48 protein-coding genes, 1 tRNA gene, 1 rRNA gene, 4 pseudogenes and 3 riboswitches (1 of these 57 running past the window's edge) are annotated in these 57,671 nt (G+C 39.8%); of the genes and pseudogenes, 3 read left to right on the top strand and 51 right to left on the bottom strand.

Annotation, left to right across the window (positions count from 1 at the left end; all coding sequences use genetic code 11):
- From KQI87_RS11740 to KQI87_RS11700, 9 genes are all read right to left on the bottom strand, one after another.
- A protein-coding gene (locus KQI87_RS11740) for a two-component system response regulator (RefSeq protein WP_253292499.1) crosses the window boundary here: on the bottom strand, positions 1 to 940 show its 5' end (the start). Its footprint begins 1,190 nt before the window's first position; only the first 940 of its 2,130 coding nucleotides appear in the window; it begins with the start codon at positions 938 to 940; its stop codon lies off the left edge, out of view.
- A 100-nt stretch (positions 941 to 1,040) separates the two neighbouring features.
- The gene (locus KQI87_RS11735; protein WP_216460293.1) at positions 1,041 to 3,941 is read right to left on the bottom strand and encodes a transporter substrate-binding domain-containing protein; all 2,901 of its coding nucleotides are present in this window, start codon (positions 3,939 to 3,941) and stop codon (positions 1,041 to 1,043) included.
- Between the two features lie 302 nt (positions 3,942 to 4,243).
- The gene (locus KQI87_RS11730; protein WP_216460292.1) at positions 4,244 to 7,057 is read right to left on the bottom strand and encodes an ATP-binding response regulator; all 2,814 of its coding nucleotides are present in this window, start codon (positions 7,055 to 7,057) and stop codon (positions 4,244 to 4,246) included.
- A 106-nt stretch (positions 7,058 to 7,163) separates the two neighbouring features.
- Positions 7,164 to 8,015: a GGDEF domain-containing protein gene (locus KQI87_RS11725; protein WP_216460291.1), complete on the bottom strand. Its 852-nt coding sequence runs from the start codon at positions 8,013 to 8,015 to the stop codon at positions 7,164 to 7,166.
- Positions 8,008 to 9,681: a GGDEF domain-containing protein gene (locus KQI87_RS11720; protein WP_216460290.1), complete on the bottom strand. Its 1,674-nt coding sequence runs from the start codon at positions 9,679 to 9,681 to the stop codon at positions 8,008 to 8,010. The genes KQI87_RS11725 and KQI87_RS11720 overlap by 8 nt, the downstream gene beginning before the upstream one ends.
- Positions 9,682 to 9,743: 62 nt before the next feature.
- Positions 9,744 to 9,819: riboswitch (cyclic di-GMP riboswitch) on the bottom strand.
- A 294-nt stretch (positions 9,820 to 10,113) separates the two neighbouring features.
- Entirely contained in the window at positions 10,114 to 11,439 is a 1,326-nt protein-coding gene (locus tag KQI87_RS11715; RefSeq protein ID WP_216460289.1) for an IS1380 family transposase, read from the bottom strand.
- A 165-nt stretch (positions 11,440 to 11,604) separates the two neighbouring features.
- On the bottom strand, positions 11,605 to 14,370 hold the full coding sequence (locus KQI87_RS11710; RefSeq protein WP_216460288.1) for a transporter substrate-binding domain-containing protein: 2,766 nt from the start codon (positions 14,368 to 14,370) through the stop codon (positions 11,605 to 11,607).
- A 146-nt stretch (positions 14,371 to 14,516) separates the two neighbouring features.
- A riboswitch (cyclic di-GMP riboswitch) is annotated at positions 14,517 to 14,592 on the bottom strand.
- Between the two features lie 96 nt (positions 14,593 to 14,688).
- The gene (locus KQI87_RS11705) at positions 14,689 to 15,162 is read right to left on the bottom strand and encodes a YaiI/YqxD family protein (RefSeq protein WP_216460287.1); all 474 of its coding nucleotides are present in this window, start codon (positions 15,160 to 15,162) and stop codon (positions 14,689 to 14,691) included.
- Between the two features lie 21 nt (positions 15,163 to 15,183).
- Complete coding sequence (locus KQI87_RS11700) at positions 15,184 to 15,768, bottom strand: SOS response-associated peptidase (protein WP_216460286.1); 585 nt, start codon at positions 15,766 to 15,768, stop codon at positions 15,184 to 15,186.
- Between the two features lie 79 nt (positions 15,769 to 15,847).
- Here KQI87_RS11700 and KQI87_RS11695 point away from each other — a divergent pair, with 79 nt between their 5' ends.
- The gene (locus KQI87_RS11695; RefSeq protein ID WP_216460285.1) at positions 15,848 to 16,522 is read left to right on the top strand and encodes a restriction endonuclease subunit S; all 675 of its coding nucleotides are present in this window, start codon (positions 15,848 to 15,850) and stop codon (positions 16,520 to 16,522) included.
- Here KQI87_RS11695 and KQI87_RS11690 read toward each other — a convergent pair.
- From KQI87_RS11690 to eno, 31 genes and pseudogenes are all read right to left on the bottom strand, one after another.
- A complete protein-coding gene (locus KQI87_RS11690; protein ID WP_253292497.1) occupies positions 16,501 to 16,791 on the bottom strand; it encodes a restriction endonuclease subunit S in 291 nt (96 codons plus the stop codon). The genes KQI87_RS11695 and KQI87_RS11690 overlap by 22 nt on opposite strands.
- A gap of 46 nt (positions 16,792 to 16,837) precedes the next feature.
- Positions 16,838 to 17,236: pseudogene (locus tag KQI87_RS11685) on the bottom strand (IS110 family transposase); the annotation flags it as partial.
- Positions 17,237 to 17,535: 299 nt separating this feature from the next.
- Positions 17,536 to 20,169 carry a hybrid sensor histidine kinase/response regulator gene (locus tag KQI87_RS11680; protein ID WP_216460284.1) on the bottom strand — a complete coding sequence of 878 codons (2,634 nt, stop codon included), beginning with the start codon at positions 20,167 to 20,169 and terminating at the stop codon, positions 17,536 to 17,538.
- Between the two features lie 3 nt (positions 20,170 to 20,172).
- Entirely contained in the window at positions 20,173 to 21,960 is a 1,788-nt protein-coding gene (locus KQI87_RS11675) for an extracellular solute-binding protein (RefSeq protein ID WP_216460283.1), read from the bottom strand.
- A gap of 353 nt (positions 21,961 to 22,313) precedes the next feature.
- Positions 22,314 to 23,165, bottom strand: coding sequence for a tyrosine-type recombinase/integrase (locus KQI87_RS11670; RefSeq protein WP_216460282.1), 852 nt, complete (start codon positions 23,163 to 23,165; stop codon positions 22,314 to 22,316).
- 87 nt (positions 23,166 to 23,252) lie between these two features.
- The gene (locus KQI87_RS11665) at positions 23,253 to 23,417 is read right to left on the bottom strand and encodes a transposon-encoded TnpW family protein (RefSeq protein ID WP_216460281.1); all 165 of its coding nucleotides are present in this window, start codon (positions 23,415 to 23,417) and stop codon (positions 23,253 to 23,255) included.
- 287 nt (positions 23,418 to 23,704) lie between these two features.
- The gene (locus KQI87_RS11660) at positions 23,705 to 25,138 is read right to left on the bottom strand and encodes a virulence-associated E family protein (RefSeq protein ID WP_253292496.1); all 1,434 of its coding nucleotides are present in this window, start codon (positions 25,136 to 25,138) and stop codon (positions 23,705 to 23,707) included.
- Positions 25,047 to 25,700, bottom strand: coding sequence for a CHC2 zinc finger domain-containing protein (locus tag KQI87_RS11655; protein WP_216460280.1), 654 nt, complete (start codon positions 25,698 to 25,700; stop codon positions 25,047 to 25,049). Before KQI87_RS11655 ends, KQI87_RS11660 begins: the two co-directional genes overlap by 92 nt.
- Before the next feature lie 107 nt (positions 25,701 to 25,807).
- Positions 25,808 to 27,241, bottom strand: coding sequence for a serine/arginine repetitive matrix protein 2 (locus tag KQI87_RS11650; protein WP_216460279.1), 1,434 nt, complete (start codon positions 27,239 to 27,241; stop codon positions 25,808 to 25,810).
- Positions 27,242 to 27,655: 414 nt separating this feature from the next.
- Positions 27,656 to 27,958, bottom strand: coding sequence for a hypothetical protein (locus KQI87_RS11645; RefSeq protein WP_253292495.1), 303 nt, complete (start codon positions 27,956 to 27,958; stop codon positions 27,656 to 27,658).
- A gap of 27 nt (positions 27,959 to 27,985) precedes the next feature.
- The gene (locus tag KQI87_RS11640) at positions 27,986 to 28,285 is read right to left on the bottom strand and encodes a hypothetical protein (RefSeq protein WP_216460278.1); all 300 of its coding nucleotides are present in this window, start codon (positions 28,283 to 28,285) and stop codon (positions 27,986 to 27,988) included.
- Between the two features lie 4 nt (positions 28,286 to 28,289).
- The gene (locus KQI87_RS11635; RefSeq protein ID WP_216460277.1) at positions 28,290 to 28,580 is read right to left on the bottom strand and encodes a hypothetical protein; all 291 of its coding nucleotides are present in this window, start codon (positions 28,578 to 28,580) and stop codon (positions 28,290 to 28,292) included.
- A gap of 16 nt (positions 28,581 to 28,596) precedes the next feature.
- Positions 28,597 to 28,776 carry a hypothetical protein gene (locus KQI87_RS11630; protein WP_216460276.1) on the bottom strand — a complete coding sequence of 60 codons (180 nt, stop codon included), beginning with the start codon at positions 28,774 to 28,776 and terminating at the stop codon, positions 28,597 to 28,599.
- A 9-nt stretch (positions 28,777 to 28,785) separates the two neighbouring features.
- Positions 28,786 to 29,169, bottom strand: coding sequence for a TnpV protein (locus tag KQI87_RS11625; RefSeq protein WP_216460275.1), 384 nt, complete (start codon positions 29,167 to 29,169; stop codon positions 28,786 to 28,788).
- The gene (locus KQI87_RS11620; RefSeq protein ID WP_442860616.1) at positions 29,166 to 31,028 is read right to left on the bottom strand and encodes a recombinase family protein; all 1,863 of its coding nucleotides are present in this window, start codon (positions 31,026 to 31,028) and stop codon (positions 29,166 to 29,168) included. Before KQI87_RS11620 ends, KQI87_RS11625 begins: the two co-directional genes overlap by 4 nt.
- A gap of 423 nt (positions 31,029 to 31,451) precedes the next feature.
- A pseudogene (locus KQI87_RS17015) lies at positions 31,452 to 31,703 on the bottom strand (VirD4-like conjugal transfer protein, CD1115 family); the annotation flags it as partial.
- A 134-nt stretch (positions 31,704 to 31,837) separates the two neighbouring features.
- Complete coding sequence (gene ltrA, locus KQI87_RS11610; RefSeq protein WP_216460273.1) at positions 31,838 to 33,745, bottom strand: group II intron reverse transcriptase/maturase; 1,908 nt, start codon at positions 33,743 to 33,745, stop codon at positions 31,838 to 31,840.
- Positions 33,746 to 34,442: 697 nt separating this feature from the next.
- Positions 34,443 to 35,309 (bottom strand): annotated as a pseudogene (locus KQI87_RS11605) (type IV secretory system conjugative DNA transfer family protein); the annotation flags it as partial.
- Positions 35,306 to 35,797, bottom strand: coding sequence for a PcfB family protein (locus KQI87_RS11600; protein ID WP_055057305.1), 492 nt, complete (start codon positions 35,795 to 35,797; stop codon positions 35,306 to 35,308). The pseudogene KQI87_RS11605 and the gene KQI87_RS11600, both read right to left, overlap by 4 nt.
- Positions 35,798 to 35,879: 82 nt before the next feature.
- Positions 35,880 to 36,674, bottom strand: a complete 795-nt coding sequence (locus KQI87_RS11595) for an ATP-binding protein (RefSeq protein WP_216460272.1) — start codon at positions 36,672 to 36,674, stop codon at positions 35,880 to 35,882.
- On the bottom strand, positions 36,674 to 37,492 hold the full coding sequence (locus tag KQI87_RS11590; protein ID WP_216460271.1) for a replication initiator protein A: 819 nt from the start codon (positions 37,490 to 37,492) through the stop codon (positions 36,674 to 36,676). Before KQI87_RS11590 ends, KQI87_RS11595 begins: the two co-directional genes overlap by 1 nt.
- Positions 37,493 to 37,502: 10 nt before the next feature.
- Positions 37,503 to 38,384 (bottom strand): replication initiator protein A, encoded by an 882-nt coding sequence (locus KQI87_RS11585; RefSeq protein ID WP_216460270.1) that lies wholly within the window; start codon positions 38,382 to 38,384, stop codon positions 37,503 to 37,505.
- On the bottom strand, positions 38,377 to 38,769 hold the full coding sequence (locus KQI87_RS11580) for a hypothetical protein (protein WP_055039906.1): 393 nt from the start codon (positions 38,767 to 38,769) through the stop codon (positions 38,377 to 38,379). Before KQI87_RS11580 ends, KQI87_RS11585 begins: the two co-directional genes overlap by 8 nt.
- Before the next feature lie 13 nt (positions 38,770 to 38,782).
- Positions 38,783 to 39,181 (bottom strand): single-stranded DNA-binding protein, encoded by a 399-nt coding sequence (locus tag KQI87_RS11575; RefSeq protein ID WP_005344165.1) that lies wholly within the window; start codon positions 39,179 to 39,181, stop codon positions 38,783 to 38,785.
- 13 nt (positions 39,182 to 39,194) lie between these two features.
- The gene (locus KQI87_RS11570) at positions 39,195 to 39,593 is read right to left on the bottom strand and encodes a hypothetical protein (protein WP_074108870.1); all 399 of its coding nucleotides are present in this window, start codon (positions 39,591 to 39,593) and stop codon (positions 39,195 to 39,197) included.
- 129 nt (positions 39,594 to 39,722) lie between these two features.
- Entirely contained in the window at positions 39,723 to 40,034 is a 312-nt protein-coding gene (locus KQI87_RS11565) for a DUF6050 family protein (protein WP_216460269.1), read from the bottom strand.
- Positions 40,024 to 40,191 (bottom strand): hypothetical protein, encoded by a 168-nt coding sequence (locus KQI87_RS11560; RefSeq protein WP_172680790.1) that lies wholly within the window; start codon positions 40,189 to 40,191, stop codon positions 40,024 to 40,026. Before KQI87_RS11560 ends, KQI87_RS11565 begins: the two co-directional genes overlap by 11 nt.
- Positions 40,192 to 40,195: 4 nt before the next feature.
- Entirely contained in the window at positions 40,196 to 40,330 is a 135-nt protein-coding gene (locus KQI87_RS16860; protein WP_008371487.1) for a hypothetical protein, read from the bottom strand.
- Positions 40,327 to 41,232: a ParB/RepB/Spo0J family partition protein gene (locus KQI87_RS11555; RefSeq protein WP_055267012.1), complete on the bottom strand. Its 906-nt coding sequence runs from the start codon at positions 41,230 to 41,232 to the stop codon at positions 40,327 to 40,329. Before KQI87_RS11555 ends, KQI87_RS16860 begins: the two co-directional genes overlap by 4 nt.
- Positions 41,222 to 42,007, bottom strand: a complete 786-nt coding sequence (locus KQI87_RS11550) for a ParA family protein (RefSeq protein WP_173721127.1) — start codon at positions 42,005 to 42,007, stop codon at positions 41,222 to 41,224. Before KQI87_RS11550 ends, KQI87_RS11555 begins: the two co-directional genes overlap by 11 nt.
- A 298-nt stretch (positions 42,008 to 42,305) precedes the next feature.
- Positions 42,306 to 42,791, bottom strand: a pseudogene (gene eno, locus KQI87_RS11545) (phosphopyruvate hydratase); the annotation flags it as partial.
- Between the two features lie 1,133 nt (positions 42,792 to 43,924).
- Here eno and KQI87_RS11540 point away from each other — a divergent pair.
- Complete coding sequence (locus tag KQI87_RS11540) at positions 43,925 to 44,770, top strand: delta-lactam-biosynthetic de-N-acetylase (RefSeq protein WP_216460267.1); 846 nt, start codon at positions 43,925 to 43,927, stop codon at positions 44,768 to 44,770.
- A 171-nt stretch (positions 44,771 to 44,941) separates the two neighbouring features.
- Here the strand turns inward: KQI87_RS11540 and KQI87_RS11535 are convergent, their stop codons facing one another.
- From KQI87_RS11535 to KQI87_RS11510, 6 genes are all read right to left on the bottom strand, one after another.
- A complete protein-coding gene (locus KQI87_RS11535; RefSeq protein ID WP_216460266.1) occupies positions 44,942 to 45,928 on the bottom strand; it encodes a cysteine ABC transporter substrate-binding protein in 987 nt (328 codons plus the stop codon).
- Positions 45,929 to 46,141: 213 nt separating this feature from the next.
- Positions 46,142 to 46,897, bottom strand: a complete 756-nt coding sequence (locus KQI87_RS11530; RefSeq protein ID WP_253292492.1) for an amino acid ABC transporter ATP-binding protein — start codon at positions 46,895 to 46,897, stop codon at positions 46,142 to 46,144.
- Between the two features lie 19 nt (positions 46,898 to 46,916).
- The gene (locus KQI87_RS11525; RefSeq protein ID WP_216460265.1) at positions 46,917 to 47,594 is read right to left on the bottom strand and encodes an amino acid ABC transporter permease; all 678 of its coding nucleotides are present in this window, start codon (positions 47,592 to 47,594) and stop codon (positions 46,917 to 46,919) included.
- Positions 47,575 to 48,234, bottom strand: a complete 660-nt coding sequence (locus tag KQI87_RS11520; RefSeq protein WP_216460264.1) for an amino acid ABC transporter permease — start codon at positions 48,232 to 48,234, stop codon at positions 47,575 to 47,577. The genes KQI87_RS11525 and KQI87_RS11520 overlap by 20 nt, the downstream gene beginning before the upstream one ends.
- Before the next feature lie 176 nt (positions 48,235 to 48,410).
- On the bottom strand, positions 48,411 to 49,031 hold the full coding sequence (locus tag KQI87_RS11515; protein WP_216460263.1) for a GDSL-type esterase/lipase family protein: 621 nt from the start codon (positions 49,029 to 49,031) through the stop codon (positions 48,411 to 48,413).
- 577 nt (positions 49,032 to 49,608) lie between these two features.
- Positions 49,609 to 50,367: a helix-turn-helix domain-containing protein gene (locus KQI87_RS11510; protein ID WP_216460262.1), complete on the bottom strand. Its 759-nt coding sequence runs from the start codon at positions 50,365 to 50,367 to the stop codon at positions 49,609 to 49,611.
- A 235-nt stretch (positions 50,368 to 50,602) separates the two neighbouring features.
- Here KQI87_RS11510 and KQI87_RS11505 point away from each other — a divergent pair, with 235 nt between their 5' ends.
- A complete protein-coding gene (locus KQI87_RS11505) occupies positions 50,603 to 52,879 on the top strand; it encodes a glycoside hydrolase family 3 C-terminal domain-containing protein (RefSeq protein ID WP_216460261.1) in 2,277 nt (758 codons plus the stop codon).
- A 256-nt stretch (positions 52,880 to 53,135) separates the two neighbouring features.
- Here KQI87_RS11505 and KQI87_RS11500 read toward each other — a convergent pair whose 3' ends face one another.
- The 5 genes from KQI87_RS11500 to KQI87_RS11480 form a co-directional block, all read right to left on the bottom strand.
- Positions 53,136 to 54,335: a cation:proton antiporter gene (locus KQI87_RS11500; protein WP_216460260.1), complete on the bottom strand. Its 1,200-nt coding sequence runs from the start codon at positions 54,333 to 54,335 to the stop codon at positions 53,136 to 53,138.
- Between the two features lie 75 nt (positions 54,336 to 54,410).
- Positions 54,411 to 54,483, bottom strand: a riboswitch (Fluoride riboswitch).
- Positions 54,484 to 54,546: 63 nt separating this feature from the next.
- A complete protein-coding gene (locus KQI87_RS11495) occupies positions 54,547 to 56,403 on the bottom strand; it encodes a hypothetical protein (protein WP_253292491.1) in 1,857 nt (618 codons plus the stop codon).
- Between the two features lie 5 nt (positions 56,404 to 56,408).
- On the bottom strand, positions 56,409 to 56,900 hold the full coding sequence (locus tag KQI87_RS11490; RefSeq protein WP_118248138.1) for an RNA polymerase sigma factor: 492 nt from the start codon (positions 56,898 to 56,900) through the stop codon (positions 56,409 to 56,411).
- Positions 56,901 to 57,149: 249 nt separating this feature from the next.
- A tRNA-Trp gene (locus KQI87_RS11485) sits at positions 57,150 to 57,220 on the bottom strand.
- Positions 57,221 to 57,449: 229 nt separating this feature from the next.
- Positions 57,450 to 57,671: ribosomal RNA gene (locus tag KQI87_RS11480) — 23S ribosomal RNA — on the bottom strand; the annotation flags it as partial.

Raw genomic sequence — 57,671 nt, 5'->3', positions numbered from 1 at the left:
GATTAACATAATGCGAAAATGCCTGTACTGTATAAAGTCCGGTCAATGCATCATGTTCTACTGCCGCAAGAGTCAATGATGATTCTTTTAAGCGAATTACATTATGAATTCTTCGTCTAATAATATCCGCACTATACGGTTTCGTTATGTAGTCAACAGCACCTAGCTCCAGGCAGGTCAATTCCGTATCAATTCCATCGTTCACTGTTATTACAATTATTGGAACAGAGGAAAGTAACGCATCTTCCTTTACTTTTTCCAATACCTTAATTCCATCCAATACTGGCATCTGAACATCCAGCAAAATCAAAGAAAGCTCTCTATAATGTTCTTCAAGTAATTTCAGTCCCTGTTTCCCATTTTTAGCTGTAATGATTTCATATTGATCCTCAAGAAGGTCGCAGAGCATTTCTAAGTTCAAATCGTCATCTTCCACGATCAATATTTTTCTTTTACCCGACATTCCACTGGATTTCATTATTGCCTCAAGTTCATTTAATCTTACATCGGCATCCTCATTTGCAAACGCAAATATTATTTTTTGAAAGGAATTTGCATCTCCAATTCTTGCACACTTCATGCGGTAAAATAAAACTTCATTATTTCTCTTTACCCTATAATGCACAGAAAATTGTGGAGCTTGTTTTAAACGATTGCAAACATTCTCCAAGTTTGTTGCAATCTTCATTTTCTCCTTATCTTCTTCCAGAACATTCGCATTAATGTAACCTTTTATAGCTGTCACATAAGGTCTGCTTTCGTTTAATACTTCTCTCACCCCAACGCTGGTATTTTCATATCTATATATTTCTATATTGTGGCTGGTTCTGTCAACGCAATATATGTTACTGTATTCATCTCCAAGTACGCTGATAATATCCACCATTCTAAGGATGAGTTTATCACTATCTTCTTTTTCTTTCTGAGTCTTCTCCAACATCGTATCTATTCCCACCTTTGCCTGATTCGTACTTTACTCACAAAACACCTATTATATTATACCCCCCCCAATGTTTCAAAACAAGCTTTGCACGAATATTTTAAGCTTCTTTTTCCTTTTTCACATTCATATATATGGTAAACTTCACTTTATCAATATCCAAAGGCTTTGTCAGATGTGCATCCATACCTGCTTCCATGCATTTCTTTTGGTCTTCTTCAAAAGCGTTTGCAGTGATCGCAATGATTGGAATTGTCTTTGCATCCGGTCGGCTCATTCCTCGAATCTTTTTTGTAGCTGATAATCCATCCAACACCGGCATCATAAGATCCATAAGAATGGCATCAAATGTACCCTCTGCTTTTTCGCTAAATAAATCAACTGCCTGCTGTCCATCACTTACAACTGTCACCTCTCCACCTTCACCCTCCAGAAGTGCCTGTGCTATTTCGGCATTCAATTCATTATCCTCAGCCATCAAAATTTTCATGTTTGAAATGCTGATTTCTTCTTTTTCTATTTCCTTTCGAGATTCATCAATCTGTGAAGCAGCTATCTCAAATGGAATTGTGACAATGAATGTAGAACCTATTCCTTTTTCACTGGAAACTTCTATCGTTCCATTCATTTTTTCAACGAGGCTCTTGGCAAGGCTCATTCCAAGTCCGGTTCCCTGGTACACGCTTCTTGCATCATGCTTCTCTTGAACAAATGGTTCAAAAATATGTTGCAAGAATTCTTTACTCATACCAACCCCAGTATCTGTAATTGTCCAACGATATGTACAGAAACCATTTTTTTCTTCCAGCATCTCCAGTGTGGTTGTAATTGCTCCATTTGGTCGGTTATACTTTATACAATTACTATAAATATTTAAAAATATCTCTTTTACATGAAGCGGGCTTCCATAAACATTTGGATATTTAAATCTGGTATTTTTCATATCATAATTCCAAGTGATTCCTAATGTAACAGTTTGATCAGTCACAATAGTTCCAATGTCCTGTTCCAAATTATAAAGATTGATTACATCATGTTCCAGTACATATTCGCCTTTTTCCATCTTACTCATTTGTAAGATGTCATTGATGAGTGAGAGCAGATAATCTGCTGAAACCATCATCTTTCTGTGATTTTCCCGGATCAATTCCGCATTATTAAAATTATTCTCGTCAATTTTCAACAGTCCGATAATTCCATTAAGTGGAGTACGAATGTCATGTGACATATTGGAAAGGAAGCGGCTCTTAGCTTTATTCGCAGCTTCTGCTTTTTCTGCCAACAATTTCATTTCTTCTGCTCTTTGCACAGCTTCCTCAGCATTCCGTTTCTGGATATGAACTCGACCTGCCATAAATATAATAATAATTGCCACCAGTAATATGCCACACCAGAGAGAGATTACCGGATGCATCTGCATCAACATTATAAAAGTCAGATCTTTCGCCTGGTAAGCCGTGTACTTTCCCGATATATCTTCTATAAGACTATTTGGCATAGCATAAATAGCTTTTGTCAAAATACCTGCCAAAGCATGATTTACATGTTCAGATAATGCCATATGATATTTATAGGATGTATCATTCAGCAATCTATATGTTAATGCTCCGCTTTTCTCCTTACTTATGAATGCCTGTGCAATATAATAGTATACTAAGGCCGCATCTGCTTTTCCATCCAAAACAGCCTGTATTGCTTCATCACGAGTGTCAAAAACCTTTTTTTCTGCAGTCTCTAAATCAGAAGCATCATATGCAGCCGACTGTGCAACGGTAGCAACCGTCTTGATTTCCCCATTGAAATCTGTTCTGGTTACCAATGCTGTGCGCAGATTTAAATATGGAGCTGTAACAACACCAGCAAACTCTTCGCTGCTCTGGGAATCTAACCGAACGTCGATGCACAGATCTGCCTCTCCCGTATCGCGATAATCCAAATATTCGTCTCGCGAATCGCAAACAATAAATTTATAAGAAATTCCCGCATAATCAGCAACTTCACGAAAATAATCCGGAAGGATTCCCACGATCTCACCGTTCTCCACATAAGAATACGGATACCTCGTTGGATCGCATACAACTGTCAGCGGATCACTTTTTGAACTGTATTCTTTTATTACCTTTTTTTCTTCTTCCGTAAAAGACAGATTACGGTTGTCATAATTTTCATAATATCTGTTATGTAATTCTGTTCGCCAATCACCCTCTACTGCATTCATCTGATCAATCGCATAATTGATTTGATCCAAAAGTTCCGTATTTCCTTTTTTTACTACTGCATAAAAATCACTATTTTTAAATTTTTCAATAATTCTTTCGTTGTTTGTCTGCCGTAAAGAACTCGTAACGATGGCATCTACTGTTCCATCTTGAAGAGCTTCCGTCATTTCATCTATGGTATCAAAATATACCGGAAAATAACTAAATCCATTTTCTTGAGCGAAAGCTACAAAATCATCATTTCGTGTATTTCCATTTAAAAGGGCAACATGCATACCATTATATGTGCTAAAGTTATGCATAATAATAGAATTATTGTCGCTTCGTATTGTAAGAATGGCATTGTTTTCACCAATAGGTCGTGAAAAATCAAATAATTCTTCTCGTTCTGGCGTTTTTCTCGCAGAAGTCAACAAATCAATTTCGCCATTTGCCAGCATCGTCTGCGTTTCATCCCAGCTTTTGTCATACCCGACATATTCAAAATCTACATCAAGATACCTGGATACTAACTGTAAGAAATCATAACCATATCCACTGCGATTCCCCTGGTCATCAATCATATGATATCCATCCATGGCAAAAAAGCCAACCCGAATCACTTCTCGCTGTTTGCTATCATCAGAATTGGCATATACATTATACGGTTTCAGGTAAAGTACAGAGGCAAACAAGATCAATAAAAGAAGAAGATTTCGTAGTCTCCAACTTCCATGAGTATTTCTTTTCAATGCTATAATATTTGGTTTATTTTTCCAGCTACTAATCGCTTGTTTACTCATAAATTGCCCCCCCCCGCCGCCTTTCTGGCATCTTCACGTATAATTATATGCAAAAAAAGCACTGCCTTTTCAGACAACGCCTCTTAAACGTGGTTTCCGGCAACCATTTCACAGGTCCTTTCGCTTGGCGTCTCAGACCTTTGGCTGATTTGCTACGTTATCATTATATGTATTTTCTTTTATTATACATTTTATTCAAAGAAATGTCTATCATTTTCTTAGTTACCGATTGATAATTTATCTACAAAAGAGGAATGTCAGCATATTTTCAACTGACATTCCTCTTAAATAATTATAATTGCCTACAGAGTATTCACTTTATCCGCATTTTCTGTATGTTCTCTTAAGCTTGCTTCGATATCTTTCAAATTAACTGGCTTTGATATGTACCCATTCATACCAGCCTCTTCACAAAGTTGTCTATCTCTGGTTAAAGTATTTGCAGTCATGGCCAAAATCAAAACATCTTTATCGTCACGATTCAAAGTTCTTATATTTCTAGTTGCTTCGATTCCATCCATAACTGGCATCTGCATGTCCATAAAGACAGCAAAATATGAACCAATATCAGATTTCTCAAATTTTTCAACTGCAACCTTTCCATTTTCTACCCAATCAACAAGAAATCCTATGCTTTTCAGCAATTCTTCTGCTATCTCAGCATTTAAAGCATTATCCTCCACAAGAAGAACTTTTTTCCCTTCAAATTCCATGCTATTTTGACTTTCTATTGTTGATTTAAGTGCTAATTTTCGTTCTTTTATGGACGGTTCCGCAGACGGTATTTCAATGCTGAATGATGAACCTTTTCCAAGTTCACTTTGGATTTCCAACTTTCCATGCATTAATTCTGTAAAACCTTTAACAACAGCCATTCCAAGTCCGGTTCCCTCCGTACTTGACGTTTTACTATCTTCTGCACGCACATAATCCTCACAGATGTGCTTAATGAATTCTTCGTCCATTCCAATACCTGTGTCTCGACAAGTAAAACGATATCTATTGTCTGGAAGTGCTTCCATCATTACCTGAATTTCTCCACCTATATCCGTATACTTAATCGCATTTGACACAATATTAATCATAATCTGACTAAAACGTCCTGCATCTCCTACCACGATATCATTCTCAAAATTAGAGAAGATTGTCAGTTTCTGTTCTTTCTTATCTGCTAATGGACGTAATATTTCTACACTTTCACGCATACATTCATCAGGATCAAAAGGCTTATTAATCAGTTCTAGATGGCCATGTTCCAGTTGATTGATATCCAAAATAGAATTGATCATGGTTAACAGATAATTTCCTTCAGATGTGATATTCTCCAAAGCATTTTCCAATTTACCTGGATCATCTTTATACTTTCTCGCAATTTGTGTCATACCCAAAACTACGTTCATAGGGGTTCGAATATCATGAGACATCTTAGAAAAGAAATTAATCTTTGCATTATTCGCTTCTTTTGCTTCCATCAATGCTTCTGATAACTGTTCTGAAACACGTAATTGTTTATTTTTGGCTCGTGTTGTTTCAATATACATCAGGATAATAAATATTGTGAAAAACATTACCCCAACAACCATCGCAAAATATGCTGGATGATCGAACAAGTACGCCGCTAATGTTGGAACACTTTCCATTTCCAGATAGTCCTGAACCAATTCTGCACTCTTATTTGTCGAAACTTCTACTAAGGCTTTATTCCATAAACTAAAAAAATTATGATTGGTATTCGCATTGATACCCATTTTTAAGTTAAGCGCTGCTCCTGGAACAATATCAACACTTAATCTGTTTTGTGTATCATCTCTTGCCAGCTTCTGGGCTGTGTAACTCATCATCAATGCACAGTCAATCTTATTATCTACAAGAGCCTTTACACATTGCTCTGTATTTTCAATAGGGATTATCTCCGCACTCGGCCACGCATTAGATATAATCTTTCTTATCGCAATATTATCTTCCAAAACACCAACTTTTCCCATTTTACCGGAAGAACCTCTTCTACGCAAAGCAGAAACCGAAGTGCTTAAATATGTATCCGTAAACTTATATTTACATTGTCCATTATTTTCATAGTAGCTGTCCTGATCAATCCATATATCTGCATCACCTGACATAATTACTTTTTCATATTCTTCTTTTGATGACACAGGTATTATTTCATAATCTAACCCAAGTTTTTTTGCTGTCTCAGTAAAAATATCAGAAACAATACCATATCCTCGCTCATCTTCAAACCAAGAATATGGTGATCTGTCCGGGCTCATTACAGCCTTTACAACTGTACCATCTGCCTGCATTTGCTTTAAAACTGCTTCCTCTTCAGCAGTAAAATCAGCATTGGAATTTTGTGATCCGTAGTATTGATTATATAAATCAGTTCGCCAGTTTGGTGTTTCTACATTCATTTTATCAATCGCATGATCCAATTCATCTATCAATGCCTGATTTTCTTTTCTTGCCATGAAATAATAAGGTGTTTCTCCAAAGTTTTCTATTGTCACCTCATCTTCAGGTGTACGGATATAACTATCAACAATGGCATCTACATCCTCATCTATTAAAGCATTTGATAATTCCGTAGGCGTTGTATAATATACGATTTCACAGCCAGTACCATTTTCCTCTATAAACTGCTTAAATCGGTCATTGTATGTATGCCTTTCCAATAAACCGATTTTTAACCCGGTGTAGGTAGAATAGTCTCCGGCAATTACTTTTGTATTTCCTCTTTTCACATTCATGCAGGTTGTAGCTGTAATAGCTGGATATGTAGAAAATATAAATTCCTGTTCTCTCTCAGGCGTACGTTTTGCAGCGGTATAAATATCGAGATCACCGTTTCGCAACATTTCTTCACATTCTTTTGCGCTTTTTTCAAATCCAACGTAAGAAAATGTACATTGCATATAGTTCGCCAAACTCTGCATCATGTCATAGCCATAACCGTATTTTTCGCCTTCTTCATCTTGCATATTGAAGCAGTCAAATGAATAATAAGAGACTTTATAATCCGGTGTATTTTCTGTTTGGACAGAAGCTGCATAAACAGGACAACAACAAATAATCGCCAGCAATATTCCGCATAATATCGCTGTTATTTTTCCCTTCATTTTTTCTCTCCTTTATTTATCATTTATCTGATTATTTCGCACATAATAAAATATTTTACTCTATAAAAAGTTCTTTTTCAAGTGACATTGACATTCTAACCAAAAATCACTTACTCTTCATCTGCTTTTTGGCTATATACATTGCCTTATCAGCTAAACGAGAAATTTCTTCAAAAGAGAGTTTATCATCAGTAGCTGTATGATATCCCAGTGCAACATCCAATACTATCGTGTCATCACTTCTATTCGCAAATTCTTTTTGCAGATTGGAAATTAATGTTTCCGTAGCTAATCTGGTATATCCTGGGCATAGAATCAAAAATTCATCTCCTCCAACTCTCATTGCAACACAATCATCTGATATTGTTTGTTCAATAACTTTTGCCACACGCTGCAATAATAAATCACCCATTTTATGTCCCAGCGTATCATTGATTTTTTTCAACGAATTGCAATCCCCGATAATAATACTAATTTGACAGTCACCTTTTCGTGCATAATGCTGTTTTCTGGATTCCATATAATTCCTGTTGTACAACCCTGTCAGCTTGTCCCTAAAGGACATATCTTCAAGTGTTTTTTCCAGAATCACACGATCTGTAACATCATCAATAATGCCTATAATCCCTATAATTTTTCCTTCATGAATGACCGGATTCTTTTTTATTTCAAAATAAGCTGTGCTTTCTTCAACTGATATCGCACTGACACATTTACTTCCTTTTCCGGTTGCTAGAATTTTCTGATCATCTTCATAATATTCCTGTCCCAGTGCTTTATCTTTCTGAATCTCCAAATCTGTTTTGCCAATAATACTGTTTTCTGGTCCACCATTTACCATGCAGCACATTTCTGACACAAAACGATATTTGCACTCGGTATCTTTAATAAAGATATTGGTTGGAGCATTTTCAATCGCAATCAATAATTCTTCATAACTTAAATTCTTGTCATACATATCTGTCTATTTCCTTTTTCATCTTCTTTTTATTGGCATACATTAAATTATCGGCTGTATGAAAAATCTCGTCAATATCATCTGCTTTTCCTTCAGCAAAACCTAATGCAATACCATATCCTTTTATTGTACTGCTTAATACTTTGACGTTTGCTTCCATGTTTTTAATACACTCTTCAAATACCAAGCGATCCTTATTTACTGACAGAACACAGAATTCATCTCCACCTATTCGGAAGCTTTTACCTACATTCTCGAAAGAAGACTCTAATATTTCTGCCGTTTTACAAATAATCTGATCTCCATACATATGCCCATGATTATCGTTTGCTTGTTTTAATCCATTCATATCTGCTATTAAAATCATAACTTTGGTATCTGGCTGATTTTCAAGTTTATTCTTTTCTTTCTCATATGCGAAACGATTCCCTAAATGCGTCATCCCGTCAGTATAAGCCATCTCCATTAAAATTTCTTTTTCCATATCTATTCGCTGTTGTTTTCTTGTTTCTCTTATTAAATCCACTCCAGATTTAAAAATAAACAGACATAGACCAATTACTAAAATTCTTCCACTGGTTTCCTTACTGATTGACACGAAATACCCCTGTTCCAAAATCGTACTTACTACCAAAATCAATATTCCACCATAAAGTTCTCTTCTTTTCCCTTTTTCGCACTTTCGAACAGAAAACAAGATTGCCAACATACCTATAATTGTTAAGCCAAGATAGCCTCTATTCAACCATTGCGACTCAAAAGGAGTGCAGATTTCTGCCCACGCCAATATTAATTGAATAAAATTCAATAATACTCCGCTAAAGCAAATAAGATTTAAGTATATCTTATCTTTAAATTCCTCATAGCTTAATAGAAATCTCAACAGTAAGACCGGCATCATTCCATACGCCACATAACTTAAATAAGTTATGACTTGCATATTATCCATAAAGATTTCAAGCACATGACATTCTATAAGAAGCCATATACCTGTATCAACAGAAAACAATCCCAAAAATAGCAATCCATTGGCCTTATCTTTATGAAAAACAAAAATCCCATAAATTATTTCATAAATCCCCACCGCTATCAAAGCCAGCGTCAAAAACAAATACCAATATGTATTCTTTAATATAAATGACATAAAAGAACTTTGGGTTCCGAAATATATATTAGGAAGATACCCCGACACTGCATTCATTTTATATTCAGGGTGTATCTCTATTTTCAGTGTTTTCCCGCCATAATTGTTTCCCACAAGTATACTCTTCCAATAAGAACCATATCCCAACAGGAAAGGCTTCAAAAATCTCTCTCCACTATCAAATAGCAATTCATCATCCAAATACACTTTAATCCTGCTCTGTCTGTTACGAATCAGAATGCTGTCGCCATTTCCTAATTTCTCCTTCTGCAGAACCGTTGTCATGTAAATTGTTTCCATATTCGGATTATTTATCGTATTCGACAGTGTTGTTTTGATTTGCTGACTTCCCCAAGTAACCTCAAAAGAATTCTCAATCTTATGACATGGTTCCATTTGAAATCCATCATAAGTAGCAGGTGCAAATAAGCAGGCAATTACTGCTCCTATCATGGCAATGATTACAAACAGGAGCATGGAATAATTCAAATACTTTCTTTTTCTCTCTTCCGTCGAACGCATAAAGAACTCCTCTCAATTTATAGAAAAAAGATGTATTGCTTTTTCAGGCAATACATCTTAATCGTTGCAACTGGCTACCATTTTACAGGCCCTTTAGCTTTGCGTCTCAGACTTTCGACTGATTTGCCCCTAAATTTAATTATAATTATACAATGAGAAATAATAATTGTCTACGCTCAATGCATAACTATAAACTCAAAAAGGATATCTGAAAGCATAATATACTGCACGATATCCTTTCGAATTTCATTGGCTCAAATATAATTATCCTGAATTATTCACGGAACAGTATCTGAACTGATAACTGTACCATGAATCCGAAAATTGATCCATGCTGCCATAATACTACTCAATTTACCTGTCAAAAGGGTATAAAATCCCCTAGGCAGAGTTCGGAGCAGTTGTTAAGCTGTCAAGGTTCGTTAATAGTTGCTATTCCAGCTGCACATTCAGCTTACCGATATTTGAGAGTGTTTCATAGAATTCATTCTTATAAAGGCAGCTGCTACACAGCTTGAATGTGATATATCTTGCTGAATGCACTGCCTTTGCAGCAATCTTCAGCAGTTTTAAACGGATGGTATCAATACGCTGTTTTCGCATCTTCGCAGATAATACCAGTCGTCTAAACCAATTAAATATGTTATACGAAAGAGCATGTACTTGAACCCTGTTTGCATTTACGATTCTGGTGTGGCTGCTTACAGAGGCGAAGTCAAAACCGGATTTGCTTTCTTTAATGAAGTTTTCCATCAGCCCTCGCTTGCAGTAAAATTTGATGAGATATTCTGGTGAGGAATCCATATTTGTGACAACAAATGTGTACATGTAAACCATCTGGTTTTCCGGCTTTTCCACCTTGCATACCACGCGCCTTTCATAAGGCCATGAACCTGCTTTATAGATGAATTCGCCATAGGCTACTGCATAATCGACTTTATTATTCCTGGTGATTTCATCAAGCTCATCTACAAGAGCGGATGCTTTTTCACGGAGAATGCCATTCTCCTTCAGCCGGATCACATAGCTTGAACCGTTTTCTTCACATTGCTTATAAAGATCAGGAGTTGCGAATCCACTGTCACCACGAAGCAGAATGCGGATTGCCGGATAATCATTCAAGTATTCATTCAGTATCGGCTGCAGGAAGTCAACCACTCCGGTACAGGAATACTGTGTTCCATCGCGGAGCTGGATTTTAATCAGATCACCAGTCATTCTGTCGTAACAAACAAGTGGATGATAGCCATTACTTTGATAACGGAAGTTAAAATCTCTGCCTTCCTGTTTTCCGTCTGCTTCAAGAAGTGTGGAATCCAGATCTAGGATGATTGCCTGAGGAAGCTGGATACTATAGATTCTTTTTCGAAGAACTCTGGTAATTTCCAGGAGTTGCTTTAAAGTATCATCATCCATGCGGTTGAAAAATCTGGATACGGTTGGCTGAGATGCTAACACGGATTTTTCAAGTACTGCTTTAAAAATCGGATCATTTGTCAGTTCATCCGAAGCATCGTCTTCAAAGTAGCCGGCAATGATCATGTATATCATCTGGAGAAGGTTGTCCTTATCCGTGTGATATCGAAATACTGCAGAATCATTGGTCTTAAATGAACAGTTCAAAAGCTGTTCAATGCCAAGTTTGCTTACAAACTCTTTGATGAGAAGTAAGCCTGCATCAGAGGATAAATCACCTCCATCAAAATTTATTTTAATCTGTCTATTGCTTTCTAAGGCTAAGGTGTTTACAATACTCATAAAGGGCTCCTTTTGGGTTATTTTTTAAGATTCGACACCTTAATTTTACCACAAATAGATGCTCTTTTTTCATTCACTTGATAGGTGAAAAGCAATATTCAGTTAAAATACAGTAACTATGTAGCTTTCAGCCACTTTCACGGCACAGCAGTGAATAATTCAGGATTATTTATCCAAAATTTCATCCAACGTCTGGAATAAATAATCCATTTGAATCGGTTTTGCAATATGAGCATTCATTCCCGCCTCTTCTGATGCAATCTTATCTTCATCAAATGCATTCGCCGAAACAGCAATAATTGGCGTTTTAGAAAGTACCGGATTCTTCAACTGCCGTATTTCTCTTGTTGCCTCATAACCATCCATCACTGGCATCTGGATATCCATAAGAATTCCATCATAATGTCTGCCTTGCGAATCTTTAACTTTATTAACTGCCTCTTGTCCATCAACGGCTTCTTCAACCACAAATCCCGCTTCCTCCAGAATAGCCACTTCTATTTCTCGATTCAGATCATTGTCTTCTACAATCAATATACGTTTTCCGCAGAATTTTCTTGTGAAATCTTCTTTCGAAACTTCTACAGATTCTTTTGTTGGTTTTTCTGTCAGCTTTTGCTGCACTGTTATTGTAATTTCTGTACCCTTAGCAACTTCCGATTGTACCTGTATATCACCGCCCATAGCATCTATATAACTTTTGGCGATTGCCAACCCAAGTCCAGTGCCATCAAGTCCACTGACCGTATTGGTTTTCTCACGTTCAAAAGGCAGAAACATTTTCTCTACAAAAGCCGAAGACATTCCGCACCCGTTATCTCTAATACCGATTATCAGATCAGCATATTCTTCGTCGTCGTTTAACAACTGTCTTATACTTAGCTGGATATCGCCCCCGATTGAAGTAAACTTCACTGCATTCTCTAAAATCTGAACAAGAATTTCTCTTAATTTTAGGCTGTCACATATGACATACGGATGTTTTATTCCATCTATATCGACTTTAAACTGCTGTTCTTTCTTCTTACTGCTCTCTTCTATCAGAACGATAGATTCTCTTATCACTTCTTTCAGATTGCACTCGGCTTCATCCAACTTTACATTGCCAGATTCCACTCGGCTCATTTCCAGAATGTCATTTATAATATCTAACAGATGCTCTCCCGATATCTGAATTTTTTCCAGATAATCTTTTTCTTTTTCGGGATCATCTACAGCTTCTTTTGCTAAATTCGTAAATCCAAGCACAGCATTCAACGGTGTACGGATGTCATGTGACATATTAAAAAGAAAACGGCTTTTACTTTCACTTGCTGATTTTGCAAGTTTTGCCAGTATATCTTTCTCTTCCGCACGTTTTTTCTCAACGACCAACATTTTCTTCCGCTCATGAAGTCTTGTCCACAATACCAGAACACACATCAAAATTACAACCCAAAGTGCTATAGCAACAAAACTCTTGATCGGGTGTAACATAATAAATGTCAGTATAGTCACATTTTCTGAAGTGTAAGCGGTGTACTTTAAAATTAGACTTTCCAACTTGTTGTCAGGCAATGCGTAAATGCACTTTGTCAGAATCCCACTAAGCTCATGGCTTGCAGATGGCATAATGCAGATTCTGTGAGGATAGACCGGGTGATCAATCACAGTATATGTAACGCTGCCACGACTGTCCTGATTCACAAATTTTTGTGCTGTATAAAGATATACATAAGTAGCATCTGCCTGCCCATCTCGCACAGCTTCCAAAGCTTCTTCACGACTGTCATACTGTATTCTCTCAGCATCCTTTACGAGATTATCCTCAATTCCATTCATTCCCTGATATCTGGCGACTGCAAGTTTTTCAATTTTTCCATCAAAATCTCTGCGGGTGACCCTTGCCAAACCAAAGTTCATATATGGAACTGTTACTGCTACATCATTTGCCTCCGCTTCGTTTTCACTTTCTACTCTTCCATCCATGAATATGTCTACAGTACCATCTTTTTCCCACTGTTCATATTCCTTACGATCTTTCGGAATCACAATTTCATAAGGAATCCCTGCATAATCCATCAATTCTTCAAATAGTTCCGGAATAATACCTTTTAACTTTCCGTTCTCCACATACGAATAAGGCTCTCTATCTATACTGCAGGTTACCGTTAATTTTTCCTTTCCGCTGGCATATTGCTGGATAATCTCCTTTTCACGTTCAGAAAAGACAAGCGTTTTTGCTTCTGTCTGCCCGTAATACTGATAATCCAATGCATCGATCCAATCCCCTTCTGCCTGATTCATCTGATCGATTGCATAATTGATTTCATTCAAAAGCGGAGTATTTCCCTTTTTTACAGCTGCATAAAAATCATGCGTTGCAAATTTTTCAATAACACGTTCATCATGAATACTTCTAAGCGAGCTTGTAAGAACTGTATCGACTTCCCCATTTTGAAGTGCTTCTTTCAAATCAGATTCTTTATCATAAAATATTGTTTGATATGTAAAATTCTTTTCTTTGGCAAATTCTGCAAAATCATCATTTCGGCTATTTTCTCGAAGCATTCCCACTTTCATATTTTCATAGGTGGTATATTCCTGCTCCACAATACGTGTATTATCACTTTTAACTGTAAGTATCGCACTACTGGTTCCAATAGGTTTTGAAAAATCAAATTTTTCCATTCTATCAGATGTTTTCTGCACGGATGTTAAAAGATCAATCTCACCATTTTCCAACATGTCCTGCATTTCATCCCAGCTTTTGTCATAGCCGATATACTCATAATTCGCATTCAGATACCTAGCCGCCATACGCAGAAAATCGTATCCGTATCCACTTCTATTTCCCTTTTCGTCCATCATATGATAACCATCAAACGCAAAAAATCCCACGCGGATTGTCTCATGTTGATTTTTATCACTTGCCTTCGCATATGTTATCATAGGAAATATCAGGCTTATGCACATTATAATCATTAGAATACTTATACTAATATGTCTGGACTTTCTTTTTCTCATGTTACCTCTCATCTATTGCTTTTATAAAATCATTTAAAAAGGCATTGCCTTTTTAGACACTGCCTCCATATCGTCGCAACTGGCTACCATTTTACAGGCCCTATAGCTTTGCGCCTCAGTCTTTCGGCTGATTTGCCAATTATATTTCTCACTAAAATATTTTTCTTTAATTATACATTTTCTGGTTTTAAATGTCTATAGAATTATCCTCATAACCAACCAAATATACCTTATTTTCTCAGCTTATTTATCTTTAATCCTATTTTCATCATTCTTTAAAGCCACACATATCATTCTTTCAAATGACTGAGCAAACCGTTCGTTATCTTCTTCTGTCCGTTTCTTTGGACCTTTTATATGATTTTTGTGAGAACCCATTCTAGCTTTTTTATTCAAATGACGCTCCATAAGCATCTGATCAATATTTTCATTGGTATACCATTTTCCCGATTGATGAATTGCATATGCACCTTTTCCAAGTGCCATTGCAGCCACTCCATAGTCCTGTGAGACAACAATATCACCCTTATGGCAGATGCTGATCAACTTATAATCCACTGCATCAGTTCCGGCTCCGACAACAACTACTTCACAACGCTCAGATGCCAGTACATGCTTGGTATCACACAGCAGTGTTACCTGAATATTATATTTTTCTGCTATCATTTCCACAATATTAACCACAGGGCAGGCATCCGCATCTACTAATATTTTCATTTATTTTTCCTTCCAATATAGTTACAAGCATAAGCTCTGCTGCTCATATTCCGCCTGGCGTTTTAACATGACTGGTTTTTGATAAAGGATTGCTTCCATTCTTTCATTGTCAAACCAGTCTGTGAACTGTTCTTTTTCTATAATCAGAGGCATTCGATCATGTGCTTTTATCATAGAATCATTAGCCGCTGTGGTCAAAATTACGAATCGCCGTTCATTTTCAAACCAGTCACAGAATCCTGCCATGTATAATACCGTCTCATCCGATCTGGTAAATATATTCTTTTCCTTCAGAAGATTCCACTCATAAAAGCCACTTGCTGGAATCAGTAAGCGATGATATCGAATTCCGTCCCGGAAGGCTGGCCTATCCAAAACAGTCTCTACTCTCGCATTGATAACCGGATTTTTTCCCTTCGATAGTGGATATCCCCATCTGGAAGTATTCAATTTTAATCCCAGATCTGACTGTTCAATAACTGGTGCAACATCGGTTGGGCGGATATCACCAAGAAAATGCTCCTGGTGAATCCGTCGATCTATATCATGTAGCACCTTTTCCATTTCATCTGCCATGTCAGAATCAATATAATATCTGCCGCACATATATTTCTTTATACGTCCTCCATTAGCTACAAAACACGTTGAATTTTCCCTACTCCCTATAAATGATTATTTAGAGGAGATGGCAAAGACCATCTATGACTATTGGTTTTTGCAGTTTGATTTTCCAGATGAGAATGGAAATCCTTATAAATCCTCTGGAGGCAAAATGGTGTTTTGCGATGAACTAAACCAGGAAATTCCTCAAAGCTGGTCTTATACATCTATCGGAAATATTTCAATTTGTCTTGATTCCGAAAGAATTCCGCTATCTAATCAACAGCGACAAAAAATGAAAGGATTTATTCCATATTATGGAGCTACAGGAATAATGGATTATGTTAATCGTCCTATTTTTTCAGGAGATTTTGTTCTTTTCGCTGAAGATGGTTCTATAATGGATGATAATGGGAACCCAATCTTACAGAGAATATCAGGAGATGTATGGGTTAATAATCATACACATGTTTTGCAGCCTGTGAAAGGTTATTCTTGTCGTTTGCTCTATTTATTGTTGAAGGATATCCCTGTTGCAATGATAAAAACTGGTTCAATCCAAATGAAAATAAATCAAGCAAATTTGAATAGCTACAATGTTTTGAGTATTCCTGATTCAATTCGAAGCAATTTTATAGAGCAAATCGAACCAATTGATGCCAAAATTATGCAAATCCGAAAAGAAAATTCTAATCTCATAAAAATCAGAGACTGGCTTCTTCCAATGCTCATGAATGGTCAAGCCACCATCAATGAATGATATGCTAAATAATCATTTATCTGATTATTATTGCTTATTTTTTTGTCGATTGTGCCTAAAATTAGTGCTACTCTTTTTTGTTCCTCGTAATCTGGCAAAATAATATCAATATCGCCCAAAATATCTATATTCATTGACGCCATAGTTGATCCTACTGCGGAATTGTTTATCTTCATTTTCACTGCATCAGTCAATAAATAATACGAAACAAATTCAGGATAAACAGTGGCATCTGTAAATCGTACACGTATACAATCTGACCCCTGCATCCATCCCTCTTGCCCCTTCCTAATCAAACAATGTCTGTCAACAGAAAAGTTTGAGTTCAGCATAGGTTTCTTCATCGCCTTCATATTTCTGCAACTTGAACCATTTTTCAATGCCGTAATTCGCAATCATTATTGAATCAAGCTTATCTGTTTTTGCTCCCCTGATGCTATTGTTCTTCGCATATTTTTTCATTGCAAACGGATTTATGACAGATATGAAATATCCCTTGTCGTGAAGAAATGTTAATATAGGCAGATGGTAAATGCCAGTAGCCTCCATTACTATCCTTATCTCTCCATCCAACTTATCCAGCAGATTATCAAGGGCTTCCAGATCCTTTTCTACATGCTGTACCTCAAAAGGGCTGCTCACTATTTCACCATAGGACTTGAGTATACAGACTGTGCTTTTGCCTTTCGATACATCTATTCCTACACTTATCATCTTAAACCTCCTCTGATTGTTATTAGTAATTGTTCCAGCCACACTTATTACCATCCAGTTTAGTTGGTTACGCGGGAGCGAATCCCTACCTGCTTAATCGAATGCTTATAATAAGGGGTTGGTTAACGGTTTTTTTGACGGATGCAATGATCCAAATAGAGCCACGTCAGACCAATTACTCCCCTATATTATAATAAAATAAGTGCAGATGTCAGAGTTAATTACTCTCTAACAACTACACTTTTATGGTACTAAATAGAGCATATAGATTTCTCTATACGCTCTACCTCACGTTACATTTAATTTGCTCTATCTTTTCGGCTTAGTCTGCCCCCCCCGACGGAAAATCCACGCAGAGTTTTCTCAAGCACATCAATATCCAGCGGCTTGGCAATATGGGCATCCATACCAGCACCAAGACAATGCTGCACATCCTCTGAAAAAGCATTCGCAGTCATGGCAATGATCGGAATCTCCTTTCCAAGCGGATTCTCACTGTTTCTGATTGCCCTCGTAGCTTCCAGACCGTTCATGTTCGGCATCTGTACATCCATAAGAATTGCATCATATTCATCTGGCTTCACGCTCTTAAACGCTTCCACAATTTTCTCTCCATCCGGATAAATAGTACAGGTCGCACCATACATATGCAGAAGCTCTTTCAGAATCTCCGCATTCAGTTCATTATCCTCTGCACACAGGAAGTTCATGCCATTTAGAATATGGCTTTCTTCCTCTTCCGAAACAGAAGCTGTCCGTGTCCTTGCAATCGCCACCGCTAGGTTCGACAGGAAAAATGGTCTGAGAACCATTCCGTCCACATCACTTTCTGCCAGCACCTCCTGCACCTCTTCCTCAGACGCATAGTCAAGACAGAAGATCAGGACTGCATTTTTTGCAATCTTTCTGAGAAGGCTTACTGTTTCATCCAGCGTTTTATTCTTCAGGCATCCTGCAAGTAAGATCACATCTGTGCTTTCCTGCGTCAGCCACCCGGCTGCTTCCTCCTCTGTGGATACTGCATAAAACTGTATCGCACTCTCACTCATGGCAGCTTTTACATTACGGATCAGCTGGTTCTCACTAGAAACGAGAAGAACCCGACTGGCACCAATCTCATAATCCACATTTTGGTTAATTGGCAGTGTCAGTACAACCTCAAATCGGCTTCCTTTTCCCAGCTGGCTTTCCACATGGATTTCTCCACCCATAAGATCCACAATGTTTTTTGTAATCGCCATTCCAAGACCGGTTCCCTGCACTTTATTTGTCATGGAATTTTCGGCTCTTGTAAACGGTTCAAAAATATGCTCCAGAAATTCCGGTGCCATTCCATAACCGTTATCAATTACAGTGTAAACAAATTTCGCATGATCCGCAACCTCACATGGAACCTCTGTCAGATCCAGCACAACATCTCCGCCTTTGGGAGTATACTTCACCGCATTTGACAGAAGATTCAGGCAAATCTGACGCAGACGCACGCCATCACAGATCAGATATTCGTGAACGACTTCTTTTACGTGAATATGAAAATGCTGCTCATGCTCATTTGCCTGTGCCCGGATGATACTGTCAATCTGTTCTATCTGCTCAGCCAGACTTACTTCTTCCACATTAAGCTGTACTTCCTTTGACTCTATCCTGCTCATATCCAGAATATCATTGATAAGCCCCAGCAGGTGACGGCTGGAAAGCTGTACCTTTTGAATATAAGTCTCCATCTTATCCGTCATACCAGGTTCATGCTCCATCAGGCCTGTAATACCGACAATCGCATTCATCGGAGTACGAATGTCATGGGACATATTTGCAAGGAAATCGCTTTTAGCACGGCTTGCTTCTGTTGCCATCTGCTCGGCACGCTCAGCTACACTCAGTGCTGCTGACAGACGCTCACTGTTACGTCTTTCAGCATCTACAGCCTTCTTTTTCTGTACCTGAAGCAGTAAGAAAATGATTGCCGTTGCAATCACTACAAGGACAATCGCAAATACCAGGATCAGCCTGACAGTGGTATTTACCAGCGAAACAACATTTGTCGCCACATGAGAAGAAGGAACCAGAAACAAAAGCGTCCATTCCGCATAATTCATCTGATACAATGCATAATAATATTCTTCACCGTCCAAAACCGCATTTGCATAGCCATACCCATTTTTCTCCAGATCCGTCTTCGCTTCCTCAAAAGAATTGTCGTGCAGATACTCCATTTTTTGCAGTACAGTGTATGCATTATAGCCTTTAATCAGTTCGTTATCATTGTTGTAAAAAAGCCTCATGCCCGATTCATTCAGGACATATACACTGTTGCTGTTATCATAGGCTCCGCAATTAAAATAGGGGTTCAGATAGTTCATGTCCTGAGAAATGCCATAATAGATCACCTGTATCTTCTGGTTATTCTCCTCTATTTCCACAGGCTCAGGCAGACGCTTCAAAAAATACATTCTGCTTTCGTCCGCAATCATCGATTTTGACACAAAGCTGACCCTTTCCGGCTGGTCCAACAGATAATCAATCTCATCCAGCGTACCCTGCCAGCCGTCCTGCGTCATATACCGCCCCATATTATCTATGGCAACGATCTTTTCGCTATTTGTATCCATATTGTTCATGGATGCCAGTTTTTGCATAAATGCAAGCATGGTTTCAACATCCGCTGGCTTTCCTGTCTCCACATAATTACAGAAAGCATCTACATCCTTCCATTGACTGGTCACTACATCTTCCAGACCGGTAAAAAGTTGGGTAGTAACTTCCCGCATCTGACTCAGCCGCTCCTGATACAGAACTTTGTCGATATACGAATTATAAAAGCGCAGAAATGAAAAAATACTAATGGCGATAGCAGCCACAGTCACTATAATGGCAATAAGCAGTGTCTTAATGCTTATTTGATTATCTTTTGTGTGTTCCTTCCTTTCCCTCATTCGTTATTTCTCCCAGACAAGGTCTTTTTTCGATAATGTTTCAAACTGACCAAAATACTCCTCTGCTGCAGTGAGACCGAGAATGCCTGTATCCGTCAGTTTTCCCTCCTCTGCCACATCATCTGCCACACCACAAATAGCAACGGTGTAGGTTTCAGAATCATCAATGGTCATGCCCTCCGGCGTTACCAGTTCGTATGGGAACCAGTAATCCTCTTTGGCATTATAGCCTTTTTCTGCCAGCTCCTTTATACGTTTGCCAGTAAGCGTTACAGTCTGGATATTTCCACGCCAGCCAGTAGGCAGGATGCTGGTAATCTGATCATCAGTCACCGGCAGGGTAAACAGATTGCCACTGACCCCTTCCGAATTCAGATCAAAAATTTCATCCCCATATACAGGATACCACTTATTCTTGGAAATCAGCGACAGATCTGCACCGGCTGCTTTACCAAAGCAGATGCCGATGAGCCTTGCACAATCGTCCGTATCCAGCTTTTCGGTAACAGTGGTATAGATCTGTGAGGAATTATCCGTAACCAATGAGTGGTCGTTTTCTAAAACATTCACAATGTCATCCTTTGTCGCATTGTCATTTATATATTCGATAACCTCATTACCAATCGGAACAATAAGATTCTCCCAGCCATTATAAATAAATGGAGCCGTTAATCCTTTATTCAGATTGTCCTCATTTTCCTTATATTTATTTGTATCCGGAATCTCATAATCCTTCATCGGCAGAAGCGTGGAGTCCATATAAGGCTCATTCAAGGAAGTAAGTCCCTCTACAGTAGAAAGAACTTCCATCACATGAACGGCATCCTCCAGCTTCTGCTCGTTGCCCTTATCTTCCAGATGCTTATTCAGACCATAGTATCGGGAAACAGACAGCACTAAGGAATTCTGTGTACCATCCTCAGACAGATACGGCATCAGACCAAATTCACAGTCAGACTCCTGTTCATCAGAGCCGTAGCTACTGCCCAGCATAAACAAGGTATTACCTTCTGCCATGATTTTTTTGGTTTCAGTATCGTCTTTCAGGTCGCCCGGTTCCAGCATACCGATGTCTTTCCATTTTTGCAGTGTGGAAAATGACTCAACAAATTCCGGTGTATCTTTAGCAGAAGCCGTTCCGTTCAGGTAATTTTTCTGCCAGGTACGTCCATCAATGGTATTTAAAAAATCCGTATCCAGAATGTTGCAGAGATACTGGAAACCATAGCCAGGAAGTGCGACTTGACAGATACTCAGATTATACCCCGCTTCTTTCACTTTCGGCGCCAGTTCTTCCAGTTCAGCAAAAGAAGTCGGTAACTCCCAGCCGTTCTGCTCCAGCAACGTTTTGTTATAAGTAATACCAAGACAATCGTAATATGCTGGCAGAAGATAAATCGCACCATTATCCGTTACATCACGCAAGCGTGATTCTGAATAGTTGTTTGTGAAATCATAACCAGAAAGATCGACCAGACGATCACTTAAATCTTCCAGACCAGGTGTATATACTGTAGCTGTATAAATATCCGGCATATCTCCCGCTGCGAGCTCTGAAAGACAATAGGCAGTCTTGTTCTGACCGCTGTAGGGAATAATCTCCAGATTGATCTCAGGATACTTTTCCTTTACAAGTTCCAGAAATTTAGTGGCATTTCTGAACTGTACCTCCATGGTAATTGTTTCATGTTCATTACTGGCAGTCTGTGTTTCCTTGCTGCCACATCCGGTCAACATGGTCAACGCACAGGCAAATGCCAGCGATAAGCTTAGAATTTGTCTCCTTTTCATTGCTCTGCTCTCCTTTGATTTTAAAATATGTGTTTCACTGAACACAAACAGCACAAAAGACAGTTAGCTCCGTATGCTAACTGCCATTACTACATAATATTGGTTCTGTTGTAAACTTTACTGAATTATACAAAGTTTAGAACAGTCCATAGCTAGAATAGTCCCCAAACATGTAAAAACGGCAACACAATTTGACGGGTACAAAAATTATCTAATTGAACTCGTCAAAATTCTACAACTCTAATCTAATAATTACAAAGAACGCCTTGAAAATCAAGCCTTTTTTTCATATAATATGACTTATAATTACGCCGAAATATGTAAGGTGCTTTTATACTACAACAGAACCAATATTATGTGACTATCAGTTTCAGTCTCTCCATTTGTCTGGCATGAACCGCACCGCTTTCAGCTGTATAGATTCTGGTGGTACTCAAATTCGTATGCCCCAGAATATCCGCCAGTCTGGAAAGGTCTTTCTCAATCGAATAAAACGTCCTCGCAAACAGATGACGCAGATTATGTGGAAATACCTTCTTTTCCGAAACCCCGGCACTTTCGCATAGCTTCTTCATATCACGCCAGATATTGCTCCGATCCAATGGCTTTCCTGTCCTTGTCGTAAACACTGCCCCGGCAGTCTTTTTTTGATTTCGGATATATTTCCTCAACAGCTTTCTCAGTCCCTCCGGCAGAAACACAATCCTCAGCTTGCCCTTATTGGAAATCTCAGCCCTTCCACACTGCACCGCTTCCACTGTAATAAATTTCAGTTCCGATACCCGGATGCCTGTTGCACAGATTGTCTGGATCACCAGTGCCAACCTTTCATTCTCTTTCTTTTGTGCAGCTTTTACTAACCGGACATACTCCTCACGGGTAAGCTCTTTTTCTTCTTCCAGAAACAAAGATCTCTGAATTTTTAAGGGTTTCACCATCAGTTCCACCCATCCCATATATTTCACATACCCGTTCACAGCTGCAATCATGGCATTTACAGAAGCAGGTGCATACTGGTTCATCAGACTTTCTTTCCAGTTAATCAGCTCCGTCTTCGTTAATTCACTTCCATTCAAAAAGATGATTAAAGCAGTTAAGTCATGCTGATATTTCTGTAATGTTGCCTTACTCCGTTCCTGTTCTCTCAGATAATTGATATAATCCATAATATATTCTTCATTTATAACAGGCTTTTTCTCATACATAAAAAAGCACCTCCTGGCTCAATAATATTTATTATTTTACCAAGAAGTGCTTTTCTCTATTCGCTTTGCCTGTTCAATGCTTTCTTATCAGATGATCTGTCTGCTTGCTTCTGTCACCAGCATCCGGTTAATCTTCTCCTGCATGGTTTCTTTCGCATCTTCATTGAAGTGATAGCGGACAACATACACTGTCTGTCCGATCTTCTTTGTAAAAGTGTGTCCCTGTGTCGCTGTATTCATCATTTTTTCCATAATTATCAAATTCCTTTCTGTTATATGCCCGACAAAGAGAGGTTCGTACTGTCTCTGCCGGAAGTTTATCTGTAAGCTGTCAACGTAATTGTCAACATGAGGGTTCAAACTTCTTATGGGATGTTTTTTCCTGTCTTCTAAATACATCCCTAATGTTTTTTGAATATCTTTGTTGACAACTGGTAAAAACATCAAAATCACCAGTAAATATAAGGGGTTCGGCTGTCAACAAGAATGTCAACAAGTGATACATTTCCGGGTAAATCGACAGCCTTTCGGTGCCAAAATCAGCCTTTCTCTCTGTCGGGCAGATCAAATGGAAGTTCCAGCTGCTCTGCCTTTGTCAGTTTCGTAAATCCGTCTTTATCCGGTTCGTTGACACCCTCATCCTCTGTTCCTTCCCGAATCCAGCTCCGCTGTCTGCCATAACCTTGCTTTTCAAATCTGTGTACTCCGGCTCTCTTCCAGCCTATAATCTGGGTATCCATGATCGAGCAGATCTCATTGGTTTCAAATTTCTTCGGTTCCCGGTCAAAATGGTCAAATGCTTCTTTCCAGATCTGCACCGAACATACATGGGTTCCCTTGTAGGCATCCAGCCACCCCTGAATCGTTCCTGCCATGGTATCTTCCTGTGTGAACTGTTTCCGGTATTCATTGATTTCCTGTTCCATTTCTTTTGAGAACCTCAGCAGACTGTTTTTATTTTCTGTTGTCCAGTAGATCACCATCGCTTCTGCCCACAGCTGGTCAAAATAGGCTCTGGCTTCTTTTTCATCATCAAGGATATGCTTCTCTGCCTTGCTGCTGTCTATGGCAACCGGCAGGAAACGTCTTGCCCCGGTACGGTCAAAAGGAATGAACTGCCTTGTGTTCGTTGATCCGGCAAAAACACACTGACGCTTCCGGTCTTCCTCATATTTGGCATAAGGATCACGGTAAGTATCTTTCTGTCTGGTCAGGAACGATTTGATCTCTTCATTATTTCTTGCACTGATCGTAGCGATCATCTCCGGCATTTCAATGATCCAGTGTCCCCGCAGATATTCATAAATTTTGCTGTCCCCCAGATTTCGCAGATCATCGGAAAACCATTCATCCTTTAAGGCAAGGAATCGGAAAAAAGTAGATTTCCCGGCTCCCTGCTGACCGACCAGGCAGAGCATTTCATCTGCTTTGCATCCGGGACGGTAGATCCTGCTCAACGCTTCCATAAGGAAATGCTTCATTACCTCATATACAAAATCCGAAGCATCCGCACCCATATACCGTTGCAGGACATATCGAATCCTTTCCTGTCCGTCCCATTCCAGTTCTTCCAGATATTTGCAGATCGGATGGTATGCCCGGCTTTTTGCTTCTATCCTCAATGCTTTGTCCATACAGTTTTCACTGCAAAGGCTGTAATAGCGTTCAAAGAAATAGTAATAATACGTTCTGGCATCATCATCCAGCTTGCAGATCTCATCGTTCCACCAGAGGGTCTTTACAATATCAATCCGTCCGGTCAGCATGTTGTAACTCAGGCTCTCACGGATATACGGGTCATATCTCAGCACAAGCATATAATTATCCACGGTTGCTTTCACCGTTCCTTTCTGTGTCAGCTCCAGCATATCCCGGACTTTTTTAATCTCTTTCCGGTCTACGGTTTTTAACATTTCTTGTATGGCATCTTTCTGTTCCTTTGTCGCAATCTCCTTTATCCTCGTATCGCTCAATCCGTTCTACCTCCTTCCTCTTTTCCTTGACCAGTGCTTCTTTCTCTGCCTGATCTCCAAACAGCAGAATATCCAGATAATACTCCACTGTGGTCAGTTCCCTTAATGCGGTCATAAACCGCTTGTCCCATTCTTCCTCTCTGTTCTTCGGTGCATATTGCACTTTCCAGTCCAACAGCAGACTCCGGTAATCCAAATATGTTCTCAAACACCGCAGATACTCTGACTGCCATTTTTCTTCCGGTGTTGGTTCCGGCTTCTTCACGGATACAGGCTTTCTCTCAAAACCAGCTTTCCTGCTGGCATAAGCAATTCCAAAATCATCTGCCAGCTTCTGTGCTGCTTCTTTTAACCCAAGTCCAAATAGCTGTGCCGTAAAATCTATCGCATCCCCAGTACAGCCACATCCAAAGCAGTAATATCTCCGGTCAACTTTCATACTGGGTGATTTATCATTATGAAAAATACAACAGATCAGCCCACTCCTGTTAGGCTTTAACCCGTACATTTCTGCAGCCTGCCGGACAGTCACGTTCTGCTTTACTTCATCAAATAGTCCCATCCTGTTCTCCTTTCTTTCTCTGACTTTTTCCCAATTATGGGATAAACTTTTTTGGCTCCAAATAAAAAAGGCATTCTGTCCTGTCCTTTCGGAATCAACAAAATGCCCTATATCTCCAGATCACTGGAACGTGATTTTCCTTTATTCAGTTGCTTTCTTTCTGCTTCTTCTCTTTCAAGTTTTGCTACATTCAATGCAAGCTTTTCCCGAATGGAAGGCTTCACTTCTTTTTTAATTTCTTCCACAACTGCTTTCTTTTTCTCCGGCTGTTTCAACTGACGGACAATTTTTCCAACTGCCTTTTCCATCGCATTTTCAATCTTCCGTATCAGACCATCCAGCCTTTTTACCGCATACTCTTTTTCTTTCCGGGATGCTTTCCGTTCCGGACTCTGAATCCACTTTTTAGAATCTTCTGCCAGATAAATATCATCCTTACGGGTAGCCAGTACCGCTTCCCTTGCAACCTGCTCAACTGCCTTGTCATATGCTTCACTGGATACTTCATCAAGCAGTGTTTCCACATCTTCAATGCGGAGGGTCAGCTGTTGCAGTTCCTGTTTCTGTTCTTCGATCAACTCTCCCTGACTCATAATCCGGTCAGAATTGGAAATGAATTTTTCTTTAAATTCCTTCTCCTGCTCAATCAGCTTTTCTTCCTGTTCCTGTATTTTCTGTTCATTCCCTCGAACCATGATCCTTTGTTTTGCAATATCCAGACGGTTAGCATTTACAATATCAATCTGTTGTTCAATCGTTTCCTGTTGCTCTGCGATTTCTTCTTTCTGCTTCATGCGGATGTAGTCCTGCTTTTCCAGATACTGCCTTCCACCATAAGACGGTTCTTCATCCAGTTCCAGTCCATGACGATTGCAGATATCCAGAAACATCACCCGGCACGCAGAATCAAAAACCATCTTCCGGTTATTTGTCCGGGATCGTGCTTTGTCCGGCTGTGGCAGTTCAAAGCCAAGCTGCTTTAAGGCTTCTTCCTGTTTTGGTTCGATTTCTCCATATCTGTTCGTGGCATCAAATACATGACGCTCATGGATATGCGGTGTCGCTTCATCCATATGCAGTGACCAGTCAATGATATGGACATTAGAGCCGAAACGCTCATCGAACTCTTTCTTAAATTCATCAAAGACCATGACCAGCGTTTGTGCAGAAGCATGTTCATCTATCGTTCCAAGCTGATAGATACTTTCTTCCGGGCAGGTCTTTTTACTTTTCAGAACATCTTCCACACCTTTGCACCTGTCGGGATGTCTAGCTTTCTCATGTCTCGCATTTTGGTTCATGACATAATCGCTATAATGCTCCACGTAGTATGCAAGCTCAATCTGGTTGAAAGAAAAATTATCCTCTTTTCCCCGGTCAGCCATGGTGGTATATCCCTGATAGCAGTCCCAGTAAATATTTTGCCGGACGCGTTCATTGTCGATATGCTCACTGTGTTCCGGATCAAATCTCCGGTCATTGTGAAGCGGATTGTAAACGCCGTCCTTGCCGGATCTGCCGTTATGCCTTGTTCCTTTCAATTCACATCTCTCCTTTTTTCAAGTTTTCTCCCCGAAGGGGTAATGCAGCGAAGCTGCCAAAAGTCTCTGTCTCCGTTACAGACAGTACCCAGTACCATATGGCGAAACGCCATATCACTGGGCAATGGCTGCCGCCCTTAACCTGCTAATGGGCTTTGCCCCTTAACCCCAGCAAGGTGCTGCCGCCCTTTGCAATCCAGGCACAAAGGACTCACCGCCCTCTGTACTCCCGTCAGCCAAAACGAAACTTCTGCCGCTGTCCCTTCGGCAAGTTTTCCGTTCCGTCTGTTTTTCAAAAATCCTCTGAATCGGATTTTGTGAAAATATAAAAATGGATAAAATAAAAGGCACTAACTTTTTTACGGTTAATGCCCTTTACTTTACTCATTCATTTTTCATATGTCTCCGTATGTATCACTCTGATAACTGCCGGAGAATTTCTTTTGCAAGTTTTTTCAATTTCATTCCGACCCTTAATCCAAGACGGTAAAAGAATTCTTCTGTCTCAGCTCCACTACTAAATATTCGATCACAGTATTTCGTAACTGCTTCTTCCTGCTCCGGTGTCAAAGTTTCGATCACCTTCTTGTAGGCTTCCTCCACTTCATCTGGTTCCACTTCTGTCTGCTGTTTCAATTTCCAGTCTGTATACGATTTTCCCATGTGTTCGGTTATCGTCAGGTTGATGAAATCTTCAATTTCTTTTGTCATTTTCATTCATGACCACCATTCCTTTCACACACCTTATTCCGTTAAAGCATCCAGCATAGCCTGCATTGCTTCTTTCAGTTTTAAGCCGTCTTTCAGACCCATACGGTAATAAAATTCATTCAGGTCACTGCATTTATTTGATGTATCTGTCAGATAATCAAACAGAACCTTCTCCTGTTTCTTTGGCATCTTCCGAAGTACCTTTTGCAATTTCAGTTCCAGTTTTTCATTGAACGGATCATACTGCTTTCCATCATTTTCCTGATAAACCTGTTCCATTCTTTCCCCGATCAGGTCATTCATAAACTCTCTCATTTTCTCTGTTACTTCCATCTACTTAATCTCCTTTTAAACTGATCTTGATTGTTTCCAGCCACACGACCGCCCAGCCGGAAAGGACAGGCAGGATATAAAGTGCAAAACCTACAAGAAGCATTTGGAACACTCCTTTACCTGTCTCCTGCCTAAATCCATAACTTAATATTGCTGTGATGCAGATAATCCCCGACAGGATATGGAATACGGTTGCGGACAGCCATGTAACGAACATGACCATCAGTTGTACGACTGTCAGGCATATCTGCACTGGCAAAAGAATCACTTTCACAATGATCTTTGCAATTTTCATGACTGTCCACCTCCCCTCACTGCTTCAAATACCTGCGGTAGTTATCCATGACAGAATCGGTAACTCCGCTTTTGTATATCTTACGGATATCCACAATCTTTTCATCTTTCAAAAGTTTCAGCCAGTCCAGCAGGTCTTTTCTGCTGTTGGCAAAGTTACAGCATTTTCCGTCTGCATATTCAATCCGGTACCTCATAAGCTCCTCCTACACATACACCATTTCATTCAATATGATTTCATCTACCCGGCTTCTTACATTGTTTGCCCGGCGAACCCATTCCATCTGATCTCTGCTTTTCAATTCCTCGGTAATGCCTTCCTGTTCCATCATCTGATCCATCAGATAATCTCTGCGTTCCACACACTGCTCATTAACATCTGCAAGATAAGACCAGAGTTTTCCGCTCAGACTCAGATACGAATATAATCCACTTTTATAATCCTTCAGATAATTCCTGTGGAGACTTCCGTAAAATCCAATCTCACGAGTCTCATTCGGTACTGCAAGCAGTGGCAGATACACTTCCCCGACAAGGATATAATCCAGTCCATTACTGTCATCGTGTATGATCCGCTCTAATTCCTTCATGCCGGTATTGCTCCTTTCTTCGGTTCTGCAGGTGGAAGCATGGAAACGGGAATAAAGACACCTTTTGCAATATCTTCCTTCCGGATTGCTTCTTTCTTTGCATCCAACTCTGCTTTCTTCTTCTCTTTGGTTCGTTCATAGTATTCCTGCTGTTTGCCATTTGCTTTTCTTTTCAGGTAGTTCTGGTGCAGCCTGTCTTTTCTGGCTTCCCTCTTTTTCATTTCTTCGATTTCCTCCGGTGTCAGTTCCACCTCTCCGAAGTGTGGTGGCAGATACCGTCCGATGAAATTAAAATAGATTTCTACTTCCTGTGTGGTTTCAATACTGCCTTTCCGGTCACGCTCATGCACAACAATCTTCTCCACAAACTCATTCAGCATATAAGTGGTAAGTTCCTCAAAGTTCTGGTATTTATCGACCATGGCAATGAATTTCTCCGCAGACCTGCGACCTTCCTCATAACCGGATAACTCTGCTTCCATCCCTGCAATCTCCGCTGACAGTTCCTTCTGTTCTTTGGAATACTGCCCGTCCAGAACTGCATAACGTTCATCCGGCAGTTTGCCAAGAATGTTATCTTCATAAATCCGGCAGAGCAGTTTTTCCAGATCCTGCACACGCTTCTGTGCTTCTGACAGTCTGCTTTTCAGTCTTGTGATCTCGCTGGACTGTTGTGAGGTCTGAGCCTTTCTCACCGTCTCTATGAACTCTTCCCGGTTCAGCTGGGAATATTCTGCAATCGCCTTTAAAAGTTCCTTGATAAGCTCCATGACCACATCAGCGTTGATCCTGTGCTGTGTCGGGCAGAGTGTTCCGACCGGAACCTTTGAGTATGCGGAACAGGTATACTGTGGAACTCTCTTTCCATTATTTACCCGGTGAACATACATTTTTGCTCCGCAATCCGCACAATACATCAGTCCGGTCAAAGGATGTGCTTCTCCCCATCCATCCGGGTATCTTCTTACATTGCTTCTGATCCTCTGGACATTATCAAAGGTTTCCTGGTCTATGATAGGCTCCTGTGTGTTTTCAAATACCGTCCACTGATCTTCCCCGACATAATGGCTTTTCTTATCCTTGAAATGTTTTCTGGTTTTGAAGTTCACCGTATGACCAAGGTACTCTCGTTTCTTCAAAATCCCTGCAACAGTGGAAGAACCCCATCCATAAGGATCTTTGATTTCATCCACCCTGCCTTTCCATAAACCTGCATCCTTTTTCGCCATATGCACTGCCGGTATCTCCACCTGTTCCTCTTTCAGAATCCTTGCGATCTGATACGGTCCACGTCCGTCCATTGTCATATGAAAAATCCGCTGTACGATTTTGGCTGCTTCTTCATCAACAATCCAGTGGTCAGGGTTCTCCGGATCTTTTAAGTAACCATACGGTGTTGTACTGGCTACATGCTTGCCGGATTTCCCTTTTGCCTTAAAGGTTGATTTAATCTTTTTACTGGTATCTCTTGCATACCATTCATTCATAATATTTCGGAATGGGGTGAAATCATCATCCTCCCGAAAACTATCTACATTCTCATTCACTGCGATCAGACGCACATTCTTCTGTCTGAGCAGTTCCATATATTGCCCGACCTTCAGATAATCCCTTCCCATTCGGCTCATATCTTTAATCAGGATCGTCCCAACTTTCCCGGACTCCACTTCTTTCATCATGGCAAGAAAGCCGGGGCGGTCAAATCTTGTGCCGGAAATTCCATCATCCGTAAAATGAATCAGATTTGTAAAGCCATGTTCCTTTGCATACTGCTCCAGAAGCTTTTTCTGATTGGAAATACTGTTGGACTCTCCGTTTAATTCATCATCACGACTAAGACGCTCATACAACGCTGTCATGAATCCCTGTGTCTGTGCCATTCTCTGACGCCCTCCTTTCTCTAATTTGGCTCCTGTTCTCACCCCATATCCGTTCCTGTACCGGGTTCTGATGTTTCCGGGACGTATTTCCAGAAAAAATCTGGTATCACTATGGGCAGGCTATTCTGTTTCCAAGGTTCGTGTAAGAAACCGAAAAAAATTCCTTACACATAACCCATTGCTCAGACGCCTTTTTACAGGGTCGCAACATAACTTTTCTCATTTTCCTGGATTTCGTGTCGGTAAAAAAGTTTCTTACACTATACACAGGTGGCAGAGGGTAAAAAGTTATATTGCTTTGAAATGTTTTTAAAAAAGTACAATTTTGCCCTTTGAGGTAAAAAAATAAGCCTCAAGAGACTTTTTAATCAATTTGGAGCTCCAATTCTCTAAAATTGAGTGATTAAGAAGTCTCTTCAAACTTACTACACCAGCCGCCATTTTGTATTTTTTATACTGTCTGACCGCAAAATGCTGCGAATCTCTTTCTTCCAGTTCCTGGAACATCATATCCACAGGATTCTGGTAAGTTTCATCCTCTTCACGGGTTTCGCTTTCATTCAAAAGATCCAGAAGGGTATTCAGATTCTTTTCCTCTTCATCCCCTTCATACCAGATAAAAGCAATCAGTGCTGTATACAGCAATTTCTCTGCTTATAGTGATAGGTAAGGTTTTGATATTATCTCCACCTTTTCCCCCACCTCACACCGGACATGCGATTTTCACCGCATCCGGCGCTCCATCGATTGCCTTCGCAAGTCATTTAATCAGTCACCAAATTTAAGTTTTATATTATTACTGACAGGTTCGCCTGTTCTCGCAGACTATTGATTTTCACGAGCATCTTTTTTGTGATATTGAGTGTTTTTATCAGGTCTTTTATTACCGCTTGGGGCAGTTCTTGTAACAGAATCAGATATTTCTTGTGGATCAGAACCATGTTTTTATATCTTTCAAATCCACCAAGTGATCTTGGTATTTTGAGCCATACACATACATGTTCTGCATTTGTGAATTCTTCTCCACTGATTGCACATTTTCCCTTTTGAGCAGAAAATAAAGATATTTTACTGTCATGGTATTCTGTGCTGTGACCAACAGATATATCTTCTCTCAGTCCTTTCAAAACATATTGATTAAGATTAAGTTCTGTATGGATTGGAGAACGACCTTCTTTTGTATAACTACAAACGATTGACCGCTTCGCCATTGGTACTTTGTTTTTGATAAATGCAATCGGATAGATCATCTGGTCAATTCCTGAAACATATCGAATCATTTTTGACTGTCCGAATCTTTCTTTTTCTGCTTGGGTGATAGTTCCACCCTCACGTTTGAGCATACTTCCTGTTTCCGTTTTTAACCTGTTCGTCAAAACTGTCATCACTCGCCTATGGAATTCTCTGCAATCAATACTGATACAGGTGGCAAGCTGATAGTAATTCTGTATGCCTAACACCATTGAGTTATATAGCTGAATTTCGGATAAACAACTTTTCTTCTCTCTGGGTTTTGCGATATTTTTCGCTTGCTCCACTAGCTTTGCTCTTTCAATTTCAACCTTTTTGTCACAGATTGCCGATTGCACCACATATTTATGATGCTTCAATCTTACCCTTATTTTGAATCCAAGAAACTCTGACCACCGTTTTCTGGTGTTCACAATCCTTGTTTTCTCTGGGGACACCTCTAATTTCAACCTCTCTTCAATCCACGCCGTAACTGCCTTTTTTGTCCTGACTGCATCCTCTTTCGTTCTACAGAAAATCCTGAAATCATCCGCATACCGAATGATATGCATTTCTTTCATTTCCGTATTTTTCATAATCCTGTAACCATGGCTTTTATCAAAAACCTTAGTTTTTCCAATTATTCTTTCTCTCCCTCTGCTTGTAGCAATCGGATTCTCCTCCCATTGGCTGGCTACCCACCAATCTAATTCATTTAGAACGATGTTTGCCAGTAGTGGTGAGATGATTCCGCCCTGTGGTGTACCTTTGTCGGGCAATACCGTTGTATTATCAGGCATTTTAATTGGAGCTGTCAGTATTCGCTTGATAATAAAAATCAGCGTTTTATCATGGATACCCAACGACCATATCTGTCTGATTAACTTGCTATGATTTACATTATCGAAAAATCCTTTAATATCAAACTCGATTACATAATGCAGGTTCATCATTTGAAGCATGGTGTAGGTTCTGTTAATGGCATGTTCAACGGATCTGTTCGGACGAAATCCATAACTATTATTGTTGAACTTTGCTTCGCAGATTGGTTCCATGATCTGCTTGATACATTGCTGTATCAGCCTATCCCATATACATGGGATTCCCAACGGACGTGTTTTTCCGTTTGGTTTCGGGATATCTTTCCGTCTTACAGGCTTAGGTCTGTAGCCGTGTTTGCTCTCCGTGACAATAAATCTCACTCTTTTTATCACATCATCAGGAGTTAGACTCCCAATGTCTGTGATGTTCTTTTTGTCTGTTCCTGCCGTGTAGCTGCCTTTGTTCGCTTTAATGTTTCGGTATGCAAGTAAAATGTTATCTCTGCTCAGTATCAAATCCATAAGATTCTCAAATACTTCACCGTTCTGACTTCTTTGATATAATTCATCAAAAGTACCTTGCATTCCGTAGTACTCCGCATGACGCAGGTCATCCACACATAATGTTTTACTTTTCTTTGGCATAAGGCATCACCTCCTATCGAAAGTGACCCTTTTGGTCTTACTCGTAATCCTTATCATAGGACTGAATAATGCCTGTTTATTTCAACCGACTTGTGACCATTCCTCCGAGTTCCTCTTTTTCGCAGAACTCATCATAAGTTCGATCACGGCTTTTCAGCACCAGTTCGCCTGCTTATTTTCTTCGTCAGGCTATCCCATATTGGAATCTGATGCCTTTCCACGTTCCGATAATCCTATCTGTACATATATCCTTAGGTCTCTGCTATAGTCCTGTCAGCTTGGATGTGCCTGTAACACAACATGGTCGTTCGTAGGACCAATTTCTACTAAACCACACTGACTGCGCTTTAACGCACCCATACATTTCTATATGGTCTTCTTTTAGAACCGTACATTCGCAGTTTTCGTCAGTTTACTCGCCAAAGTAAACATTCTAACCATAGATATTTTATAGATCCTAGACCTATAGGTAGCGCACCCCACCTCTGGGGCATTTTCGAGAATCTTTTGGCAGATTCCTACGGCTACTCTCGGTCGTTGTCACGGAGCTTCCCACCCCAGCCATTACAGCTGACGCAAGTCCGTCAAGGATAGACGTTTCAGGGCGTTACCCCATCATTCCATCTATCAGATTATCAGTTCACAGACTGGTTATTATTTAATAAACCAACACTGTGTGCAGACTTTTTACCGCCTGCAAACGTGTCGCACTCACCCAAAAATCTTCGGAAGCTTTTTCCCCTTCGCCTTTGGTATTAACAATGATTGTTGTCACCAGCTTCAGGATATCTTTTTCAGACCGTATATAAGCAAATGGATTGTAATGAAGCGATTTGGAAAAATTGATAGTATTCAGAACCTTAATCACATATGGCTCATGAACTACTTTTCCAGATTTATCTTTCATAATATTTCCATTCTTATCTTTCTTAGGTGGTCCCTTTGCTAACATCTTCCCGCACTCCTCAATCAGAGTGCCTTTCGGATCTGTAATGACCATGGAACAGTTCATCTGCATGACTGACGGCTTAACGAAAAATCGAGTTTTTCCGGAACCACTGCCGCCAATGACCACTATATTTTTATTTCTTGCATATTTTGGCTGTTTAGGTCTACTTTCCATAGTCAATGCTTCTGTTGCTGTCAATGGAATATTCATCCAGGGATCTTCCGACATATAAGGCTTGATATCCTCTGCGGTTCCCCATCTAGCTGAACCATACTCGATGCCTTTCCGTAATTTCTTTGCGTCTGCCTGTTTCTGCCAGACCAACACTTTCAGAACGACTGCAACAACAATACCTGCTAGCAGATCTTTCCAGTTATTGCTTAACACAAAACCAGCAAAAATCCGGTCTGCGTGTTCCATTGCATATAAAAGTTTGTTCCCCATATCTTCTCCCGGACTGTTCCGGTAAAGAAAAAATGCCCGGTCTGCATAGAAAGCAGCCAGAGCATAAGGGATATTTGTAAGAACCAGTTTCTTTTTATCCAGGGCGGACAGCTTACCCCCGATTTTAAGCTTCCACTTCTGCATCATAGTTTTGCCGCTTTTCTTTTTCATCGACTCTGCTCCTGATGCCGGTTCTTTACTTTGTCCTTCGTCTTCTTTGGCATCATTGCCCGGTAAGCTGCAAGACGCTTATGAATGGAAGGCTTATTCGCTTTTTGAATCTGTTTCTGGGAAAACTCACGGAAAGCAGCATTGAGGGCATCCTGATCACGTCCCTTGAAAAATACCAGATAAACCGGAGGCTCTTTGCTCTTGTCTTTTTTCAGAGCATAATTGATCCCGTATTTTCTGGCATACCGTTCAAAGGACTTGATATTCTTATTTGTGATCTCGATATTGACCATCCCGGCATTCTGTTTTGCCAGCTCTTTTACCGTGACCTTTCCCTGTTTCGGCTGATTTTTCTGTGCTTTCTTCTCTACTGATTTCTGCTTCTGATGACGCAGATACGCAACAAGAACCTTTTTCAACAGGTCTGCCGTAATCTTAGTAGCCCGAATACAGAACGTGACCGTTTTCTGAGTTACCTCTTCCTGCATGACTTTTCCCTCCTTTCAGCGATTCAACTGCTGTCCAGATCTGTAATCATGGCAATCACCCCCTTTAATAAAAAAAGACAAATTAACCGGTAATCAGGTTCTGCACCTGTACGAGTTTTTCTGTCCCTTCTTCTTTTCTCTTATCTTCTCCACCACAATAGATGGGAACACACATTTCAAGTATTCTACTGTAAATACGCTGATGGGCAGTATCCAAATCTGTGGATTTCATTTCATTCAGTCCCAGATTCGTTGTTACGATCAGCGGAAGCATTTTACAATAACGGCTGTCTATCACATTATAGACCTGCTCCAAAGCAAACTCGGAATTTCGCTCTATGCCTAAATCATCAATAATCAGCAGCGGATAATCCACAAGATTTTGTATGATCTGATTCTTGTCTGCCTGATAGCTGGTCATTTCATTTAAGATCCTGGAAAAATTTGTCATCATGACACGTTCTCCCTGTTCCAAAAGTGCATTTGCAATACAGCCTGCAAAGAAACTTTTCCCAGTTCCAACTGGTCCCATCAAAAGCAATCCTACATTTTTCCTCTTCATATCTGCCCAGTTTTCTACATACTGCCTGGCGATTAGTATCTTCTGGTTGCTTCCATTGTCATTTTCAAATTTCCATTCCCAGAATCTTCTTTCCCGAAGTCCGACTGACTTTCTCTGATAAAGCAGCCTCTGTGCTTCTTCCCGCTGCATCTTCTCATCCAGTTCCTGCCTGGCTTTTACCTCGCATTCGCACAAACAGGACACTACATGCTCAAATCCCATCAGACTGACTTTCATCTGTTTTCTTTTTCCACAGATACCACAATGAAGACATCCCTCTTCATCCAGATAATCTGCTGTTACTTTATTTTCCATCACAGGCTTTCTCCTTCCTGAAATTCATATTTGTCCATTCCTGCCCTGGCTCCATCTCGTTCTGCCCAAAGACAGATTGTTGCAAAATGATTCTGATACTCTTTTCCACTGGATTTCATATAAACAGAAAGATGATCAATCCGTTTCTGGTAGTCCCACGGAAATAAAGTCATCAACTCCTGCAGTTCCGGTTCCGACAGAACAACATTTTTGAATCTCCCATACTGACTGAAATTTTCTTCCAAAGCGTGAGTGTTGCTCTTACTCTTATCAGTATGATTCTTTTCTGTCTTATTTATCTTAGTATTACTTCCTTCCAGATTCTTGCAGTCCGGACTTCTATTTTTTTGCTGCCCGGACTTCCAATTTCTTGCTATCCGGATTTCCAACTCCTTGCTATCCGGACTTCCAGTTTCTTGCAATCCAGAATGAAAATATCTGTCTGGCTTTCCTCTGACCCGTTTCACAAAATTTTTCACATATATGACAGAGGGACGGTTATTTCCCTGCCGGTAACGTTCAATCAGTCCAATTCCATGCACACTGTCAAGTTCATAAAGGAGCTTTGTTACAGTCGTATGGGACATCCGCAAAAGATCCTGCAGTTCTGCAATCGTATAAATGATATAGACATAACCGTCACTGTCAATCCATCCATTTTTCTTTGATAGACTGATGCGGTCTAAAAGGATTCCATACAAGAGTTTTGCATCTGTGGAAAGACCCTGAAATTCCTTTTCTGTAAACAGAGCTTTCGGTATTCGGAAAAAAGAAAACTGGTCAGATTCTTCTGCTCTGAAGTATTCAAAATCTGCCATAATTTATTTCCTATTCTTCCATATTGTTGAAGTCATACCCTGCTGCACTTCCTGTGCCATGACACAATTCATCAAGCACATAATTGAACGCATTCACCGCTTCTTCCAGATAAATTTTCCTTGCCTCTTTATCACACGCATACATATCGGCAATAAATCCTTCATCATTTCCTATTGCGTGTACCAGAGTCTCCAGAACTTTCATATATTTCTTTTTTGAACACTTTTTATTCTGCCTATTCACATACTTCTGAATGTCCAGTACTCTATCAGCATTTTCCTCATTTTCTTCCAGGATTCCAAATGCCAGGTCCATGCCAAATTCATAGCCATCACAGGAAATCTGATCAATATCAAGCTGTTCAAGCTCATCTCGATAATTTCTTTCTTCCATAGGAGTCAGTGGTGTCTCATATTCATCCAGATATCCCATATCTGCAATTGTTTCCAGAATATCTCTGGATGCTGCCACCATCTTGTCCATGATAATTTCTCTTTCTTCCATCGGCATATTTGCCATAATGCTGTCTAATGTCATCATTGATTCTTCCTCCATCTCATTTTCATAAATATCGTTGATATAAAAGTGGTTTGCCTTTCCATTGTTCGGAATGATACGCACCAGATTTCCAACCTCCACCAGTTCCTGTACTGCCTGATCTACCCCATATCTGGTTGTATTCAGGTCTTTCTTCATTTCACTTTTTGGATAAATTACATACAAATCCCCCTTACCATCTACCCAACCATTCTGCACCGCAAATTTCAAACGATCCAGAAATAAGCTGTATAAAATCTTTGCTGTATTTGACAGATTTTTGTATTTTTCCATCTGGAACAGCACCTTCGGCACCTGCAGACAATCTACCGGCATATACTCCATCTTACTCATTGATTGTTTCCTCCTTCTGTTTGTACAGCACTTCGGCTGAATTAATATTGATTTCCAACATCCCTACAAATACCTGATAGTACAGAAGGCATATCTGTTCATCCTCTCTTGCCAGATACAATCCTTCCAGTTCATCGGACAGATGTTTCATTCCATATACTGCCTGACAGATATCATGGATTTTCTCACATTCCACACTTCTAAGATGCTGCTCCAAGGTGTGGTTAAATCTCTGCCAGTCCTCCAGTTTCTGATTTACTGACATCATGCACTGGAACAGTTCCGCTGCTTCACATGCTGCTGACAGCACTACATTTTTGTTATTGATACTTCCATCGGCATTCTTCATATGCCCTACCATATACGCCTGATCTACTGAAACCATCTTTTATCCTCCTCTATCTAAACGGCATTTCTTCTTCCATGCCCTCTGGGATCTCTAAGAACCCTTCCGCATCTTCTGGAAACGGTGGTCTGTCAACCATTTTTGCACCTGCGAATTCAATCCGGTTTGCATACACTTCGGTGGTATAAATCTTTTTCCCGGTATCCTTATCTTCATAATTACCTGTGACAATCTCGCCTTCCACCATGACCTTCGTGCCCTGCATCAGATAATCTCTGGCAAATTCTGCTTTCTTTGCAAAAGCCTTTACCGGAATGAAACTGACTTCATCGGAATAATTTCTTCTGACTGCCAGAACAAACTTGGCAATCTTATGAAGTCCTTTTTCATTCTCCACTTCGTTGTATCCGGGATTTCTTACCAATCGCCCGGAAATAACTGTTGTATTCATTGGCTTAACCCTCCTATACTTTCATTGATTTGTAACAGATGCCGATACATGGTCCACATTTTCCATAGGCACATCCGTAACATTCATCTTTTTCCAACTCTTCTTGCTTCATTTCATCGGCAAACATTCCTAACAGTGTTGTATAAATCTTTTTCATTGCAAGGAACTTCTCTTCTGCTTTTTCCATCTTCTCTTTATAAAATGGAATCAGTCCACGAAGAACTGGATGGAAACGTTCATTTTCATCATCCCAGGCACAGGTTTTCATCATACAGCGTGGCTGTTTCTCATAATTGCCCAGATAATACGGGCAGAACGTACAGCCTCTTTCTTTAACAATTTCCACCGGGATCACTGGCATCTGACTTTTGATTTCTTTTGTTACATGCTTACTTTCAATTCGCTCTCTCATCTTAAAAATCCTCCAAGTATATATATTTGCAAAAGGGATTTACCCTGAATTGCCTGTTTTTAGGCACAAAAAAAGAGGCAGACTTACGATTTTTGTTTTCGCAAGCCTGCCTCTTATCAAACTAATTTTCTATCTTCCAATGATATACCGTATAAAAACGTATATCGCTCTGATCACATACACTGGAATTATGATACTTCCGATCAATGCTCCAATGATGACACTTAATGCAGCCATACCAAGTGTTGCTGTGGTATCCATTCCTCTAGGGATTAGAATCAGCCGCATTTTATGTATTCCAAATGGCAATCCGGCAATAAATATCCACCAGAACCAATCTGTCTGACCACTGACTTTCATTATTATTTTTGTCATCCAAAACCAGAATACCATAAATGCCAGCGGCAGAATTGATTTTTTAATTACGTCTTCAATCGTCACCCTTTTTCTCCCTCTGTCTGATTCCTTCCGCCACCTCCCGATTAAAGTTTGCCAATATTTCTCTAACCACAGGAGAATCCAATCGAAAGGTTTCCAGATCTTTCTCCGTAAGCTCCCTTCCGTTCGCATCATATCTTCGTACAATTTTTAAAGCCATACTTTCACTTCCTTCCTGCTGATAATCCTAATGTTTTCAACAAATGTTTAAACTTCTCTCTTTTCATCCGTTTAACACGTATCTTTTCTATCTTTTTCAGATAGACTTGTATTCTACTTGCCATATCTTCATTGCTCATTCTTTCCCCTCTCTTTCTGCCCACGATGCCAGCAGCATAAATATAATTTCTTCCATCTGAGTCTTTGTATATGTCTCTGGAAAATATTGTTTCAATTTCTTCGCCGGAATCTGCACCTGAACTTTTTCAGTACTTTCATTCATGCAAATCTGGTCAATCTCTGGATACGTCAACATCCGCTCTTTTGAAATTTGTTTCAATTCCTTTGCCTGCTTCATGGACGGTACCATATTGTGATTACTCATATACTGAAGTAATATCTGCTGTTCTTCAGTTCTCAAATAAGAAACTTCAACAGCTGTGTTAAAGGGAAGCTTCTTCTCGTCTGCCAATTCTAATAGCTCTGCTATTAACTCTGTCAAATGAATATATCGAAGAATCTGTCTGGAACTATCTCCTGTATTCTGACTGACTTCTTCTGCCGCCAACTTCTTGCCAACTTGGCAAGAAGTTAAATCAGACCGTTTCCCCTGACGCTTTAACGCCTCATATTTCATTTTATAAGCAAATGCTTTTTCGCTGATCAGCAGCTCTTCTCGTTGAATGTTGGAATCTACCATAATTACCGTTGCTTCATCATCCGTAAGATCTTTGATGATAACCGGCATTTTCTCTAGTCCAGCAAGTTCACATGCTCGTTTTCGCCGATGACCAGCTACAAGTTCATAACCACCGGATTCTCTCAACCGCACAATACCAGGAACCAACACTCCATATTGTGTAATACTTTCTGCTAATTCTTCCATTTTCTTATCATCTCTTACTTGAAACGGGTGATTCGTAAATGGATGAAGACTTCCTATTGCTATCTCACTAATTCCATTGGTTGTCTCTTCGTTTGTTCCAAACAATGCATCAAGCGGCTGTAAGGAAACGGGAGTTGCTCTTTTTTTAGATGACATCTTTCAGCACCTCCTCCGTCACTCTCCGATAAGCTTCTGTAGCTTTGCCTTTCGGATCATAAGAGAAAATACTCTGACCTTCTCTGACTGCTTCCTTCATTCTTACAGAAAATGGAATATAATTATCGAAGATATGAATTTGACTTCCATATACATTTCTGAGAAGTTCCATATTATTTCTGGCATCATTCGTATGAGCATCGACCATTGTAAACAGAATTCCACCGACTTGCAGCTTCGGATTGATCTGCTTACGGACCTTACCAATTGTTTTTAATAACTGCTGCAATCCTTTGATTGGCAGGTAAGACGCTTCAACCGGAATTAGTACTTCATCTGATGCAGCCAGTGCATTGATTGTGATCATTCCCAATGATGGCATACAATCAATAATAATTGCATCATATTGATCCTTGATACCATATAAAATTTGTTTCAATACATATTCCCTACTCATTGCATTTACCAACTGTACTTCCGTACCTGCCAGTCCAATGTTAGAACAGATAATGTCTATTCCTTCTGCCTGATGCCTGATGTAACAGTCTGATGGAATATCTTCATCTTTCATTACTGCATCCATAAGAGCTGTAAGAGTTTCATTACTGTCATCACAATCACGATATCCAAATCCTGCGGATACATCTGACTGTGGATCGGCATCAACGATTAACACTTTCATATTATTTTGTGCTAATCCTACTGCTAAATTAGCTGTACATGCGGATTTTCCCGTTCCTCCTTTTTGGTTAACAATAGAAATTACTTTTGCCATAATCTTTCCCTTCTTTCTTGTCAAATAAAAAGACTGAATCAGACAGCTGAGAAATAAATCTCATGCAAGCTAATTCAGTCCAAAATATATTTTTATTCAATTATCACCGCTTTCGTGGTATAGTAAATACATCTCAGCCGAGTTCTGAAATTCTATTACTTCTGTACTGTGTTATTTATAAAAGAGAGGCCTTTCCTTCATAAATTCGTTGATTGGTTACGAAATTTATTTAGGACTAAATCGCTAGAGCCCTTGTATTATAAGGGGTTCTGCCTTGTGTCATTATAATAACACAAGCACCGCCGTTAAGGATATTCATCATCGGAACTGGCATCTGTCTTGTGTGACAACCGCCCAGATACTGATATAAGGGAATCCGAAGTGCCGCTGCTGCCGCTCTCGCCACTGCCATGGATACTCCCAGAGATGCGTTTGCTCCTACATTACTCTTATTATCTGTACCATCTGTGTCTATGATCTTCTTATCGATAAAAGTCTGGTTCAGAGCATTTTCTCCAAGGATCGCTTCTGCCAGTTTTGTGTTTACATTCTCTACTGCTTTCTGGACACTGAGGCCTACATAGCAGTCTTTTTCTCCGTCTCGTAATTCTACTGCTTCAAACTTACCGGTTGAAGCTCCTGAAGGGACAATCGCCCTTCCTGTATATCCATTGATCCCGATCACACCTTCGCCTACTGTAACTTCAACTTCTACAGTAGGGTTTCCTCTGGAATCCAGTACTTGTCTTGCGTGAACCCTTCTTACAGGCAGATAACGTAACATTTTTTGAACCTCCTGCTTCTTTTTATGAAATATGCGGATAAACACATCCGCTTTGCTGCTACAAACGTTAACAAACTATCCCTCTGCAATGTCTGTACTTCAGCATTTTATTTGTTTCATACGCATAGCTTTTCCAGATACTCTGATGAATATGCGCTGTATGCTGGCGGTTCTTAAACGATATTTCGATGCATTGCTACTTATATGTTGTATCTTTGTGTATCGTACTTTTGTATCTAAACCTGATTCACTCTGGTTATTTTATAAATCCCATATAATTTTCAGAATATTTTATCAGTGCAAATCATTTTAATTGTTTCTTTTAAATATTTTTATAAGTTTTTAGTTTTTATGCTTGACATTTCAATTATTATCTGTTATAGTAAGTTCATAAAACAAAAGGGATTACGGAAAACAAAAAAGAAAAGGAGTGAGACCACCGAAAACATAATTTCTTCTTTATAATTTAAGAAAGCGAGGTACAGACCACCAGAATAGTTAAAGTTTCAAATTCATGATTTATAATTTATGAAAGGCAGGTACGGACCACCAAGAACTTAAAGTTTTAAATCCAACTAAGTTTTATAAGTTCCTATTAATAAAAAGGAAGGTACAGTCCAATGAAAACCTAACGATTTACCCTATTTAAAAGCAACAAAACATCAATATAAGGACGGTATGATCCAATGGACATTTAATAATTTATTCTTATTATTAAAAAGTAACAGATAATCCATAAAAGGAAGGTACAATCCAATGGAAACTTAACGATTCACCTTATTTTAAAGAAGCAACATCTATTAATATAAGGAAGGTATAGTCCAATGAAACATTAACGATTTACCCTATTATTAATCGTAACAGTTCATTCATACAAAGAGGTACAGTCCGATGAGAACTTAACGAATTACCCTATTTAAACTAAATGAGGAAGGTACAGACCAATGGGACAGTAAGTTTAAATAAATTCTAAATACAATTTTATAGAAAGCGAGGTATCATCCCTTGGATACAGAATCTTAACAAGAGCCACGATGGAAAATAAATCGATGGCTCTTTTATTTTGCAAAGTCTATTGTTCTCTTTTCTCTCATATATTTAAGCAACATCCTTTCTTTTGAGGTTATCATTCTATGCGTCTCAAATATATATCCCCTGTCAGATTTTTTTCTGCACGAACCGGGCGGATTCTTCTGCTTTTCTGCATATCTGCAATTGTAGGTTCTGCTACCGGAAAAGTGGTTTCGCATTTTACGCAGAAGCAGGCGACTGTTCCGTCTTCTTCTCAGAGTTCCAACTGGGGGCTTAGTTTTCAGGAGGAAGGGAAACGCCCTGTAGGAAATGCCACGATTGAAGAATTGTCTCAATATGATGCTTTCTTTGCAGAGAACACCGAAGAAAAGAAACTTTATCTTACCTTTGATGCCGGTTATGAAAATGGAAATACCCCGGCGATACTGGATGCATTGAAGAAACATCAGGCTCCGGCTACTTTTTTTGTTGTGGGGAATTTTATTTCGGAGAATCAGGACCTGATCAAACGGATGGAGGATGAGGGGCATACCGTTGGAAATCATACGATGACTCATCCAAACATGTCGAAGATTTCTACGCAGGAATCTTTTCAGAAAGAATTAGCTGGTGTGGAAGATATTTACAAAGAAATCACAGGAAAAGAAATGACGAAATTTTACCGGCCGCCGCAGGGGATTTACAGTACTCTGAATCTGTCTATGGCAAAAGAAATGGGATATCATACTTTTTTCTGGAGTCTTGCTTATGTGGACTGGTATCAGGACAATCAACCGGATCCCCAGGAGGCTATCGCAAAACTGACGAAACGGATTCATCCTGGAGCTATCGTGCTGCTGCATAGCACCTCTTCTACTAATGCGCAGATTCTGGATGAACTGTTAAGTAAATGGGAAGAGATGGGGTATTCGTTTCATTCTTTAAATGAATTAGTTTCTGCATCTTAAGCAACCCAAGTCTCACACACAATTTCACTTGCAAAGAATAATACAATATAGCTTTTTTACAAATCTGATCTCAAAAATGAGATGCACCCCACCAGGAACAATTCCCGTGGAGTGCATCTCATTTTGTTTATAAATCAATACTTATAAGGATATCAATTTATATTTCCTATATTATTCAGCGTCTGCTGCCTCTGTTTCTTCAGGTTCTTCTGTTGTTTCTGCTTCTTCTGTGTCATCTGCTGCGTCTGCATCTGTTGTATCAGCTTCCTCAGCATCTTCTGCATCTTCGCTGTCTACAACACCACCTTCAACAACAAGGTCTTCTGGATCAATGTTATCGCCGTATACTGGTTTCAAAGTTTCTTCGAAGTCTGCATGGAAGAACTGTTCGTCTGCCAGAGATTTGATCTCATCGTTGATTGCGTTCAGAAGGTCTGTGTTGCCTTTCTGTACTGCAGGTGCGATCGTGTCGATGTCACCAAGAGATTCAATTCCTACAGAGAATCCTTCGTTCTGCTGAGCCCATGCAAGTACCTCTGTGTTGTCTGTGGAAAATGCATCTCCTCTTCCGTCAAGAAGTGCATCGTATGCTTCCTGATATTCATCAAATTTTACAAGTTCGATATCCGGATAGTTGTCTGTGAAGTATGTCTCTGCTGTTGTTCCTTTTACAACGATCAGTTTCTTGCCTTCCAGATCTTTTACATCTGTGATCAGTGCATCGTCAGGAGAAACAACACCAAGAGCTACTTTCATGTATGGAAGTGCGAAGTCTACTTTCTCTGCTCTGTCATCTGTTACTGTGAAGTTTGCAAGAATTACGTCTACCTTTGCAGACTGCAGATATTCTACACGGCTTGCTGCTTCTACATATGTGAATTCTACATCATCTTCGCTTCCAAGGAGATCTTTTGCAAGTCTCTTTCCGAAGTAAACATCGTATCCCTGAACATCACCGTTTTCATCTACATATCCAAATGGATTCTTATCACTGAATACACCGATTTTGATCTTTCCGTCTTCTTTGATCTCATCCAGAGTACGGGCCTGCGCAGTGTTTCCGCCGTCATCTGCTGCACTTACAAGAATACTTCCGCCAAGAAGTGTTGTTGCTGCTACGCCTGTTGCTAATAAAACTGCTAATAATTTTTTCTTCATGTCCTTTTCCTCCATGTTTTAAAAAATTTTGATTTTATAATAATTTTTATAACTATCTTTTGTTATCATGTCTTTCTGACTGATATTCTAAAATGTCGTCTGTTTCTGATTCCTTTATTATTTTTTGGATATTCAGCTTTCAGTCCATTTGAATCCTAAACCGTAATGAACTGTATTTGATTTATAGTTCTTCTATTGTTAGTTCTTCTATTGTTATTTTTTCACTGTTTCATAATGGAAACTGTTCAGGAACTGTTTTGCTCTGTCTGTCTGCGGATTGTCGAAGAACTGTTCCGGAGTGTTCTCTTCTACGATATTTCCTTTATCCATAAAGATCACTCTGTCTGCTACAGATCTGGCAAATTCCATTTCGTGAGTGACGATCAGCATGGTCATTCCTGTTTTTGCAAGTTCCAGAACTACCTGAAGTACTTCTCTTACCATCTCCGGGTCAAGGGCTGCTGTGATCTCATCCAGAAGCATGATCTCCGGATGCATCAGCATGGCACGTACAATGGCAACTCGCTGTTTCTGACCACCTGAGAGCTGTCTTGGATAGTTGTCTTTCTTATCCAGAAGTCCAACTCTGTCCAGAAGCTGCTCGGCTTCTTTCTTCACTTCTTCTTTGTTTCTCTTCTGTACTTTCAGAGGTGCCAGAAGAAGATTATTTAAAATTGTCATGTTTGGGAAAAGATCGTAGCTCTGGAAAACCATTCCAATCTTCTCTCTGACTTTACTGATATTCTTTTTTTCATTCTCGTAGCTTACGCCATTGAGTTTCAACACACCGCTGTCGATTGCTTCCAGACGGTTGATACATCGCAGGAAAGTACTTTTTCCACATCCGGAAGGTCCTACGATTACTACTACTTCTCCTTTTTGCATGGAGAAAGAAACATCATCCAGAATAGGAACATTGTTTACATATGATTTCTTTAAATGCTCTACTTCTAAAATCGGCTGTCCCATTCATTTATCCTCATTTCTATTAGTCTGCAAACTTCTTTTCCAGAACTCTGGAGAGTCTGGAGAATGGAAAACATATGATGAAATACATGAAGAATACTGCACCGTATACCCAGAGTGCTGCTGTCGGGTTTGTATATCTGGATGCATCAATGATCTGTTTTCCTACTTTTAATACTTCTACTACACCGATCAGGGCTACCAGTGATGTGGTCTTAATCATTCGTGTCAGAAGATTGACTGCGGATGGAAGAAGTCTTCGGATAGTCTGCGGCAGAATGATATAAAGGTATACCTGCCATTTATTTAATCCGAGTCCGTATCCGCTGTCATATTGGTGTTTCGGGATAGAGATCAGTGCGCTTCGCACCAGATCGCCCATCTCTGCAGTTCCCCAGAAAGTAAATACGATAACTGCTGCTGTCTCACCGGTAAGGTTCATTCCCAGATGCTTGGCTGCTCCGAAGTATACCAGAAACAGAAGTACCAGCTGCGGCATGATCCTTACAATCTCAAGGTAAATACGACAGATAAATTTGATTATTTTATTCGGAATGTTCATTACCATTCCGAGAAGAAATCCAAGGACAATGGAAAATACCATGGAAATCAGTGCAATTCTTATTGTTACCCACAAGCCCTGCCAGAGTCTTAATGAGTTGATTCCTTTGAAAAGAACCTCAATCCCCATATTCTGCATAGCGGACTCTCCTTTCTACAAATGAACAGATCAGTGAGATTGGTAAAAGTATGATCAGATATGCGATTACCAGCATCATCAGGGCTTCATCTGTTTTGTAATAAATTCCGATCAGGTCTTTGGTCACAAACATCAGGTCTGCAAGTGCTACTGCACTAAATACAGATGTTTCTTTAATAAGAAAGATTGCATTGGCGCAGAATGCAGGGATGGAATTGGATACCGCCTGCGGCAGGATGATGTTTGTAAATACCTGACTCTTGCTCATTCCGAGACTTAATGCGGATTCTACCTGAATCGGCGGGACATTGTCCAGACCGCTTCGGAAGGCTTCTGCCATGTAGCTGCCTCCCAGAAATGCCAGACCTGAGATCGCGCATTGTTCGGAGCTGAGTACGATTCCTATCTTCGGAAGACCGAAATACAGGAAGAATAACTGTATCAGAAGCGGGGTATTTCTTGATAGTTCTATGTAGCATTCCACGATCTGGCGAAGCACCGGGATCTTGAAATACTTGATCATGCTACAGACAAGTCCTACGATGATTGCGAGGATCACACCGATCAACGCCATGTGAAGGGTGAGCTTCGCAGCTTCTATATAAAGAGGTGTCTGTTCGCGGATAAATTCAAAGTCCATGGTTGCGTTTTCTCCTTCTCTGATATGAAGTTCTTATTCCATTGAATTGTCTGGTCATTACTGCCAGTCTCATATCAGTTTCATCTTATTTATGTATATGATTCAAATAAGATGTTTCATTTATCATTTTTTATTTTTCCTGCCTGAATCTGACTTCTTCTACCTTTATCGTGTTTCTAACAGGCAATTTTCTCATAAATTGCATCTGCAAGTTTGCGATGTCCGGATTCATCCAGATGTTCCTGATCTGCTTCACCCGGCTGTGCGTAGGCAGAAGCCTGTAAATAGGAAATGTTTCTTGCTTTTGCAATTTTCTCATATACCCGGTGGAGGTTCAAGGATACTTCTCTGGATTTCCTATCGAATTCCGGATCAAAGTCTTCTTCCCAGATTCGTTCGCCAAGGTAAATCGGAGATACCAGAAGAACTTTGGCATCCGGGTTTACGGCGTTGATCTGATTGAGAAGCTGTTCAATTCCCTGTCCGATGACTTCCGGGGTTGCGCTGTATACGCTTTTACAATCATTGGTGCCAAGCATAAGAACAATGGTGTCTACCGGTCTGTGGCTCTCAAGGATTGCAGGGAGCATCTCTGTTCCTCGTCTTTCTGTGCGGAATGGATCATCGAATACTGTGGTTCTTCCGCAGAGACCTTCTTCGATTACACGGTAGCCTTTCTCTCTTACTTTGTCATCCAGGATGCTGGTCCAACGGGTGCCCCATCCGTATCTCTGATTGGATGTTCCCGGGATTAAACCGTATGTATTAGAATCGCCGAAACATAAGATTTGTTTCATGTCTTGTCACCTTCTTAACTGATTTTTTAATGCAGGTTTTTCGTTTTTCCTGTTTTCATATCTGTTTGATAGGAATACTATACAATCTTTATTTTGGTTTGTCAATCCCTTTTTTGTATTTTTTTGAAAACGTTCATTTTTACACTGTAAAAGAGACGCTCAGAAATATTTTTATTTTCCGTGCGGTTTCGGGACCTAAGATCCCTGCAAATGCACGGAAAATAAAAATATTTCTGAGCTGAGCATTGATTGTGATACTTTTTCTTCGCAAATAAAACTTTCCTGCATAAAATGCGCATTATTTCATAGACATAGATTGGGAAACTTCAAACACTTTAAATCTGTCAAATACAGCATTTATTTATATTGACTAATTCTTTATAAAGCAAAAAGAGCAGCTACTACACCTGGCACGTTGGTGTAATATCTGCTCTTCTTCGTGCGATATTCTGTTATGGATTATATCACTGTTATTATTATTTATGCAATACCTGTTCTACTATATTTTTCCAGCCTGCATATTTCTGGATGCGTTTTTCTGACTGCATCTGTGGAGTAAAGTGGGTGCGGATCATTATTATTTCCAGTCCTGAACTTTGTATTTTTTATATTTCGCAGGTGTGGTACCTGTATATTTTTTGAATATTTTTATAAAATAGCTCTGTGTGGAAAAACACAGATATTCGCTTATCTGTGCTGCTGTATAATCTGAGTATGTCAGCATATTGCAGGCAGCTTCTATCCGTTCTTTTTGGATATAGTCAACCAAGAACATTCCCGTTTCTTTTTTAAACAGTCTGGAAAGGTAACCTGGGCTGATTCCTGCTGCCTCTGCTGTTTCTTCCAATGTGATGGACGTATGCAGATGAAGATGGATATATTTTATTGCAGCCTCAATTGTTCTGCTGTAATTTCTCATCCCATGTTTCTGTACTTCTTCTGCAAACCGCATCGCTGCTTTTTCCGATAATTTTTCTATGGAATACTTACTTGTACATTCTTCCACAGTCTGAATATAGCCATCACTTAAAGCATACGCCGTTTCTTCTGGTACTCCACCTTCAATTGCAGCTCTTGTAAACAGAGTAATTCCCGCAATAAACATATTTTTACTGTTTCGCAGTTCATTCCTGGACAAAACTCCCGGAGTTCCATCCGGTGTCTTTTGAAAAATGGACAGCACTCTGTCCGTCTGCCCATTTTTAATCGCATCGTATTGCAGACGTTCACTTGCATAGGAGGCATGTCTCTGAAGATTCTCCCGTCTCTCAAATAAGGTATCCCTGCTTCGATTCTCTGCAATTTTTTCTTCCTGATGACTATATAATTTTTCCATGATTCACATCCCCACATAACCGTTCTCTTCTATAAAAATTCTTATCTTATTTTACACACAATTATGTCCCCAGACAACATCCCTACCAGAATCTTTTCCAACCCTTAGAAAGAATATTAATATTTTACTATTTATAACAATATTTTACTATATTTTATCATTTGCAAATGATATAGTTCAGATAAAGGTAAACAGTTCGTTTAACATATATCACTAAATTATGGAGGTTTTTATTATGGAACGTGATTTAAAGAAAATCGTCAGCCAGATGACTCTTGAAGAGAAGGCTGGCATGTGCTCAGGTCTTGATTTCTGGCATCTGAAAAGTGTGGAAAGACTTGGAATCCCGGAGGTTATGGTAAGTGATGGCCCTCACGGGCTTCGTAAGCAGGATGACAAAGGAGATCATCTTGGAATGAATGACAGTATCAAGGCGGTCTGCTTTCCTCCTGCAGCTTTAAGTGCATGCTCTTTTGACCGTAAATTAATGGAATCTATGGGTGAAACGATCGGTAAAGAGGCTCAGGCAAATGATGTATCTGTCATCTTAGGACCGGCTGTTAATATCAAACGTTCCCCACTCTGCGGAAGAAACTTTGAATATTATTCAGAGGATCCATATCTTGCAGGCGAAATCGCAGCCGCATTTATCAATGGCGTACAGTCTCAGCATGTTGGAACTTCCATCAAGCATTTCGCAGCTAACAATCAGGAATATCACCGTATGAGCAATTCCTCTGAAGCAGATGAAAGAACCCTCCGCGAAATCTATTTCCCTGCATTTGAGACTGCTGTAAAGAAAGCGCAGCCATATACCTTTATGTGCTCCTACAATCAGATCAACGGCACTTTTGCTTCCGAAAACAAATGGCTTCTCACCGATGTTCTCCGCAATGACTGGGGATTTGAAGGATATGTCATGTCTGACTGGGGTGCAGTCAATGACCGTGTGAAAGGTCTGGAAGCCGGTCTGGAGCTGGAGATGCCTGGTTCCAACGGAACAAATGACGCTCTGATCGTGGAAGCCGTAAAGAACGGAGCTCTGAAAGAAGAAGTTCTGGATCAGGCTGTAGAGCGTATTCTGAATATCATTTACAAATATGCTGATCACCGCGCACCACAGGAATTCACTATGGAAAAAGACCATGAAGAAGCACGCCGTATCGCAGAAGAATCTATGGTCCTCCTGAAAAATAATGACCAGATCCTGCCTCTGAAAACATCTGAAAAAGTTGCTTTCGTAGGTGGTTTCGCTAAGAAGCCTCGTTTCCAGGGCGGCGGAAGTTCCCATATCAACTGCTTCAAAGTTACCAATGCACTGGAATCTGTTCCTGCCGATGCACAGGTTACTTATGCAGAAGGTTTCCCTGCTGATAAAGATTTCTATGATGAAACACTTGCTGCAGAAGCCGTTCAGGCCGCAAAAGGAGCTGATAAAGTTGTAATCTTCGCCGGACTTCCGGACAGTTTTGAATCTGAAGGATATGACCGCTCTCACATGAGACTGCCTGAATGCCAGAATCGTCTTATTGCTGAAATTCTGGAAGTTCAGCCAAATACTGTGATCGTTCTTCACAATGGTTCTCCTGTGGAAATGCCATGGATCAATGATGTAAAAGGTATTCTGGAAGCTTATCTGGGCGGACAGGCAGGCGGTGCTGCTGTTGCAAATATCCTCTATGGTATTGTAAATCCAAGTGGTAAACTGGCTGAGACAGTTCCGGTGAAACTGGCTGACAATCCATCCTATCTGAGCTTCGGCGGCGGCGATAAAGTAGAATACCATGAAGGTGTATTTGTTGGATATCGTTATTATGATACCAAGCAGATGGAAGTTGCCTATCCGTTTGGGTACGGACTCTCCTATACTACTTTTGCATACAGCAATCTGCAGATTTCCAACACAAATCCGACAGAAAAAGATACTGTCACTGTTTCTGTAGATGTGACGAATACAGGCAGCGTTGCCGGAAAAGAAGTTGTTCAGCTCTACGTTAAAGATATGACTGCTTCTGCGATCCGTCCTGAAAAAGAACTGAAAGGCTTTGAAAAAGTCCAGCTTGTTCCTGGTGAGACCAAGACAGTTACCATGGAACTGGATAAGCGCAGTTTTGCATGGTATAACACCGAATTACATGACTGGTATGCAGCAAGCGGCAAATATGAAATTCTGATCGGTGCATCTTCCAGAGATATCCGTCTCTCCGAAACCATAGAACTTTCCAGCAGCCAGGTCATTCCGATGCATATTCATATGAATACCACGCTTGGAGAACTTCTCCGTCATCCTAAGACAAAAGAAACTGCTAAAGAACTGACATCCAAGTATCTGTCTGCAATGAACGGTGGTTCAGAGACAACCTCTTCTGAATCTGCCGCAGAAGCCATTACAGAAGAAATGGTGGAAGCAATGACAGACTCCATGCCGCTTCGTTCTCTGTGCAGCTTTGGTGGATTTTCACGCACCGAGATTCAGGAGATCATTGATAAACTACAGAAATTATGCTTATGACATAAGAATTTTTCTCTGGCACTTATCTTATTTCATGTGGGATATTACTTTAGAATAATTTTGCATGATATATTACTCCATATAAGTAAAAGCTACTGCATATACATCCGGAAAAATATTCCAGATTGTGCAGTAGCTTTTTTATTAATATGTATATCCTTTACTTTAATTATGATGAATCTCAAAGATTATTGTATTTGTCAAATAGCTATTCTCTGTATATTTTATATTATCTTGCACTCTGTTAACTGCACCTTTATTTTTCTCTTGTCAGAATTTTTTTATAAGTAAGATCCATGCCAAAAGCCCCCAGGGGAGCTGTGATAATAATTGCCATAACAGCTACGGAAAGTACAATTTTTCCGCACGGCAATCCTGCTGCAAAGGGAACAGAGCCAATTGCTGCCTGTACCGTTGCTTTCGGAAGGTATGCAATAACACAAAAAGCCCTTTCTTTTGCAGATAGATTTGTTTTCACTGTGCAGAGCAATACGCCAAAAGACCTAAAGATTAGTGCTACAAAGATCATCGCAACTGCTGCAATTCCTGCTTCCAGTGTATAACGGATATCAACTGCAGCACCTACCAAAACAAAAAGAATTACCTCTGCAGCAAGCCAGAGTTTCCCGAATTTCTCTGACAGTCTCTTAGATACAAAAGCTGTGCATTTCATTTTCAGAACACATGCCATACTTACAACTGCAAGTAACCCGGATACTGCAATTTTTCCTTCCAGCCAGCCTTCAATTGCGATCAGCAAAAAAGAGAATCCAAGAACAATGATTACTTTCATGCTGTTTCTTACATAATGTTTCTTCGCATAAGCCGTCTCGAAAAATAAATATAGCAGGTAGCCTACGATCGCACCAAGAATAATTCCAAGGATGATTGAAATCGGGATATTTGCAAATGCCTTGATGTCTGCACTGCCGCCCTGTGCCATGCTTAAAAATGTCGTAAATAATACGATAACAAAGATGTCGTCGCAAGATGCTCCGGCCATGATCATCTGTGGAATCGCTTTCTCTGTTCCGTATTTCGTCTCCATCAGCTGAACCATTCTCGGTACAACGACTGCAGGAGATACCGCAGCAAGCACAGATCCCATAACTGCAGCTTCTACTCTGGTGATTCCCAGAATAGACGGTGCAAATAATAAATAACCGATAATTTCAAAAGATGCCGGTACAAAAGACATCATAATCGCAGGTCTGCCTACTTTCTTTAAATCATCCAGATTCAGGGATAATCCTGCCTTTAACAGGATGATGATCAGCGCCATTTTTCTCAGGTCAGCTGAGATAGAGAGAATGCTTGGATCAAGAAGATCCAGGACATACGGTCCCAGCACAATTCCGGTTGCAAGCATTCCGATAATACGTGGCAGTTTCAATTTCTGGCAGATTGCTCCCATTGCCAGACCTACCAGAAAAATAAATGATAGTGATGTTAACATTGATATTTCTCCTTCTTTTTGTTTCCACACAAAAAAAGCTGACACCTTCTGCGATCAATTAACATTGCTTATTAATTAATCGTAGAAGTCATCAGCTTAAATCAGCGGTTTTGGTTTCCCTGGGGAGAACTTCATTCCCCAAAATTCCTGTTTATCATACTACCTGTGTTCTCTTTTGTCAAGTAGTGTTACTGGCGTTCTTTTTTCATACCTACCAGCCAAACGCATCCCGAATCAATGCCCCAGTTTCTCCATCTATGTAAAATAATTCTTGTTCATCCGGGGAATCTTTCCACTGGTAAGGGCAGTGGAAACTCCAGACAGGCCTGTAAACGATTCCCTCTGCGGTTTCATCAATATAATATTCCAGACAGATTTTTGTAACTGGAATCGTGGTTGATTCCGTTTCCCCTGTATCATTCTGTTCTGTAAAAAGACCAATTTCCCCGTCTTTTACATATTGCTCCACCGATTTCATAATTTCTTCCATAGGAAGCATAGTAACTGATTCTTCCTCTTTCACTTGAAGTGGAATCGGCATATTAAAATAGCAATCTTTAAGTTCAGGTCCAAAACCTGTATTTCCCCGATAAGAATGCTGAGAAAGTCCTCCAACCGATACTCCATTCAGCAGAATTTCCGTGTCGTAATAATCATATCCTACTTCCATGTCGCTGATTGATTTTCTTACAGAAGTTCCAATTAAATTAGCTCTGGAAAGCAGCTGATTTATAATATTTAATTCCTCATCTTCCGTATTTTTTCCTAAAGATCCCAGGTCTTTTTCACTTAATCCATCACACTGTATCATTCCGTCTGAAACGAATAACTGCAGTCCTTTTTCTTTATTTTCCCAGACCATTTCATCTGTCTCAGATTTTTCCCAGCCATCTTTTCCTCCAAACCAAGAGCAGATTTCTTTCTCTGATATGTTGCATTTTTCCAGGATTCCTTTCGAAACATCGAAGGTACTTCCAATAATATCGGCGTCTATCGTAAGCATCCCTGATTTTCCCTGCAGAGAAGCTATTACATGGTTTTCATTTACCTGTAACACTGTTGTTTCTGAATCATGTTTTTCATTTACTTCCGTAGAATCTAAAGAATTTTCTAAACCTGTTGTTTCCTGTGTACTCTCATCCAGAGAATCCGAAGTGGGTTCTACTCCAGTATCTTCAGCCTGCAGTTTTCCTTCTTTCCTGTATTTTTCTATGATATCCCGTACTTCATCATTTAATGGAAGTGTTAACGTAAGAGTCTGAGGCGTATATCCTCTGTAAACATCCTCCGCAGGCAGTGCATAAGAGAGCATTCCTTCTGAATCTGTAAAAGAACCAGTTTTAAAAATTTTTTCGTAAACTTTATAATCTTTCCAGGTGTAATAAATCTTACCATTATAATCCGGATATGCCTGAATGGTCATGGAAAGCTCTACCTTGGAATCTTCTTTTAATATTTTTTCTGTCAATGCATCATCATACAGGGTAATATGCCCATAATAGAGATTTTCCCCGTCTATCTTATTCAAAGATGCAAGTGCATCTTCTCCATTCACTGTCGCATGGTCCCTGCAACTGATCATATAGTTCCTCGCCTCGTTTGAAGGTTCACCCAGAAAGCTTAAACTACTGCCATCAAAATAAGCTTCTGTAATAGAAAGCATAGACTGTCTCCAATCCATCTCCTCAGGAGTTATATGATAAGAAGTCATATCTTCTACATTTTCTGCATTTGAATCAGGTTCTGTAACAATCATTTGGGCAGTTTCCTGTCCAGTAACACCCTGCTGCTCCAGCTCTTTATGAAGCCATCCAAGTTTTGTTGCAAGTACACCGGTGCTAATGCCTAATACAGCAGCCACCGGAAGAAGAATCCGAATTATTTTTTTCTTATTCCCTGAACTTTTCTTTCTTCTTTTATCTGGTTTTATGACTAAATTATTCGTGTTACCAATTCTCTCATCTGGAGAATCTAAAATTCTGTTCAGAACATCTTCCATAGCTTTATCAATATTATCGGGTATCACAGTTTCTTCTTTTAAAATTTTTCTGATTTCTTTTTCATTCATATCCATCACCTCCTGATCACCCTTTTTAATTTTGCTCTTGCCCTGGAAAGTTTAGTTGATACGGTATTGCTGTTCATTTCAAGAAGAACACCTATTTCCTTTACAGAAAATTCATCAAAATAATAGAGTTCTACAATTTTCCTACTTTCTTCATCAAGACATAAAAGCAATTGCTTCCATTCACAAAGATCCAGGTCTTCACAATGTACACCTTCTGCAAAATTTTCCAGTTCTGTGTCACGGTTCTTTTGACGGAGAATGTCTTTACATTCGTTTATCAGAATCCGAATCAGCCAAGTCTTAAAATATTTCACTTCTCTCAGCCCCTGTATATTTTCATAACAGGACAGGATTGCATTTTGCAGTGCATCTGCAATGTCTTGCTCGTTCCGAAGATAAACCCAGGCTGCCTTATATAAGCTCTGCTTATTCATCCGGATCAATTGAACAAACGCTTCTTTATCTCCGTTTTTAGCTGCTGTTACCAAAGCATCCATTTTTATACCCCCTTTTCATTTTTATAACTATTAGACTTGAAATATGGGCAGTTCCTTTCAAAAATTTTTTATTTTATACCAAAAAAGACACAGGCAATCGAAGATGGATCGTCAATGTCTTTTTATTCTCAATTTTCAAATTTGCTCATTTATGGTTGAAAAAAGGTACTTATCTGGTTCCTTTCCATTTTTAATAAAACAAAAAAGCCAGAAAGCCTTGATTTCACTGACTTTCTGACTCGTTAGAAGCAGGGGATGAGAGAATCGAACTCCCACCAAAGGTTTTGGAGACCCCTATCATACCATTTGACCAATCCCCTACAAAGTATATTTTATATACTCTCAAAACTACATACATGTTGACATTTCCCTGAGATTCATTACTTCCTGCGTTGCTGAGTGAATGATCTACTCCGCGGGGGTCACTTCGCGACTACGTCACTCAGTGTCATTTGCTTCGCAAATGTCCAGTCTGTACCATGAATGTTCCTTCACAAGCAAGCTTGCTCCGTCTCATTCCTGTTACATCCTGCCCGCTCTCTCAGCGTTTTGGTCAAGCCCTCACCCGATTAGTAACAGTCAGCTCCATGTGTTACCACACTTCCACCTCTGCCCTATCTACCTCGTCGTCTTCAAGGGGGTTTACTTCTTTCGAATGGGATATCTCATCTTAAGGGGGGCTTCACGCTTAGATGCCTTCAGCGTTTATCCCTTCCGGGCTTGGCTACTCGGCCGTAGACTTGGCAGTCTAACCGATGCACCAGCGGCCCG

The sequence above is a fragment of the Blautia sp. MSJ-9 genome, from assembly GCF_018919065.1.
Classification (GTDB): domain Bacteria; phylum Bacillota; class Clostridia; order Lachnospirales; family Lachnospiraceae; genus Blautia_A.
The sequence above is the reverse complement of the archived record's forward strand: the minus strand, read 5'-3'. Positions and strand labels throughout refer to the sequence as shown.

What these genes read in the sequence shown, in the direction of transcription:
- KQI87_RS11735 (WP_216460293.1), bottom strand. Translation starts at nt 3,941, where the DNA reads ATGAGTAAACAAGCGATTAGTAGCTGGAAAAATAAACCAAATATTATA.
- KQI87_RS11730 (WP_216460292.1), bottom strand. Translation starts at nt 7,057, where the DNA reads ATGAAGGGAAAAATAACAGCGATATTATGCGGAATATTGCTGGCGATT.
- KQI87_RS11725 (WP_216460291.1), bottom strand. Translation starts at nt 8,015, where the DNA reads ATGTATGACAAGAATTTAAGTTATGAAGAATTATTGATTGCGATTGAA.
- KQI87_RS11720 (WP_216460290.1), bottom strand. Translation starts at nt 9,681, where the DNA reads ATGCGTTCGACGGAAGAGAGAAAAAGAAAGTATTTGAATTATTCCATG.
- KQI87_RS11715 (WP_216460289.1), bottom strand. Translation starts at nt 11,439, where the DNA reads ATGAGTATTGTAAACACCTTAGCCTTAGAAAGCAATAGACAGATTAAA.
- KQI87_RS11710 (WP_216460288.1), bottom strand. Translation starts at nt 14,370, where the DNA reads ATGATAACATATGCGAAGGCAAGTGATAAAAATCAACATGAGACAATC.
- KQI87_RS11705 (WP_216460287.1), bottom strand. Translation starts at nt 15,162, where the DNA reads ATGAAAATATTAGTAGATGCGGATGCCTGCCCTGTGGTTAATATTGTG.
- KQI87_RS11700 (WP_216460286.1), bottom strand. Translation starts at nt 15,768, where the DNA reads ATGTGCGGCAGATATTATATTGATTCTGACATGGCAGATGAAATGGAA.
- KQI87_RS11695 (WP_216460285.1), top strand. Translation starts at nt 15,848, where the DNA reads ATGGCAAAGACCATCTATGACTATTGGTTTTTGCAGTTTGATTTTCCA.
- KQI87_RS11690 (WP_253292497.1), bottom strand. Translation starts at nt 16,791, where the DNA reads ATGCAGGGGTCAGATTGTATACGTGTACGATTTACAGATGCCACTGTT.
- KQI87_RS11680 (WP_216460284.1), bottom strand. Translation starts at nt 20,169, where the DNA reads ATGAGGGAAAGGAAGGAACACACAAAAGATAATCAAATAAGCATTAAG.
- KQI87_RS11675 (WP_216460283.1), bottom strand. Translation starts at nt 21,960, where the DNA reads ATGAAAAGGAGACAAATTCTAAGCTTATCGCTGGCATTTGCCTGTGCG.
- KQI87_RS11670 (WP_216460282.1), bottom strand. Translation starts at nt 23,165, where the DNA reads ATGTATGAGAAAAAGCCTGTTATAAATGAAGAATATATTATGGATTAT.
- KQI87_RS11665 (WP_216460281.1), bottom strand. Translation starts at nt 23,417, where the DNA reads ATGGAAAAAATGATGAATACAGCGACACAGGGACACACTTTTACAAAG.
- KQI87_RS11655 (WP_216460280.1), bottom strand. Translation starts at nt 25,700, where the DNA reads ATGGGACTATTTGATGAAGTAAAGCAGAACGTGACTGTCCGGCAGGCT.
- KQI87_RS11645 (WP_253292495.1), bottom strand. Translation starts at nt 27,958, where the DNA reads ATGAAAATGACAAAAGAAATTGAAGATTTCATCAACCTGACGATAACC.
- KQI87_RS11640 (WP_216460278.1), bottom strand. Translation starts at nt 28,285, where the DNA reads ATGGAAGTAACAGAGAAAATGAGAGAGTTTATGAATGACCTGATCGGG.
- KQI87_RS11635 (WP_216460277.1), bottom strand. Translation starts at nt 28,580, where the DNA reads ATGAAAATTGCAAAGATCATTGTGAAAGTGATTCTTTTGCCAGTGCAG.
- KQI87_RS11630 (WP_216460276.1), bottom strand. Translation starts at nt 28,776, where the DNA reads ATGAGGTACCGGATTGAATATGCAGACGGAAAATGCTGTAACTTTGCC.
- KQI87_RS11625 (WP_216460275.1), bottom strand. Translation starts at nt 29,169, where the DNA reads ATGAAGGAATTAGAGCGGATCATACACGATGACAGTAATGGACTGGAT.
- KQI87_RS11620 (WP_442860616.1), bottom strand. Translation starts at nt 31,028, where the DNA reads ATGACAGCGTTGTATGAGCGTCTTAGTCGTGATGATGAATTAAACGGA.
- ltrA (WP_216460273.1), bottom strand. Translation starts at nt 33,745, where the DNA reads ATGCCAAAGAAAAGTAAAACATTATGTGTGGATGACCTGCGTCATGCG.
- KQI87_RS11600 (WP_055057305.1), bottom strand. Translation starts at nt 35,797, where the DNA reads ATGCAGGAAGAGGTAACTCAGAAAACGGTCACGTTCTGTATTCGGGCT.
- KQI87_RS11595 (WP_216460272.1), bottom strand. Translation starts at nt 36,674, where the DNA reads ATGGAAAATAAAGTAACAGCAGATTATCTGGATGAAGAGGGATGTCTT.
- KQI87_RS11590 (WP_216460271.1), bottom strand. Translation starts at nt 37,492, where the DNA reads ATGGCAGATTTTGAATACTTCAGAGCAGAAGAATCTGACCAGTTTTCT.
- KQI87_RS11585 (WP_216460270.1), bottom strand. Translation starts at nt 38,384, where the DNA reads ATGAGTAAGATGGAGTATATGCCGGTAGATTGTCTGCAGGTGCCGAAG.
- KQI87_RS11580 (WP_055039906.1), bottom strand. Translation starts at nt 38,769, where the DNA reads ATGGTTTCAGTAGATCAGGCGTATATGGTAGGGCATATGAAGAATGCC.
- KQI87_RS11575 (WP_005344165.1), bottom strand. Translation starts at nt 39,181, where the DNA reads ATGAATACAACAGTTATTTCCGGGCGATTGGTAAGAAATCCCGGATAC.
- KQI87_RS11570 (WP_074108870.1), bottom strand. Translation starts at nt 39,593, where the DNA reads ATGAGAGAGCGAATTGAAAGTAAGCATGTAACAAAAGAAATCAAAAGT.
- KQI87_RS11560 (WP_172680790.1), bottom strand. Translation starts at nt 40,191, where the DNA reads ATGGCTTTAAAAATTGTACGAAGATATGATGCGAACGGAAGGGAGCTT.
- KQI87_RS16860 (WP_008371487.1), bottom strand. Translation starts at nt 40,330, where the DNA reads ATGAGCAATGAAGATATGGCAAGTAGAATACAAGTCTATCTGAAAAAG.
- KQI87_RS11555 (WP_055267012.1), bottom strand. Translation starts at nt 41,232, where the DNA reads ATGTCATCTAAAAAAAGAGCAACTCCCGTTTCCTTACAGCCGCTTGAT.
- KQI87_RS11550 (WP_173721127.1), bottom strand. Translation starts at nt 42,007, where the DNA reads ATGGCAAAAGTAATTTCTATTGTTAACCAAAAAGGAGGAACGGGAAAA.
- KQI87_RS11540 (WP_216460267.1), top strand. Translation starts at nt 43,925, where the DNA reads ATGCGTCTCAAATATATATCCCCTGTCAGATTTTTTTCTGCACGAACC.
- KQI87_RS11535 (WP_216460266.1), bottom strand. Translation starts at nt 45,928, where the DNA reads ATGAAGAAAAAATTATTAGCAGTTTTATTAGCAACAGGCGTAGCAGCA.
- KQI87_RS11530 (WP_253292492.1), bottom strand. Translation starts at nt 46,897, where the DNA reads ATGGGACAGCCGATTTTAGAAGTAGAGCATTTAAAGAAATCATATGTA.
- KQI87_RS11525 (WP_216460265.1), bottom strand. Translation starts at nt 47,594, where the DNA reads ATGCAGAATATGGGGATTGAGGTTCTTTTCAAAGGAATCAACTCATTA.
- KQI87_RS11520 (WP_216460264.1), bottom strand. Translation starts at nt 48,234, where the DNA reads ATGGACTTTGAATTTATCCGCGAACAGACACCTCTTTATATAGAAGCT.
- KQI87_RS11515 (WP_216460263.1), bottom strand. Translation starts at nt 49,031, where the DNA reads ATGAAACAAATCTTATGTTTCGGCGATTCTAATACATACGGTTTAATC.
- KQI87_RS11510 (WP_216460262.1), bottom strand. Translation starts at nt 50,367, where the DNA reads ATGGAAAAATTATATAGTCATCAGGAAGAAAAAATTGCAGAGAATCGA.
- KQI87_RS11505 (WP_216460261.1), top strand. Translation starts at nt 50,603, where the DNA reads ATGGAACGTGATTTAAAGAAAATCGTCAGCCAGATGACTCTTGAAGAG.
- KQI87_RS11500 (WP_216460260.1), bottom strand. Translation starts at nt 54,335, where the DNA reads ATGTTAACATCACTATCATTTATTTTTCTGGTAGGTCTGGCAATGGGA.
- KQI87_RS11495 (WP_253292491.1), bottom strand. Translation starts at nt 56,403, where the DNA reads ATGAATGAAAAAGAAATCAGAAAAATTTTAAAAGAAGAAACTGTGATA.
- KQI87_RS11490 (WP_118248138.1), bottom strand. Translation starts at nt 56,900, where the DNA reads ATGGATGCTTTGGTAACAGCAGCTAAAAACGGAGATAAAGAAGCGTTT.